The organism is Streptomyces sp. NPDC048659, assembly GCF_040650575.1.
Lineage (GTDB): Bacteria > Actinomycetota > Actinomycetes > Streptomycetales > Streptomycetaceae > Streptomyces.
The window spans coordinates 1-55,393 of record NZ_JBEZHM010000013.1 but is presented as its reverse complement, the minus strand read 5'-3'; the positions used below and the strand labels follow the sequence as shown (position 1 = coordinate 55,393).

The following is a 55,393-nucleotide window of genomic DNA, read 5'->3' as shown; positions in this document are numbered from 1 at the left end:
CAACGGGCAGGTCTTCGGACTCGCGGGCACGCTCTCCGGCATGACCGGAGGGCACCTACTGGCCGTCGCTTCCCAGGACCGTTGTCCGGTCCCAGTGCGTATGACGGCGGTCGTTCCCACTCACCGCTGCGGGGCAGTCCCGGATTCCCACCGGGTTCCCTCTTACGACGCATCCCGCCTGGCGGACGGGGCGAACCAGCTGCGCGGGCCAGACTAGGGCGTGCCGCGCCCCGATGGCGAGAAATATCAAGATCCGGACGCGAGAACGGCGAAGATCAGCCGGTGGCGAGGAAGTCGATCTCACGGCGTCACGGCGTCACGGCGTCACGGCGTCACGGCGTCACGGCGTCGCGGCCTACGAGCGCCGGGCGAGCAGATGAGTCTCAAGGAAGCCCCGCTCGGAGGCGGGGTCGTGGAGGAGCCGGGTCGTGGTGGTGAGTCCGGCCTGGGCCAGTAGGTCGGTGAAGGGCGCGGCGGGCCAGCTGTAGGCGGGTGCCACCTTGTGGTCGAAACGGATCGGCTCGGGCCCCTCGGTGCCGAAGAGGGACACCAGGATCAGGCCACCCGGCGCGAGGACGCGGGCCTGCTCGGCGAGCAGCGCGGGCAGTTCCCCGGGCGGTGTGTGGATCATCGAGTAGTGGGCCAGGATCCCGCCGAGCACGCCGTCCTCCAGCGGCAGGGCCTCCATGCGGGCCTGCTCGAACCGCAGCGCCGGCTGGGCCCGCCGGGCGTGGTCGACCATGGCGGGGGAGAGGTCGAACCCGATGGCGTCCAGCCCCTGTTCGCACAGCATGGCCGTGAGGTGCCCGGGCCCGCAGCCGACGTCGGCGACCCGCAGGTTCCCCGTGTCCCGTACGAGCTCGGCGAAGGTGCCGACCATGCTCCGCGCGAACGGCCGCGTCTCCAGCCGGTCGGCGAACAACGACGCGTAGAGCTCGACGACTTGGTCGTAGGCGGCCCGGGTCACCTCTTGATGCTTCGACACGCCCCGAAACGTAGCACCGCTGCGGGCGGCTGCCTCTGGGGACGGGTGGGGACGAGTGGGGGAGGGGGGCTGGACTGCCGGGCGGGACAGGCGTGGTGCATGATGACGCCAGGAGGGGATTTGAATGCGTTCAGAAAGATCAATCATCATGGTGGACCACCCCCTGGAGACGCCTGCTCAGGGGACGGTACGCATCCGGGACCGTTTCGGGTCCGTAGTCGTGGCCTGCACCTCGGTCCTGTCCGTCGAGGCGGTGATCGCGGTCATCGCGGTGTACGTGTGGGAGCTGACCAAGGAGACGCCGCCGCTCCCCTACAACGGCCTCGCCGTATTCGTGATGGTGGTCGCGCTTCCGTTCGTGGCGGCGGCGGGTGCGGCCCTGGCCGCGCTGCTGTCGATCTGCGTGCTGATGCCGATGCTCGCCGTTGCCGCCCGGCTGGGCCGAGCCGTGTCCGGCCGCGAGGCGTGGTGGTGGGTTCCGGCGGCCGCGGGAGGCGTGGCGGCCCTGCCCGCGGGCGCGGAGGCGCTGACGGGCGAGACCGGCCTTCTGGGGTGCGTCGCCGGATGGCTCGTGGCGACGGTGGCGCTCGCCGTACCGGCCCTGACCGCCCGCAGGCTGCTCCTGCCGGAGCGCCCGCGGCTCTCCGGGGGAGCGATGTTCGGGTACATCGCGCTGTGGGGGACGCTCGCCGCCGTCACCGCCTTCACGCTGGCGGGCATCGCCGTCTTCGCGGGGGTCGGCTACGAGGCGCCGCGCCTGGACGAGGCGCAGGTGGCCGGCACGTACGCCGACGGCGAGGGCGGCACCCTCACCCTCGCCCCCGACGGCACGGCCACCGCGAACAGGGTCAAGACCTTCACCTACGACGAGCACAGCACCCAACCCCTGGCCAAGGAGTGCACCGGCGCGGGCACCTGGACCTACACCCCCGCCGACAGCCCCACCTCCCAGCGCGTCGACGTGACCATCGACGCGTGCCCGGGCCTTATGGACAGCTGGAACACCTACGGCTCCGCCGCCCACCCGAAGCTGTACGTCTTCATGGGAGACCCCGACACGTGGGACATCTACACGCTGCGCCGCGGCTAAGACGTGCGTCGCAAGTGCTCTAGTGCTCTGACCGGGAAGGTTCGTCGGGTCGTGTGGCTTGTTGGATGCGCTCGGCGACACAGGTGGCAGTGATGCGCGCTATAGGATCTTGAACCCACGACTGGATGCCGGAGGGCTGGGATGGAAGAGCCGCAGATGCGCCTCGGCACGGATGATGCGTGGCTGGACCTGTCTCGGACCGGTGGCGACACCTGGCAGGTCAGTGCCGACTGGTGCTCCCGGCTGACAGCCGACTTCACCGCGTACCTCAGTGATGCTGAAGTCGCGGACTTCGCGCGGCACATGCTCTCGCGTCTGGACGCGGCGTCAGGCGCGGGCTTCTCGGCCGTGGTGACGCCTGGCCGTAATAATCCCCTGGCATTGAAGGCTCAGCCCGTCGGGGACGGTTTTGCCTTCTTCGTGCGGTTGACCCCCAACGGGGACGACACGGTCTGCCACCTTCAGATGGAACTTGATCCGATCTCCACCCCGGACTTGCGCGAGATGTTCGACGCGCTGCACGCGGCGCTGGTGTCCTGACAGTCTGGAGCGCTGACTGGTTAGGCGGCTGTTCGGCGTGGAAGCCCACCCCAGCGGATGCCTTTCTCGCTGCGGATGCGTGCTCGTTCGCGTCGTTGGGCGGCCAAGACATCGGGGTGGCGGGCGTTCTTGTTGCGCCAGCGCAGGTAATCGTGCAGGGCCCGGGTCTGGACGGTGTGGTCCGGATGGTTCGAGTTGGCCAGGGTGAACTCCCTTGGCGGTCCGAAGTGGGGCTCGATGGGGCCGGCCCGGGACGCGTAGGTAGGTGTGAAGCACAGCTCGACCTTGGTCCTCGTCGCCCACCTGTGGATCTTCCGGTTCAGGTGGGCGGAGAGGTTGTCGAGGATCACGTAGATCAAGGCGCCGTCCGGGCGGGCTGCGCGGATCGACCGTAGGGCGGCCCAGGTGTGGTCGATGCCCTTGCGACGCCGGTTGACTCCCCATACTTTGTCGTCGCCGACGGCGTAGCAGCCGTGGAAGTAGGTGATTCCGTGGGTGCGGCGGTAAGTGGCCGGCAGCTGTTCAGGGCGGCTCTGCTTGGCCCAGCAGGAGCCGGCGGCGGGGCGGATGCCCAGCGGCCCGAACTCGTCGAGATCGAACGTGCGGTCCAGGCGCTTGTTGACTACGTCCTCGATCCGCTTCAGCTTGGCGTCGAAGGCCGCCGGGGCCAGCAGCATCATCGCCCGCCGAAACCGCACTGAGCTTGTGCTGCCCTGCCTCACGATCCGCAGGAACTTCTACCCCTCCTGCTCCGTTAACCGCCGGGCCCTGACCGGTGGCGCCATGTCACCCCTTGCTGGTTGAAGTCGTCACTTCCAACCAGCACAACGAGCAACCCGGTAGACCTTTGCAGTCACGGCACTAGTGCGGGGCGCCGGTGCTCTCGGAGTGTCCGCTCGGCAGGGTGTTGCCCGCCGACGCGTCCGGATGCGCGAGAGCCGAGGTCCCGGCCGCGCTTCGCTTCGACCTGGAGGTGACGAGGCGGTGCAAGAACCGCACGGTGCCCCAGAGGATCGCGAGGGTGTAGAGCCCGAGGATGACCTGCGTGATCGTGTCGGCCAGATCCGGGCTGTCCCTGGCGTCCATGGTGATGATGCTGAAAAGCAACCAGAATCCCCAGCCCTTAGCGACTTCCTTGCCTTCGGCCTTCATGTTTCTGCCCCCTTGTGTTCCTTCGAGAAGTCTACGGTGAGGCCGAGAGTCGGCAGGTCAGCGGGCTGCATCGGTACGCATACGGGCGCGGGCAGGGGGGCGGGTACGGGCGCAGATGTCGGGGGGCCGGGGCGGCCTTGGAGGTGTTCAGCGTCCTGGCCGGGGCCTCGTGGTGAGCTCTTTCGGACGATTCTGGCGGAGAGTCGATCATCCGCCCGGTCGAGCGCGCGCCCTCCGCCTATCCTCTACAAGCGTGTAGAGGTGCGGTCGTCGCGCCTCTCGACCGGCGGAGGTATGCCATGGCTTCGATCGATCTCGACAAGGTGCTGGACTCGGCGTGGGCGGGCAAGAGCCTCCCGGAGATCCTCGCCGCGCCCGTCGCGGCCCTGAAGGGCGTCTCCGAGCGGGACGGCGAGCTCCTGGACGAGGCGTTCGGCGTCAAGACCGTCGCGGACCTCGCGGAGCTCAAGTACGCCCGCTGGGCCCAGGCGCTCGCGGCCCTGGACGCCGCCAAGTAGTCCGTCTCCTCGTTCGGTGTCCCGCTCGGACGTGCGGGACACCGAGTGCCTATACCCAGTTGGCCCAGCCGAAGGTGAATAGGTAGGCCCGACGGCCCGCGTCCAGCGCTCGGGCGCCACGAAGACGCAGTGCCACCAGGACGACAAGGAACAGGCCGCCGAAGAGCCCGGCGAGGAGGGCTCCGAAGGGGAGTCCTGCGAGCAGTCCGAGAACGGCGCTCGCCACGATGACGATTCCAAGGCCGACATGCGCGGTCGGCAGGTCTGCCCTGACCGTCGCACGCAGTGCTTCGCGGGAGGCCCGGAGATCGCCGTCATAGCGTTTCCGTGCCATCTCCGGATCCGCGTGGGGCCCCTCAGGCCACTGCTCCGACATCGTCCCCTCCGATTCTGTTCGAACAGAGCGTAACCGCCCGCGTCGCACGATCGGGTGGGAAATGTGTCCCTGCCTGGCTTTGCGGCGGTGGGCGGCGGCATCACCGGATTAGATGCCGGTGATCGATCAGACAGAACGCGTCGGGCGCGCGGTGCCGGCCCTGCTCCTCCAGGTTCCGTTCCGCTTCATCCCGCTCCGCTTCGCGCGACGCCCCTCCCGCCATCGAAGCTCCTGTGAGGCCCTGTGTACCGCGCGACGTTCGACGACTCCGCTCCCGCGTCCATCGACCCGACCAAGCCGAGCATCGCCAGGGTCTACGACGCGTTCCTCAACGGCACGGACAACTACGAGGCGGACCGAGCGGTGGTCCAGGGAGTCCTGAAGGCCGCCCCCGAGGCCCGTGACCTGGCGGTGGAGAACCGGAACTTTCTGATCCGAGCCTGCCGATTCCTCGCCGGGCACGCAGGCGTGACGCAGTACCTCGACTGCGGCTCGGGCCTGCCGACGGCGGAGAACGTGCACCAGGTCGTACAGCGGGTCGACCCCGACTCGCGCGTCGTCTACGTGGACAACGACCCGGCGGTACTGGCCCACGGCCGGGCGTTGCTCGAGGAGCACGAGGGCAACGACAACACGGTCTTCGTCGCCGCAGACATCTTCGAGCCCGAGACGCTGCTGGCCGACGACACCGTGCGCTCCACGCTCGACTGGAGCAAGCCGATCGCGCTGCTGCAACTGGGCACGCTGCACCACTACAACGCCGAGCGGACCCGTACGCGCAAGGACGTCATGCGCGCCTACATCGACGCGCTGCCCTCGGGCTCGTACGTGGCGATCAGCCATTTCCTGGATCCCGAGGACGAGTACAGCGCGACCGCCCGCAAGATGGAGGAGCTGTTCCTGCACAGCATGATGGGCAGCGGCACCTTCTCCACCCGGGCCGAACTCCAGGAACTCTTCGGCGGCCTCGACATGGTGCCCCCGGGCCTGGTGCGCTGCGCCGACTGGTGGCCGGACGGGCCGCACCTCAAGGAGCTCAACGCGGCCCAGCGCAGCATCGCCGGCGGCATCGCACGAAAGGCGTAGCTCCCGAGCCCCGACCACGGGCGAGACGAGGCGAGGCGAGGCGACGGGGGACGCGGCCACGGGGACGAAGTTACGGGCACGAGGTCACGGACTCCGCGTGAACGCGGCGGCGTGGTCGGCGACCCACTGCCGGTACGTGCGCGGCGGCGTCCCGAGGATCTCGGACACCGCCGTGGTGACGTACGCGGGCGGCCCGACGGCCGCACCCCACGCGGCGAGCAGCATGTCGATCGCGGCGCTGGGCGCCGTACCCTCCCACTGCTCCCGGAACGCCTCCGGCGTGATCTCCTCGAACGCGATCCCGCGCCCCAGCACGCTGCCGATGATCTCCACCTGCTCGGCATGGGTCAGGGACTCCGGGCCGGTGAGGACGTAGTCGCCGCCGACGTACTCGTCCTGATGGAGCGTCCGCGCGGCGACCGCCGCGATGTCGCGATCGTCGACCGGTGCCGACGCGGAGGCGCCGTAAGGCCACCGGACTACGTCACCGGCGCGGATCGCCGGTGCCCACCAGGCCAGCGAGTTCGACGCGAACATCCCCGGCCGGAGGATCGTCGATTCGAGGCCGGTGGCCGCGATGAGCCGTTCGATGTCGGCGTGCAGGGCCGCCACGGGGTTGGGCTGCTGGAAGAAGGCGTGCGGGGTCCGGTGCGGGGAGGAGAGGAAGACGACTCGCCGCACGTGGGCCGCCAGCCGCTCGACGACCGCTTCCCTGGTCTGCGGCGGGGCGGTCCAGACGAGGAAGACCGCGCCGGCTCCGCTGAGCGCCGGGTCGAGCGACTCGGGCGCCGTGAGGTCCCCGACGAAGACCTCCACCTCCGCCGGCAGGGTCTTCGCCGCCTCGGGGCGCCGGGTGAGGGCCCGGACCGGCACGCCCGCGTCGAGCAGGCGGTCGACGACGACCCGGCCGACCCGGCCCGTGGCTCCGGTGACGAGCACGGGACAGGCGTCAGAAGGGATATCGGATGGGACGTTGGATGAGACGTCGGAAGGGGTGTCGGAAGGCGTGTCAGAGGGGGTGTCAGAGGGAGTGTTCATCTGTTTCATGCCCTCATGGAAACGTTACTCGGTAAGAAATGCAACCCGGTAACAAATGTTAAAGTGGTCAGATGAGCGAGTCGACCGGGCTGCGGGCCCGCAAGAAGGAGCGGACGCGCGACGCGATCGGGGACGCGGCCGTCTCGCTCTTCCTGGAGCGCGGCTTCGACGGCGTCTCGGTCAACGACATCGCGGCGGCGGCCGAAGTCTCCAAGCCGACGCTCTTCCGGTACTTCCCCACGAAGGAAGACCTGGTGCTGCACCGCTTCGCGGACCATCAGGGCGAAGCCGCGCGCGTCGTACGCGACCGCGCGTCCGGCGTCGAGCCGGTGGCGGCGCTGCACCGGCACTTCCGGGACGGCCTCGACCGCCACGACCCCGTCACCGGGCTCACTGATCACCCGGAGGTGGTGGCGTTCCACCGGCTGGTGTTCGATACGCCGAGCCTGGCGGGGCGGCTCACGCGCTACCAGCTGGAGGACGAGGAAGCGCTGGCGGGCGCCCTCGGTGAAGGCATCCAGGCGCGCCTGCTGGCGGCCCAGGTGCTCGCGGTCCAACGCGTGCTCGCGCGGGCCAACTGGCACAAGATCGCCGCTGGTCGCACCGCGGCGGACGTCCACCCCGAGGCCGTGGCCGACGCCGATCAGGCTTTCGGTCACCTGCGGTGACGGCTGACGCCGTCGGCCGCCCGGGTTCGCGGGCGGCCACCCAGGGCGGGATCGTCGGAACGCGCCTGCGCTGATTGGCGGGGCGCATGGCCCGAGGCGTGGACTCCCTCGATCGCGGCCGGTGGCGCGGGGGAGCGCGCCCGGCGCGATCGCCTCGGCGCCGTGCCCCCGGGCGGTGGCGAGGGTCGACGGGCCCGGGTGGGCGGCCCGGGGGCGGGGCCGAGCTCCGCGCGCCCCTGGTTACACATTGTAGTGAACTGATTGTCACATGTATACGGTGTGTGATCATGTGTGCGATTCATTACTTGGCTGCCCACGCGGGGCAGCGCACCCGATCACGTGGAGTAACCATGTCGCCGAAGCGAGTCTCACCTGACGACGCCAAGCCCCAGCCCGCCCCCACCCCGGCACCTCAGGCGCCGCAACCCACGAGCCTGAAGGCCGAAACGACGAAGGGTCAGCTCGCGGGCGGGCTGTCCGCCGAGGGTAGAGCGCGTCTCACCTGCAAGGGGAAGCCCGTGCCCTGGCAGGACATCGAGTGGTACGCCGGCAAGCGCGGTGAGCTCCTCGGCACCTCGCAGACCGACGCTAGGGGAATCGCGGAGATGGAGGGCGGCAGCGTCAGCGGCCTCTTCACCTCCATCATGGGCGAGATCGGCGGGTACTCGGTCAAGTACCTGGGCAACGACGAGTACCTGCCCTCCGAGGACCACGGACATGTCGTCCCGCTGTTCGACATCGGCAGCTGACGCGCGGGTGCCGCCCGGGAGGTGAATCCTCCTTGGCGCCCGTCTCGCGGGCGGGCCGTCACCACGCCGGCGACGGGCGGGCCACCGTGCCGGTGGCCCGCCCCCCGAGGCCGTGCCACACGCCATGAGCCCCCCGCGCCGTAACGGCATGACCCTCTCCCGACACTCGAAGGGAAACGCATGAAGAAGCTCACCTGCGCCGGAGCCCTGCTGGGCGCCACGATCCTGGCCACCACCACCGCGCTCACCCCCGCGGCGGCCGCCGGAAACCTCATCAAGAACGGCACGTTCTCCGACCCGAACGCCCCCGCAGGCGGCTACGTGGAGTACGAGGACGGCGAGAACATCGGCCCGTGGCAGGTCGGCGCCGCCACGCCCCGGGGCGGCGTCACCCTCTACAGCCGCGCCCTCACCCAGTACACGTACCAGGCCGTCGACATCGGACCCGGCACCCTCTCCCAGGACTTCGAGGCGGACTCCGGCTCCATCGTCAGCGTCACCTGGAAGCAGGCCCGCAACACCGATCCCGCCTGCGCCAAGGACATGGGTGACCAGTCCTACAGCGCCCAGGTCATCCCCCCGCCCAGCTCGGACCCCGTGGGCGACACGTACACACCCGTCGGCCCCCGCTTCGCCTCGATCAACAGGCCGCTGCAGTTCCTCGCCGGCGAAGACCACTTCACCCTGGAGTTCGCGGGCCGAGCCCCCGGCGGGTGCGGCCCCCTGATCACGGACGTCGTCGCCAAGGTCATCGGCTACGCCCACCCCTGACCCCGTCGGGTGAGCCCCGCCCGTCCCGCAGCGGACGCTCGCACGATCCGCTGCGGGACGACGGCGCGGCACAGTGCGCGGGACAGGGCGCGGGACAGGCGAGGGCGGCGGCAGGACAGGGGGTGCGGATCCGGCCGCAGATCGGGCGAGGCGCCGAGCCGTGCGCGACTTTGGCGCCATGTCCGTTTGCGGCTACGGTGGCGTACATGCGTGGCTGAATTTCGTCCTGATACGTGGCGCCGTCGAGCGAGTGAGACTCCGGCGCCCGTCAGGCATCGGCTGGTCCCCCCCCGTCTTCCCGCCGCGCCCGCGCCCGCGCACTTCCGCTTCCCCTTGCTCTTCCCCTGTCGGGGCGGACGCCTGCGGTCCGGCGATCCGTTCAAGGAGTTTCTTCGTGTCCGCAGTACAAGTGCCGCCTGTGGCCGTGGCCGATGCCGTGGCCGGCCGGCGTGAGTGGGCCGGTCTCGCGGTCCTGGTCGGGGCCTGCGTGTTCGTGTCGATGGACGTCAGCGTCCTCTTCTACGCGGTCCCCGCGCTGAGCCGGGACCTGGAGCCCAGCAGTACGGAGGTGCTGTGGATCCTGGACGCCTACGGGTTCCTGCTCGCCGGCCTGCTCATCACCATGGGCGTCCTGGGCGACCGCTTCGGGCGGCGCCGGATGCTCATGGCGGGCGCCGCGCTGTTCGGCGGCGCCTCGGTGGCCGCCGCCTACTCCGGCAGCGCGGCGGCCCTGATCGTGTGCCGCGCGCTGATGGGGGTCGGCGCCGCGATGCTGGCCCCGTCCACCCTCGCCCTGATCAGCACCATGTTCCGCGACCGGACCCAGCGGCGCACCGCGATCGCCGTGTGGTCCGCGGCGTTCGCGGCCGGTTCCGTCCTCGGCCCGGTCCTGGGCGGCGTCCTGCTCGCGCACTTCTGGTGGGGCTCCGTGCTCCTGGCCAACATCGTCGTCGCCGCCCTGCTGCTGGGGGCGGGGCCCGCGCTCCTGCCCGAGGCGAAGGACCCCGCCGCGGGCAGGATCGACCCGCTCAGCGTCGTACTGTCGATGGCCGCGATCCTCCCCGTCGTCTACGGGGTCAAGCTCACCGCCCTCGACGGAGCCGGGCTCCCCGGGCTCGCGGCGCTCGGTGTGGGCGCCGCGGCCGGGGCCGCGTTCGTCGTCCGCCAACTGCGGCTGGCCCACCCGCTCCTCGACCTCGCGCTGTTCCGCCGCCGTGAGTTCGGCGCCGGAATCCTCGCCAACGGCACCACCCAGTTCGCCCTCATGGGCCTGACCCTGCTCGCCGCCCAGTACCTGCAGGGCGTCCTGGGGCTGACCGCCCTGACGGCCGCGCTGTGGATGGTCCCCAGCGTCGCCGGTGTCCTCACCGGCCTGGCACTGGCCGGAAGGCTCGCCCCGCGGCTGCGCCCCGGGACCGTCGTCGGCTTCGGCCTCGTCACGGCCGCGGCCGGCTGCCTGATCGCCGGCGCCGCCGGCCACGGGCTGGGCCTGCTGGTCACCGGGGCCACCCTCACCGGCATCGGCGTGGGCGCCGTCGCCCTGCCGGCCACCGACATCGTGCTCGCCGCGGCGCCGCCCGAGCGGGCGGGCGCGGCCTCGGCCGTGGCGGAGACCAGCACCGAACTCGGCGCGGCCCTGGGCATCGCGACCCTCGGCACCCTGAGCACGGTCCTCTTCTCCGCCAGGCTCCCCGTCGAGATCCCGGGCACCGGAGCCGGATTCGGAGCTGGTACGGGCACAGGCACAGGCACCGGAACGGCAACTGGATCCGGCACCCTCACCGAAGCACTGCACGCGGCACAGCAACACGGCCCGGAAGCCCTCGCCGCCGTACACACGGCGTTCACCGACAGCCTCCGACTGACCCTGCTGGCGGCGACCGTGCTGCTCCTGGGCACCGCGACTGCAGCCTTCCTCGCGCTCCGCGCCGTCCGCCTCGGCGAGTCGGACGACGGAGAGCAGGCCGAGCAGGCCGGGCAGGCCGATCAGGTCGCCTGAAGGGGCCGACCTCCCCGTATACGGCCGCATCCGGACGTATACGGCCGTATCCGAGTCTCCGGCGCTGGTCAGGGCTTGCGCCCGCACCACGCCACGAGGCGGTCGATCGCCGGAGCGTCCGCGTCGACGTCCACGGCGGCGCCGAACGGCGCGCCCTCGCGCGGCCCGGCGGGCAGCCCGCGCTGCATGGCGGCGTACGCGATCGCCACGATCTCCGGGTCCCAGTCCGGGAGCTGGCCGGTCGCGGTGGCCACGTCCCACGTGTGGACGGTGAACTCCGAGGTCCACACGGCAGCGGCGGCGGCGCCCGGCAGGCTGCCGAAGGGCAGCGTCAGGGTCCGACCCAGGATCGCCGGGTCCGCCCACGCCGCCTCCACCTCACGCACCGCGGCGTCCCACGCGTCCTGCCACTCGGCGTCCGCGATGTCGTCGGCGACCGTGGGGAGGCTCGCCGCGTCCCCGCCGCGCCCGACCAGGGCGATCCGGCGCAGGACGGCGACGAGGTGCCCGGCCAGCCGCCGCACGGTGAACTCTGTACAAGGCGTCGGCCCGTCGAGCTGCTCGGGCCGGACCGCGGCGAGGGTACGTCCGGCCAGCGCGACGGCCTGCATCAAGGCCCGGCGAGGGTCATCGCCGGTGAGACCAGCAGGACCGGTGGGACCAGTGAGGCGATCGGTGTCCGTATTCGAGGATGTGGTGTTCTCGCTGTTCGTCATGCCCTCATCCTGGAAGCCAAACAGGTCATCTCCTGGCCTATTTGCCCAAGAGAATCGCCGGCATGAGAGCCGATCGCCTGGTGGCCACCCTGCTGTTCCTCCAAACGCGCACCCGCGTGACCGTCGCCGAGGTCGCCGCCGAACTCGAAGTGTCCCCGCGGACCGCGCGCCGCGACCTGGAGGCGCTGTCGACCGCGGGCATCCCCGTGTACGCGCAGCGTGGCCGCGGCGGCGGCTGGTCGCTGGTCGGCGGCGCCCGGACGGACCTCACCGGGCTGAACGCGGCGGAGATCCGCGCCCTGTTCCTGTTGGCGGGCCCCTCGTCGGCCACGCCCGAACTCCGCACGGCCCTGCGCAAGCTGGTGCGCGCCCTGCCCGCGCCCCTGCGGCCGGGCGCCGAGGCCGCTTCGCGGGCCGGGCACACCGACGGCACGGACTGGTCGCGCGCCGAGGTCACGGCCGCCGGTCCGCACCTCGACACGCTCCGGCGGGCCGTGGTGGACGGGATCCAGGTGAGGCTCGGGTACGCCGGTCCCGGCAAGCCCGTCGGCGTGCGCACCGTCCACCCGCTCGGAATCGTCGCGAAGGCGGGCCGCGACTACCTCGTCGCCGATACGGAGCGGGGCCTGCGGACCTTCCGGCTCAGCCGGGTCGCCTCGGCGGAGACGACCGGCGAGCCCGTCGTACGGCCGCCCGGCTTCGACCTCCCCACGGTCTGGGCCTCGTTCGCCGCGCGCCTGGAGGAACGGCTGTACGCGGCGACGGTCCGGGCGCGGGCGGAGCCGGGCCCGGGCACCATGGCGCTGCTGGAGAGGCTGTTCGCCGGACGCCTGCGCGTCGGCCCGGACCGCCCCGACGGGTGGACGGAGATACAGGTCGACGGCCCGACACCGGAGGTCGTCGCGACACAACTCGCCGGACTCGGCTCCCGCGTCGAGGTGCTGGACCCGCCGGAGGCGAGGGAACGGCTCGCGCGCCTGGCGGTCGAGCTGGCGGGCGTGTACGGCCCGCCGGCCGGCCTCCCTCAGTGACGGACCTTGATCGCGTGGCTGAGGGCGGCCTGCTCCTCGTCGGGAAGGCGCCGCTCGGCATGGAGCATGCGCAGGGCCATGGTGACGCGTTCCTCGTCCTCGGGCGTGCCGAGGCTGCCCATGTAAGGGGGCAGCAGCAGAGTCAGGGCTTCGAGGTCCGCGCGGGCGCAGAGCGTGGCGAGGAGTCCACGGACCGGGTCTTCGTGCTGCTGTGGCGCGGACCGGGCGGTGGCACGCAGTCCCGCTGCGATGCGGTAGCGGAGCCATTGCCGGTGGGGGCCGTCCGGGACGTCGTCGAGGTGCTCGGCGGCGGACTCGAAGTGTTCGCGGGCCTGCTCGATCTGGCCCAGGTCCCGGTGGGCCCGCGCCATGTTGCCGTGAAGCGAGGCGTAGAAGCCGCGGACACGGTCGTCGCCGACCTTGTCGGCACGGTTCAGGCACTCCTGGTTCCAGCGCAGCGTCTCCTGCGGAGTCGGCTGGTGCCGGGCGAGGTAGTGCGCGGCGACGCAGGCGTCGTAGTCGTCCTCGGCCGCCTCCCAGGCTTGAAGGAACAACTCCCGTGCTCGGGCGTCACGCCCTTCGGCCTCGGCCTGCATACCCTGCGCGCACAGGCGCACGACGGTGTTCTCGGGGACGGTCACGGTTCTCCTGAGGTCATGAGGTCATGAGGTCATGGGGGTGGGGTGGGTAGTGAGGAAGAGTCAGCCGGAGGCGCCGAGGGCGACGGGCATGACCAGCGTGGTGAAGCTGCCCTGGTCGGCGGAGCGCACCACGACGGGCTGATCCACGGCGGAGATCTCCAGCAGAACGTCGGGCCCGACACCGGCCTCCAGCGCGGGGCCCAGGACGGCGGGGTCGAAACCGATCCGCCGGGGCAGGTCTTCATGACAGACCGCGGGCAGGGTGACGGAGCCGGGGCTGGAGCCAGAGCCGGAGCGGGATCCGGAGCCGGGGCCGGTGCCGGAGTGATCGGCACGCGAGACGACCAACTCGTCGTCGGCGAAGCTCAGGGCGATGCGAGCGGCGCCCGCATGGCTGCCGACCGCCGCGCGCAGGGCCAGCCGATCCACGATCACGCGGTACTGGGGCGGGGCCAGAGCCGCGAGCATCTCGCGGTAGGCGGGGAACGGGTCATCGGCCGTCACCAGGACACGGGACTCCGTCCCACCGCGTGCCCGGGCGCCGTCCGGTCCGACCTGGAGGGTGACCTCGTGGACCCGCGCCGCCCATCGCCCGAACTCGATCAGGTCAGCCGCGCGTACCAGCAGGCGGCCGGGGCCCCCGTCGAATGACGTCGGCCTGAGGACGCGCATCGACAGGCGATAGCGGTCGGTGGCCACCAGCCGTACCTCGCCGTCATCGATCTCGACGAGGACGCACCCCAGCGCGGGGAGCTCCACGTCGGAGCCCACGGACGGCACCACCTGACGTACCGCACTGGCCAACTCCACCCCGCCGAACCGCACTTCCGTGATGCCGCTCGCAGCCGAGAGGGATCGCAGCACCACGGCGACGGCGGCCTCGGCCGTCCGCGCCTGGTCCCGCATCCTCTCGACGTGCCGCTCCAGCACCGCGCGGCCCTCGTGCTCGGGCCCGTCGAGCACCACGGTGACCTCGGCCAACGGCAGTCCCGCTTCCCGCAGACTGCGCAGGAGACGGGCACGGGCCTCCTGCGCGGGACTGTAGAAGCGGTATCCCGTCGCCCCGTCGACCCACGCCGGCCGCAGCACGCGGCAGTCGTCGTAGAAACGCAGGGCGCTCGCGGCGAGACCGACCCGCCGCGCGAAGGCGCTGATGCTCAGGAGTTCCGTGGTGCCGTCCATGGCCCCGATTGTCGACGTTCATCCAACTCGAAGGTCAACTCGCCCTGCGGCCGGGCCTGGACACGGAGCACGGCCGGGGCACGGAGCAGGGCCCGGACGAGGAGCCGTCCGGGCCCTGCTCGGATCCGTCCGTGCCGCAGGTTCGGATCCGCCCGTACCGCCGGTCAGACGTGCACCTCGACGGTCACCGCCTCGCCCACCCGGGCCGTCGCGGGGAGCGCGTCGAGGGAGACGAGGACGGTGTAGCGGACCACCTGGGTCGAGGACTGCTGTCCACCGCCTCCCTGCCCGGTGCCGCCCGAGCTCTCCGCGGCGACGGGCACGGGCGACACCGAGGTCACCCGGCCCTGGACCGTCGCACCCGAGGAGCCGAGGGTGACCGACGCCTTCTGCCCTTCGGCCAGCCCCACGACGTCGGCCTCGGTGAAGTCGGCGCTGGCCCGCAGCTTGGACAGGTCCGTGAGGGTGAGGACCGCGGCCCCCTTGGCCACCTCCTGCCCGACCTCTGTGTCGACCGCGGTCACCGTACCGGCGAACGGGGCGACGATCTTCGTACCCTCCACCGCCCGCTCCGCCTCGCGGTACGTGTTACGAGCCTTCACATAGGACGCGTACGCCTTCGCGTACCCCTCCTCCCCGGCCCCGTTCAACTCCTGGGACGCCGAGAGGTACGACCAGTGGGCGGCCGTCCGGCTCTCGACGGACTCGGCGGAGTCGACCTGCGCCAGCACGTCGCCCTTCCTCACCTTCTGGCCGGCCTTCACCTTGAGCGTCGTCACCGTGCCGCCGTTCGTGAACGACAGCGTCCGAGTGGTGGGGCTCTCCAGCGTCCCGGAGGCGGACGGGTCCGCGTCGGCCTCGACATCGGGGGCGGCGGTGGCGGGTTCCCTGGCCGGAGAGGCGACGGTGCTGCCCTCCGCCCGTACGGCCATGAGCCCGCCGCCCATCAGGACGGCGCCGAGCACGCCGTACACGGCGGCCGTCCGGCGCCCCCTCCCCGTCGCCGTCCCCGTCACCGTCCGGCGTCTTCTCGCTGTCGCCACCGGTCAGCCCCCACTCTGCGGGCCGTCGCCGCCGAGCCCGGCCGTACCGACCGTGCCGGCCGTCCTGGGGGTTCCGGTCATCCCGGTCACCCCTGCGTCCCTGCGGTCGGGGCGTCAGCCGGAGCCGAGCCCCGGCCGACGCCGCCCTGGGGCCGGAGGATGACGGAGTCCCCGGTCTTGATCTCGACCGTCCTGCCGTCCTGGGTGGTGACCTCCACCACCCCGTCCTTGATCTTGCTGACGGTCCCGAAGGACATGCCCTGCCGTCCCTGGCCGCCGCCCGGGCCGCTGCCTTGACCGCCTCCGCCCTGGCCTCCGTTCTGGCCTCCGCCCGGGAAACCCGAGCCGCCGCCCTGAGCCCGGCCGCCGGGCAGCTGCCCGCCGCCCCCCGGCAGCTGCCCGCCGAACGACTGGCCGCCGCCCGGCCGGTCGGCGGAGGCCGAGCCGTCGCCCTTCTCCGCGTACACGCCGCCGATGAACCCGCCGACGGCCACGATGCCCGCGGCCAGGAAGAGCGCCACGCCGGGCAGACGCCTGCGCGCGGGCGCCGACTTGAGCGCGGCGTCGAGGTCCCCGGAGAAGGGGGAGTCGGCCAGGATGTCGGTGCTCTGGTCGGGGGCTTGGTCCGGAGTTTGCTCCGGGGCTTGGCCCGAAGGTCGGTTCAAAGGTCGGTCCGAAGCCGGGTCCGAAGGGCGGCCGGAAGACTGGTCCGAAGATTCGTCCGAGGGTCGGTTCGAAGGTCGGTTCAAGGATCTGTCCTCACTCATGACGCAGCGCCTCGATCGGGCGCAGGGAAGCGGCGCGGTTGGCCGGGTAGCTGCCGAAGAAGAGGCCGATGGCGACTGATACGCCGAGCGCGAGGCCGATCGACCAGGGGGCGATCACGGGCCGCACGCCGACGATCTCGAAGCCGCTGCCGATGACTCCCGCGGCGACACCGAGGATGCCGCCGATCAGGGAGAGGATCGTGGCCTCGGCGATGAACTGGCCGAGGATGGCTCCGCGGGGAGCGCCGATGGCCTTGCGGATGCCGATCTCGCGGGTGCGTTCGGTGACCGTGACGAGCATGATGTTGGTGACTCCGATGCCGCCGACGAGCAGGCTGATCGCGGCGACGGCGCCGAGCAGGACGGTGAAGGTCTGGCTGGATTCGGCGACGGCCGACTGAAGGCTCGCCTGGTTGAAGACCTGGAAGTCCGTGGTGCCGTGCCGCTGGTTCAGGACGGTGGTCACCTCGGCCTGGGCGGCGTCGACGGCGCCCGGGGTCCTGGCCTGGACGACGATCTGGCTGAGCGCGCCGTAGCTGGTGAGCGTGCCCTGGACGGCGGTGTAGGGGGCGATGGCGGTGTCGTCGGCGTCCTGGAAGCCGCTCGACGACGAGCCGGACTCGGCCAGGACGCCGGACACGGTGAAGAAGGCGCCGTTGACGTTCATCTTCTTGCCGATCGGGTCGACCCGGCCGAAGAGTTCCTCGGCGACCGTCTGCCCGATGACGGCGACCTTGGCGCCCGAGGCGACCTGCTCGGCGGTGAAGAGCGAGCCGCGCTGCAACTTCTTGTTGTTCGCCTTGAAGTACGCGGTGTCGCTGCCGACGAACTGTCCGATGCTGTGGCTGGAGGTCAGGTACGTGGTCGTCTGCGCGCTGGCGTTGACGACGGGGGAGGCGCTTTCGACCGACGGCGCGTTCACCGGGTCGACCAGTGCCTTGGCGTCCTCGACAGTGAGTTTCTTGGCCTGGGTGCGCGGCCCGGTGTTCGTCTGCTGGCCGCCGGCCGCGCCGAAGCCGCCGAATCCACCGGGGCCGGCCTGGCGGGCGCCGCCGCCCTGTCCGGTGGTCGAGGTGGAGACGGTGAGCGCGCCCGCGCCCAGGCGGGCGATGCTGTCCTGGATCTGCCGGGAGGAGCCGTTGCCCACGGCCACCAGCAGGATGACGGCGCCGACGCCGATGAGGATGCCGAGGGTCGTCAGGCCGCTGCGGAGCTTGTTGGCGCTCAGACCGCGCAGGGCGAACCGCAGGATCTCGAAGGGGTTCATTGTCTGCGGTCCTCCACGATGTCGCCGTCGACCAGGCGGATCACCCGCCTGGTGCGCTTGGCGACCTCGTCCTCGTGAGTGATCAGGACGATGGTGCGGCCGGAGGCCGAGAGCCGGTCCAGGACGTCGAGGACGTCGAGGGTCGACTTGCTGTCGAGGTTGCCGGTCGGCTCGTCGGCGAGCAGCAGGGACGGGGCGGTGGCCAGGGCTCTCGCCACGGCGACGCGCTGCTGCTGCCCGCCGGACAGCTCGTTCGGCTCGTGGCCGGTCCGGTCGGAGAGCCCGACCAGGTCCAGCGCGGCGAGCGCCCGGCAGCGCCGCTCCGCCGCCTTCACGCCGCCGTAGGCGAGGGGGAGTTCGACGTTGGCGAGCGCCGTCATACGGGGTATGAGGTTGAAGCTCTGGAAGATGAAACCGATCTTCCGGTTCCGGAGGATCGACAACTGCTGCTCGCTGAGCCCGCTGACGTCCGTGCCGTCCAGGAGGTACCGCCCCTCCGTCGGCACGTCCAGGCAGCCCAGGATGTTCATCAGCGTCGACTTGCCGGAGCCCGACTGCCCCATGATCGCCACGTAGTCGCCCCGCTCGACCGTCATGCCGACGCCGCGCAGCGCGTGGACGGCGGTCTCGCCCTGACCGTAGACCTTGGTGAGACCACGGACGTCGAGTACGGGGGAGGGGACGCCGGCGGGTACGGGTACGGAGTCCGGTACGGGGGAGGGGGTGGCGGCGCTGCTCATCGGCCGCCGCCCGTGCCGCGTCCGCCGCCCCCGGGGACCATCCCGCCGCCACCGAATCCGCCGCGCTGCGTCTGGGCCCCGGAGCCGGTGCCGCTGGTACCGGTGGCGACCGTGATCCGGACCTGCTCGCCCTCGCTCAGCCCGGACGTGATCTCCGTACCCGAGCTGCCGACGATGCCCACCGTCACCGACTTCACCACCGGCCTGCCGTTCTCCAGCACCGTCACGGTGCTCTGCCCGCCGGCGCTCATGACCGCCGCGTTCGGTACGTACAGGGCGTCGTCGGCCTTCGAGACGGTCACCGTCGCGGCGGCCGTCTGCCCGATCCGCACCTGCGCGGGCTTCGCGTCCAGGACGATCGTCACCGCGAACGTGACGACGTTGTTCTCGGTGGTCGGCGTGCTGTCGATCGCGGCGACCTTGCCCTGGGCGGTGACGCCCGGCAGGGCGGCGAAGGTGACGGTCGCCGCCTGTCCCACCTTGAGCTTGGTGGCGTCCGACTCGGTGAAGCTGCCCGTCACCTGGACCTTCGCCGGATCGGCGAGCTCGATGAAGCCGCTCGACGAGGAGCCGGAGGAGCCGGAGGAGCCCGAGGAAGCGGAGGATCCGGAGGAGCCGGCGGATCCGGAGGCCCCCGAGGAGCCCGAAGCCGCGTCCCCCACGTCGCCGTTCACGGCGGTGACGGTCCCGGCGAACGGCGCGTACAGCACCGTCCCGTCGAGCGCGCGCTGGGCGGCGCTCACGGCGTTCTTCGCCTGCACGTAGCTCGCGTAGCCCTGCGCGGTGCTGGTGTCGCCATCGGCGGCGACCGCCAACTCGGCGCGGGCGGCGTCAAGTTGCTCCTGCGCTTCGGTCCGGTCCAGCTCGGCCAGCTTCTGCCCCTTCTTCACCGTGGCGCCGACCTTGACGTGAATCCTGGTCACGGTCCCCGAGCCGGCGAAGGTCAGCGCCCGCTTCGTAGCGCTCTCCACCGATCCTGACGCCGCCACGGAGGTCGTCAGGTCCCCGCGCATGACGGTCGTGGTCCTCGTGGTGGCCGAGGCGGTCGCCTCGTCGTCCCCCAACGACACGTAAGCGAAGCCGACGCCCCCTGCCAGCAGCACGGCAAGCGCGCTGTTGACCAGGAGGGCCCGGCCTCTGATCACAGATCTCATGGGCCGAAAGGGTGCGCTGCCCGGCTGTGAATCCCCCTGGCGTTTGCATATGAGTTCCCTATGAAGACGCGCCGAATCCTTGCGAAGGGGAGCCGCTCACCGTCGTCGCGCGCGGCTGTCAGTGGCGAAGGACATAATCGCCACCGTCATGATCACCGATCACCGATCACTGATGAGTGATTACTGATGCGTAATCACCGGTCACTCGATACCCCGGAGGCCACAGTTGTCCCCGCTCCACGACTTCTCCACCTGGGAGCCCCTGCTGCGGCTCCTGCGGGCAACCCACGCCCAGGCGCTGGAGGCGCCGGGCGGGTACGTGGCGGGGAGCGTCGGTCTGCACTCGTGGAGCGTGCCGACGGGGAGGCGGCGCAGGCAGCCCGGACGCGCTCATCTGGTCTCGGACATGCAGGAAGAGTTCGACGCGATCGAGCGAGTACGGGACGCCCTCACCGCGGCGGGGGGCACCGACGTCTCGTTCACGCTGGAGGTCTCGCCCGACGGGACGACCGAGCTCCGTCTGTTCGACCCGGGCTCCGCCGTCGATCCCGGCCTGGGGAACGCTCACCCGGGTGCGCTGCGCCTGGTCGAGAATGCCGTACCCGAGCCGTGGCGTCGCCTGCCGCAGGCCGTGCCGGGGGCGCGGCCGGCTCCGTCCGTGGACCTGGCGTGGCTTGAGCGAACGCTCCGCGAGCGGGCGCCCGAGGCGATCGGCGCCAACGACGCGGAGATCGCCTCCGCGGAGGCCCGCCTGGGCGTCGAGCTGCCCGAGGAGATCAAGGTGCTCTACCGGGTGATCCGGGTGCGGGAGGAGTGGCCGGACCTGGGGGCGGACGGGGCGGAGGCGATGCAGTGGGACTTGGAGACAATCGGCTTCGAACTGTTGCCTCTGGAGGACCTCTTCGTCGCCGGAAGCTCGCGCCAACCGTTCCGCTGGGAGCACGCGTCGAACGAGGTCGCCGTCACCCCGCCCGACGCCGCCGTCCAGGGCCTGGCGGGCTCGCCCGGATGGATCGTCATCGGCGACACCGGCGGCGGGGACTTGGTGGCCGTCGACCTGACGCCGGGTCCTCGCGGCCACATCGGGCAGATCATCGTGCTCGACCACGAGCAGAGCATCGGTGCCGAGTTGTTCGCCGAGTCGCTGACCGACCTGGTCCGGGACCCCGAGCGGAACTGGTACTCCGGCCGCCGCTGGAGGGATCTGCCCCACGTGGCGCACGTCAACCACCAGAGCGTCCGGAGCGTGGAGGCCGCGGCCCACCCCGAGCTGGAGGTGCTCAGCCTCGGAGTCCAGGACGGCGAACCCCTCAGCCTGGCACCCGTCTTCGGACTGCCTCGCCTCCGCACCCTCTCCAGCTACCCCGGAGCCCTCGCGGACCCGCTGGAGATCGCCGGGCTGACCGGCCTGGAGTTCCTCGAACTCCCCCCGGAGGACTGGCGCGTCCTACTCGACGCCGACGCGGTCCCGCGCGGCCTGTCCGCCGCGGCCATCCTCGCGTACAGCGACCGGGATCCACGCGTGACCGTCGCCCTGGCCAACGAGATCCTCGCACTATGGGCCCGCCCCCTGATCACCGAGACCGTCGTCGAAGGACACCTCGGGCCCCTGTGACGGAACGAGTGGCTCGGCCATGGAGGGCCGATTCGCGTGGGGCGACGACCGTGGCGATAGGAGCGGTGACGGTGGCCGGCATTTCCGATGGCCTGCCTAGTAGGAGGGCTCGGTCGGGTGTGCGCCTTGGTGGCGTGTCCTCGCGGGGTTGTGTGCGTTGGTGGTGTGCGGCACCTGGGAGTTGGCCCGGGCCCCGGAGGATCCGGGGTCGTTCGCGGCGGAGATGTGACCGCCAGAGGTGTCGAGCCGGGCAGAGTCCCACCTCGGGCGGCGCCACCAGATCCTGCCGGACCTGATCCAAGTCTCCAGGTGTCCCACGCCACCAACGCGTACTTCCTGGGTGTCGGGACGGTCCTGAACCGCGTCCAGCTCGATACCGGACCGGGCGGTCAGCCGCCGTTCCTGGTCGAGACCGATTCCTGTCGACTGGTGACCTCGGACGTCGCCGAGGCGGTGGCCGCCGGTGTCGCGGGGCTGGGCGCAGGCGATGGCGGTTCTGCTGACGAGCTTCCGTAGGCGGTCGTCGTTGGCGCGGCGGATTCGCCGGATGACGTAGCGGCGGATCACGCGGCCCTGCTCCTTGTCGGCGTGTGCGCGGAACGGCGTACGCCCGGGCGCTGTCGCCAAAGCCGCCCCGGCCGCGCGTGCCTAGCCTTCCCGCTGACGCGACCACGGCGGAAGGGATCCCCGGAGATGAAGCGCAGGACGTTGGCGATGACGCTGTCGGCCCTCATGGTGGTGGGCGTGCTGGGCGGCGGCGCGCCCTCATCGGCCCGGGAGGAGAAGGCGGTCGCCGTGGCCGCCCCGAGCCCGGCAGTGGGGCCCCAGTACGACACCACGTATGTGTACGTCAGCCCCGGCTCGGTGGACGCGTTCGCCGCCAGTTGGGGGGCCACCTTCGGCGGGACGCACACGGCGAAGGTGCTCACGCACGTCACTCCGACGCCCAGCACGACCGAGTCGGAGCTCGTCTTCTCGCCGGTCGGCACCCTCTCGGTGTTCGACTTCAAGACGCCCGTCCCCTTCCCGTTCGGCGCGGAACGCACCGGCTGGCTCGTCGAGGACCTGGACGAGGCCGTCCGGCTCGCCCGGCGGGCCGGAGCGCAGCTGGTCGTCGCGCCGTTCGACGACCCCATCGGGCGCGACGCGATCGTGCAGTTCCCCGGGGGCGTCAACACCCAGCTGTACTGGCACACCACGAAGCCTTCGTACCCGCCCCTGGAGTCGGTGCCGGACAACCGCGTCTACCTGACGCCCGACTCACTCGGCCCCTTCCTCGCCTCCTACGGGCGCTTCACCGGCGGTCGCGTCGTCTCGGACCGTCGCGACGCGGACGGCGGCGAGATCGGGCGCCCGGGGGAGACGTACCGCCGGATCGCCCTGGCCTCCCCGTCGGGCGGCACGGTCGTGAGTGTCACCGACCGGCACCTGCCCTACCCCTCCGGGCGCGAGACCACCGGCTACCGCGTGGAGGACCTCGACATGACCCTGAGTAAGGCCCGCGCGGCGGGCGCGCAGATCGTGTGGGGCCCGTACACCGGCACCGCACGCAAGAACGCGATGGTCCGCTTCCCCGGCGACTACATCGCGGAGCTCCACCAGGAGCTGCGCTAGCTCTCCGACCGCATACGTTCGCCGGGTTGGGTGGCCGTGAGGTGGTGGGGGCCGGACTCGTGGCTGGGGCGTCCGCCTATGCTCGGCTCGTGCAGCCGCCCGATCGAAGCTATTCGTTGACCATGGCGTTCCCGGCCGAGCTCGCAGGCGATGCCGAGGCAGTAGCGTCGGTCATGCCTGCTTCTCGCCGGCTGCCGGCAGCGCCGTTTTCGGTCGTTGTGGAGGGCCAGCAGGTCTTGATCCCCTACCGCCTCTACAACGACGAGCCGCTGGCTGACGCGGTGGCGTCCCTTTCGTCGCGCCAAAGGCGGCTTCTGCACTGCCTTTACTCAAGGCACTGCGACGGGGTGGTCAGGCAACGCCATCTGGAGAAGATCGTTCGATCCACGGACCCGTGGGTCGTCCCCTTCGTCGTGGAGCTGGTCGGCGAGTACGTCTTGGAGATCATGATCGTCATCTGCGATGAGCTCCGTGATCTCGCCGCGCCCGGCACCGGCGGCCACCTCGCCTACGGGCAGTTCATCGTGGAGAACCCAGCCTACTTCGCGAGCATTCAACGGCGGGTCGTGAGCTACTGGAGTTGCTACTACCGCGGCACCTACGCGAGTTTTCAGGGTTACCCGGGGCGCACTCTTCTTGACCTTCTGCGGTCAGCCGCCTCCGACAGAGCCGGGCATCCCTGGCCCAACCTCACTCCAGGCGCTGGCAGAGAGGACGGCGGCCGCTAGGTCCTGGCCGGGCACTCCGCGCCGTCCTCGGGCACGCTCCCACGGCGCCCGGCTGCTGGCGAGGCCCATCGACTTGACCGGGACGCGTCAAGGCGATTCACTCCCCTCACGCACAGGTCCGGACCAGTACTCGAATCGAGGTACCCATGTCCGCCCCCTCCCGCATCAGCCGGTCGTTACGACTGGCGGCTCTGCTCACCGCAGCCGTGACCGTCTCCCTCAGCTGGACGACGTCCACGGCGGCCACCCCGCGACCCCACCGCCTGGAGGCCGCCGAGAGCTCCCAGCCCGCCGCCCAGCCCACCGCCGTCACCTTCGAAGACAACTTCGACGGCCCGTCCGGCGCCGCCGCCGACCCCGGCCGCTGGAACGTCGAGACCGGAGACAACGTCAACAACCACGAGCGCCAGTGGTACACCCCCGGCGCGTCCAACGCCGCCCTCGACGGCCGGGGCAACCTGGTGATCACCGCCCGGCGCGAGAACCCCGGCAACTACCAGTGCTGGTACGGCCGGTGCGAGTACACCTCGGCGCGGCTCAACACCTCCGGCCGGTTCACCTCCACGTACGGGCACGTCGAAGCCCGGATGAAGGTGCCGCGCGGCCAGGGCATGTGGCCCGCGTTCTGGATGCTCGGCCAGGACATCGGCCAGGTCGGCTGGCCCAACAGCGGCGAGATCGACGTGATGGAGAACGTCGGGTACGAACCCTCCACCGTCCACGGCACCCTGCACGGCCCCGGCTACTCCGGCGGCGGCGGGATCGGCGCCGCCTACACCCTCCCCGGCGGGCGGGCCTTCGCCGACGACTTCCACACCTTCGCCGTGGACTGGTCTCCCGGAGCCGTCTCCTGGTCGGTCGACGGACAGGTCTACCAGCGGCGCACCCCGGCCGACCTCGGCGGTCGGCAGTGGGTGTTCGACAAGCCCTTCTTCCTCATCCTCAACCTCGCGGTCGGCGGCGACTGGCCGGGGAACCCGGACGGCTCCACCCCGTTCCCGAACCAACTGGTCGTCGACTACGTCCGCGTCACCACCGCCGACGGCGGCGGGGGCCGCACCGGCGCCTTCACCGGACTGGCCGGCAAATGCCTCGACGTGGCGGGCTCGCAGACCGCCAACGGCACCCAGGTGCAGCTCTACACCTGCAACGGCACCGCCGCGCAGCGCTGGACCCTGCCCGGCGACGGCACCGTACGCGCCCTCGGCAAGTGCCTCGACGTCAACGCCGCCTCCACGGACCCCGGGACCAAGGTCCAGCTGTGGGACTGCAACGGCACCGGCGCCCAACGCTTCGACTACAACGCCACCACCCGGGACCTCGTCAACATCCCGGCCGACAAATGCGTCGACGTCCGCGACCAGAACCCGGCCGACACAACCCCCGTCCTGATCTGGTGGTGCACCGGCAACGCCAACCAGAAGTGGACCTTCACCGGCTGACCCGGGCCCGGACGCCCGTACCGCGTAACGCGTAACGCGTTTCGCGTACCGCCTACCGCGTACCCCCGGACATGCCCGAGGCCCCCGCACCGTCCGGCGCGAGGGCCTCGGGCCCGTCCCCTTCCCCTACGGAGCGGCGTCGGCGGCAGCCCGGAAGGCCACCGTCAGCCGCTCCACCGCGCCCGTCAGGTCACCCGTCAGCAACAGGTGGTCCGCCTCGGCGAACGGCTTTGCGACCGCGGGGCCGAACCGTCCGTCGATCCGCTGCGCGGCGATCGCCCGGGCCCGGTCGGCCACCGCGCGCCCGGCCGGCGAGTCGGCCCCGGCGGTCCGCTCGACCACCGCTGCCGTCACGGCCAGGGCCCGCAGCGCGGCCTCCCCGCCCCGCGGAGCCGTGCCGAGCGTGGTCAGCCCCCAGCCGTACGGGAACTGCGGATCGTAGACGGCGTCCCCGACGTTGACCGGGAGCTGCGCCTCCGAGCGCGGCCAGGTCACCGGCAGCCGGCCGGTGAACGCCCGCTTCCCGTACAGCACGTCGGCGACCCCGTCGCCCTCGGTGCCCGGCAGCCAGGACGCCACCAGGGCCGTCATCCGGTCCAGCCGGTCCCCGACGAGCTGCGGCCGCCCGGACACCACGAGCACCGCGCAGCGCATCGCCGCGCACACCCGGTCGACGGCCGACCGGTCGGCCGCCGAGAGCTCCAGGTCGTGCCCGTTGCCCACATCGCCGACACCCTCCGCGTACGGGGTCTCGCCGACGACCACGACCCCGGCGTCGTACCCGGTCAGCGGCGCCGAGGCGTCCTTGGAGTACGTCACCGAGTTTGGCGAGGCGGCGGCCGCGCGCATCCCCTCCAGGATCGTGGTGCCCGTGGTGATCCGCCCAGAGGACCCCTGCCAGGAGACCGTCCAGCCGCCGCTCTGGTTGCCCAGGTCGTCCGCGTTGGACCCGGCGACGTACACCTTCTGATCGGGCTTCAGCGGCAGCAGCCCGCCCGCGTTCTTCAGCAGCACCTGCGACTTCGCCGCCGCCTCCCGGGCCACCGCCCGGTGCGCCGCCGAGCCGACCGCGCCGAGCCCGGACCGGTCGGCGTACGGCTTCTCGAACAGGCCGAGCCGGAACTTCTGCTCCAGGATCCGCGCCACCGCGTCGTCGATCCGGGCCGCCGGGATCCGGCCCGCCGCCGCCTCGCCGACGAGCGTGCGGTGGAACTCCCGGTACGCGGTCGGCACCATGATCATGTCGAGCCCCGCGTTGACCGAGGTCCGCACGTCACTGGCGTAGTCCCCGGGGATCTGGTCGATGGCCTGCCAGTCGCTGATGACGAAGCCCTTGAAGCCCATCCGCTGCTTCAGCACCCCGTTGATCAGCTCGGCGCTCGCGTGCATCTTCACCGGCCCGGCGTCGTCATCGAGGAAGTCCACCGAGGAGTACGAGGGCATGACCGTCCCCACCCCGCGCCGCACGGCCTCCCGGAACGGCGCCAGGTGCACCGCCTCCAGCTCCTCCCTGGTGACCCGGGTGACACCCTGGTCGATGGTGTACGAGCCGGTGGTGGAGGATCCGTACGCGGTGCCGCCGTCGCCGACGTAGTGCTTCGCCGTGGCCAGCACCTTGTCAGGCCGGTCCAGGTCCCGCCCGTCCGGCGTGCCCTGCATGCCGCGGATGACCGTCTCCATGGCGGTGACCAGCGCCGGGTCCTCGCCGAAGGCTTCGTAGGACCGCCCCCAGCGCTCGTCGTGGGTCACGCACAGGCAGGGCGCGAAGTCCCACGGGACGCCGGTCGCCCGCACCTCGGCCGCGGTGACCGCGCCCGTCCGCTCGACCAGCGAGGGGTCGCGGGTCGCGCCCAGGCCGATGTTGTGCGGCATGATCGTCGACCCGGTCAGGTTGTTGTGCCCGTGGACGGCGTCCACTCCGTAGATCAGCGGGATCTGCAGCCGGGCCGCCCGGGTGCGCAGTTGGAAGCCGTCCACCATGTCCGCCCAGCCGGCCGCCGTGTTGGGGGTCGGCACCGAGCCGCCGCCCGAGAGCAGCGAGCCCAGCGCGTACGCGGCGATGTCACCCGGCGCCTTCAGCGCGTTGCGCTCGGCCTGCGTCATCTGCCCGGCCTTCTCCTCCGGGGTCATCCGCGCCAGCAGGTCCGCGACCCGCGCGCGCACCGGCAGCCGCGCGTCGAGGTACGGCAGCCCGTGCGCGTCGATCACGACCAGCGGGTCCTCCGCGGGCGCCCGCGCGCCGGTCACCGTCAGCTTCACCGGGACGGTCTCGGCGGTCTCCCCGGTCCGGTCCTTCACGGTGGTCACGGTGAGGGTCCGGGAGGTCCCGGAAGGCGTGCCGGCCGGGAAGGTGAGCGACCCGGCGGCGGGCCGGAAGTCGTCGCCGGGGATCGCGGTACCGCCCCCGGCGACGTAGTCGACCGTCACCGGCTCGGTCAGCGGACCGGAGCCGGTGGTGGCCACAGACAGCCGGACCTCGGCGGAGCCGCCCTCCTTCACAGGGTGAACGACCGTGTCGGTGACCACCTTGGTCCGCACGACCGGGTCGGCGGCCCCGTACACCTGCATCCCGTCGATCATGAACTCGCCGGGCCGCCCCACCGGGAACGTGAAGGCGTACCCCCACATGGCGTTCAGCCCGAGCACCTGGTCGATCCCGCCGACCGGCTGGTAGTCGGTGCGGTACTCGAAGCGCGAGAACGGGATCTCGACCAGGTGCCAGCCCTGCCAGTCGTCCGTGAACGAGGTCGTCCACAGCTCGGACGCCTCGCCGTTGGCCCCGCCGTCCTTGATCTCGAAGGCCACCCGAGGCCCCGAGCCGGGCGGCAGCGGGGCGGTGTTCTGCCCGTACCACCAGAACCGCAGCCCCGCCCGCCCGCTCCAGTCGTGCGCGGGCCGGTCGAAGGCGAAGTCATGACTGAACCCGCCCCAGCCGCTGATGTCGTACGAGCCGTGCAGCACCCGCGCACCCTCGGGCGCGTCGGCACGCTCCCGGAGCTCGAGGCGCGGCTGGTCGTCGCCGTCGCTGCCCCAGGTGAAGATCCCCTCGGCGGGCGGCCCGGCGAACGGGACCTCCCCCTCGAACCGGTCCACCGCCGTCGGCGGCGGTTCCGCGGCGGCGGCCGAGGTCTGGGAGAGCGGGAGCAGGCCGACGAGCACACCGGCCGCGGCCAGCAGAGCGGTTCCGAACCGGCGCCTGGCCGGTCTCACACGTACGGATCTCACGAAGCGCCTCCGAGGTCTGGACCACCGGACGAAAGTCACGGCGGAGTCAACTGAACCCCCGGGAAGCCGTCAAGACTTCACACCACCCGTGACCGAATGGCGTCACCGGCACCGGCTCAGCCTTGTCGGCCTTCGGAACATGAACGCAGCCCTTGGCCTCATCGGCCCTCGTGGCGGGTGCCGCGACCGCCGTGGTGCCGGTGGCCGTGGGTCGCTTCGGCTACCGGCGACGTCTTCAGGTCGAGGTCTCCTCGGTGCTGCGGGGCAGCCGGCACGGCACCGTGCGCGTCACTTGCGGCCTCGACGAGGGGGAGACAGCCCGGCCCCTCGCGGGCGCGTCAACGAATGGCTGTGACCAGGGCCTTCAGGACTCGTAGGGGCCGCCCCGGAAGTACATGCTTCTGTGCGCTCGGGGATGGTCACCGCGCTCGTGCGCGGCATCGGAGCGGTCGGCGGGTGTCACCCGTTCGGCCAGCGCCCGCAGCGTTTCCAGTCCGGCCAGAACCTCCGCGCGATGGTCCGACACCTTCATCCACGCCGGCAGGCGAGCGAACATCGACATCGTCGACTGCGCGCCGCCACGCTCTCGCAATCGCGCCCCGACATAGGCGGACAGCTCGTCGACGTGCTCCTCGTTATAGGCCCACAAGATGTGACCGGCGCAGCGGGTCTGCAGCCACAGGGGCCGCCGGAAGAACGGATCCGCGCTACCACCGACGCGGGCGGCATCCGCCTCGCCCGCGCCGTCGTGTTCTCGAAGGTGCCCCGCAGGGACGGGCTCCGGGTTCAGACGCCGGCGCACTCGTCCACGACGGCGCAGGCAAGGCGGATGCCGCCCGCGTAGTTGGAGATGCCGTCGTCCCCGCGCATGTGGGGCGCGTCCCGGAACCAGGTGTGACACAGGCCGTCCTCCCGTAGGAAGCGGTCGGCGCGGTCGCCGCCCAGGGCGGAGTCGGCGTGGGCCAAGGCGCCCATCACCGTCGGCTGGTCGTAGGCGAGATCCGGCCGACGTAGGTAGCGATCCAGGTAGGCGGCGAGCAGATCGGCGTCCTCGGCCGTGCCGAAACTGGCCAGGGCCACAGAGTAGCCCCCAGCCGCACAGCAGACCTCGCTCTCCAGCAGCAGCGCCCCCACCCGCTCACGGACGTGCTCACGGCGCGAGACGGCGGCGAGCCAGGCCGCGGTCCGCCGCTCGCGCCAGCCCTTAATCTCGCGGGGCACAGGCAGGCGCCGAGCCGGGAGCGCAGGTGAGATGCCCGCCAGGAGCGCACCGAGTGGGCGGCCCTCCGGCGCGCGGTCCCTCGCGTTCGGGCTGCCTGTGAGGGATCCCGGAAAGTGGCTTGTTTCGCTCGCATAGCGCGCGATCAGCGGGGAGATACATACCGCTACGTCGGGTAACTGTATGTAGCCATCCGTTGAGATGGCGGTCCACCCGTACGGAGGCCAACGGGATTGCGCCCAGAACAGCACTTCGCCTGCGGGCCGCCCGCTCGCGCCCCCAGGATGGGGCGAGCGCGGGAGGTACGGGGACGCCTTCGAGGCGGTGCTGGAGCGGTGAGCGCCCTGACGGCGTGCTGGACTTGTCGAGTCGTCCTGGAGGAGCCATGAAGAGGAGCAGCCCCTTCGGGCCTGGGGCAGAGCGTCCGTTTCAGACGGCGTACATGTCGGCCCAGCTCGTGCGAGAGCTGGAGGAGTTCCGCACGAAGGCCAGAGACCTCATCGAGGGCTACCAGCACGACATCGACCGTCTGGAACGGAAGGTGGCCGCCGAGACGGAACGCCGCCGCGAGGCGGAGCGCAACGTGGAGAGAGCCAACGCGCTCCTGCGCCAGGGCAGGAACCTGGAGAAGCGAGTGGAATCGCAGCTGTCCGACCGGACGTTCGAGGTGCGGAAGGCGCCCGAGGCACCAGAGGCGGAGGAGCTGTCCCGGCGTCTGACGGAGAGCGAGGCGGACCGGGCCACGCTGCGGGCCATGCTGGAAGCGAGCGAAGCCGAGCGGCGCGCGGCCCTGCGCTCCCGCGACGCGCTCGCCGCACGCCTCCAGCCCCGCCACGACGACGAAGGGCCCGACGACGCCGGCGCACGCGCGCTGCGGCAGCGACTCGAAGCGTCGAACTTCGCCGGCATCCTGGAGCGCGCCCGGCAGTACTGTGCGTGTCTGGAGATCACCGCCGACCCCGGGGACGCGCGGAAGCTGGACCACCACAGCAAGGCCCCCCGGTGGCGGGCCCGTCTGGCCGACGCCCTGGCCGTCATGCAGATCTACGCGGAGGCCAAGAACCTCGCGCGGGCGACGGGCGGCGGCAGTGCGGGTGCCGTCTTCGCCAACCTCCGCGCGTACTGCGCGGCCCAGAGCACCCCGTTGATCAGCGAACAGAAGATCTCCCACTCCGAGAGTCAGTACGCCCGCAGCAGCCCGCGAGGACGGTCCGACCGCACCTTCCGGGTCCCCACGGAGATCTCACCGACCGGAACGGCCGTCATGGTCGAGCACATCCGCATCGGCGACGGCGAGCCCCCGGCGCCACGCCTGCATTTCCTCGACGACACCGACAACAGCGGCCTGGTCGTGGTCGGCTACTTCGGCGACCACCTGATCAACACGCAGACGAACTGACACCGGGACAGCGGCACACCAGGCCGAACAGAGGCGGCCGGACCGGGACCACGCCCGTTCCGGCATCTCAGGGTCGATCAGGGCGTGGCCGGGAGGGAGCGGCGGTCCTGCGCCGGAGCATCCAGACCCCCACGGCCAGGGCGGCGAGTACGCCGATCACGGCCCACCCCGCTGTGCCGAGGTACGCGCCCAGCCGCTCGGCCGAGGCACCGGCGAGGGCGCCTCCGAAGACGTACAGGGCCGACCACGTGGCCGCGCCCGCCAGGGAGGCGGGCAGGAAGTGTGCGTAGCGCACGCGGGCCATCCCGGCTGCCGCGGGGGTCAGCGTCCGGATCACCGGCAGCAGGCGGGTGAGGAACACGGCCCACGCGCCGCGCCTGCGCAGGGCGAGGACCGCACGGTCCCATTGCGCGTCGGTGACGCGGCGCAGCAGAGCCGCCCCGCGGAGCCGCTCGCCGTAACGGCGCCCGAGGACGTACCCCACGTGATCGCCGAGACTGGCGGCCAGGGCGACGACGACGAACAGAGCGATCAGCAGCGCCTCGCCGTGCACGGCCGCCCCGGCGACGAGCACCGCCGTCTCACCCGGCACCACGATGCCGATGCCGAGGCCCGACTCGACGGCACTGAACACCCCGGCTGCCCCCAGCACGGCCGCCGGCGGCAGATCACCCAAGGCGTCCAGGACCTGCGCGAACCATGACACGTGCCTTGCCCCTCCACTACTCGCTCCGCTGGTTGCGGCCCTACCAGTGGACCCCGGCCGTCAGCGGAAACGGTCACCCCGCAGAACGAGATCACCGTCCGACCCAGGTCGCATCTCCATTGACGGGGTCATGTAAATGATCACGGATCGTGTGCGTCAGTCGCAGTAGTGATTCAGGACGTGCGGCAGGTGCCGAGCCCAACGGTCGTACGTCATGTCGTCGGGCGCGGTCAGCGTGCAGTCGTATGGAACGTCGTCGGTGCACTCGATGAACAGCGTGCACTGCAGGCTGGCGCTGTCGAGGGCGTGGTCGATGCTCGCGATCTCGCTCCAGGGGAAGCCGAAGCTGATGCCGTTGAATTCGAGCAGCCTGATCTCGACCCCATGGGCATCGATGACCATGGCGCGTTCGTCGTCCTCGGCGTGGAAGAATCCGGCTTCCTCGGTAGGCGTTGCCACGAGGGTGGGTGGTGGGGCCACGAGCGTGGGCGGGTGCGAGGCGTCCACGGTCCCGGTGAACGCGTCGAGCAGTTGCTCAGTGCTGGGTCGCCGGGCAGGGTCCTTCTCCAGGCAGGCGCCGACGATCCCGCAGATACCCTCCGGAACCAGCGAGAGGTCCGCTTCCGCGTGCACCGAGCGGTACATCAGCATCATCGGTGTGCCCTCGCCGAAGGCGCTGCCGCCCGCAGCCGCCACGAGGACGGCGCCGAGGGCGAACACATCGGCTGTGCCCGTCACTTCCTTGCCCTCGGCCTGCTCGGGCGCGAGATAGCCAGGGGTGCCGAAGGCGTGTCCCGTCGTCGTGAGCCGGGTGGACTCGACGGCCCGGGCGATGCCGAAGTCCACGACCCGGGGACCGTCCGGCGCCATGATGATGTTGCCCGGTTTGAGATCGCGGTGAACGAGCCCGCACCCGTGCACCGCCTGTAACGCCTCCGCCAGAGCCGCGCCGAGCTGTCTCAACTCACGCTCGGTCATGGGTCCTTCGGTGTGTATCAAGTGGGCGAGCGTCGGGCCGGGTAAATACGCCGTGGCCAGCCAGGGCAGCTCTCCGTCCGGATCGGCATCCACCACCTGCGCCGTGTGGAAGCCGCCGACCCTGCGCGCCGCCTCCACCTCGACACGGAACCGGGCCCGGAAGGCCGTGTCCCCGGCCAGCTCCGGCCTGGCCACCTTCACCGCCAGCAGGCGCCCGCCGCGCGACCGGGCCAGATACACCGTGCCCATCCCGCCCGCACCCAGTTCCCGCACCACGGCATACGATCCGATCCGCTCCAACTGGCATTCCCCCGCTCGCACTTCACGTCGCCCTGTAGCGACCGCTCGCCCCGCAAGGCTGGCCGGCCACAGGAATTATTCACCCGAGCCCACCGTGTCAATGGAGCGGCGAGGGTGCCATGACACCCGAGGGCCGGCGGGCCGGCCCCGTGGAGGTGGGTCGTGTCGGGTGGGCGTAGGGGTCAGGCCAGGTCCAGCACGGCCTTTCCGGGCAGGCGGCCGGCCCGTACGGCGTCGATCGCCTCGGCCGCCTCGCTCCAGTCGCCCCGCCACGCGATGTGCGGGCGCAGCGCGCCGGACGCCAGCTCGGAGGCGAGCCAGGTCAGGTCGGCGTCGATGCCGGTGCCGCTCATCAGGAAGAAGGTGACGATCGACCGGTCGTGGCGCAGCGGATCGGACAGCAGGCCGCCCGGTTCGAAGGCGGACGCCGCCGAGGAGGCCGCTCCCGCGGTCACGAGCGTTCCGCCCTCGCCGAGGGCCTGGTAGGCGGGAGCGACGGACTCTCCGCCGACCAGGTCGAGCACACCGTGGACGGGAGCGGAGAGGTCGGCGGGGCCGGTGACGACCTCGTGCGCGCCAAGGGCCCGTAGCCGTGCCGCGTGGTCCGGGGTGCGGGTGGCGGCGATCACGTGGGCGCCGCCACGTGCCGCGAGCTGTACGGCGTAGCGGCCGACGGCCCCGGAGGCCCCGGTGATCAGAACGCGCCTGCCCAGGATCGGGCCGAGCTTCCGCAGCGCGCGCAGCGCGGTCGCACCGGCGACGGGCAGGGTGCTCATCGGCCCGAGGTCGGCGCTGTCGGGGACCGTGCCGATCAGCGCGGTGTCGACGGCGCGCAGCTCGCCCCAGGCCCCGCTCATCCCGAGGGTGATCACGGGGGTGCCGGCGGCGGGCCCCAAGCCGTCGGCGGCGGCCCGCTCCACCACCCCGGCCGCGTCCCAGCCGATCACCGCGCCGTCGGGCGCGCCGGGGAGCACGTAGCGGAACTCGGCCGGGTTGAGCGAGACCGACCGGACCCGGACCAGGGCCTGGTGGGGCGCGGGGACGGGGTCGGGCGTTTCGGCCGGACGCAGCCCGCCGGTGGCGGCGCGGTCGACTACGAGGGCACGCATGGGGATCCTCCTGCGAATGAGGGTGATGAGGGTGATGAGGGTGATGGGGGGAATGGGGAGAATGGGGTGGGTGGGGGAACGGGGTGGGTGGGGGTGATGGGGTTGAATGGTCGGGAGCCGCGCGGGACGCGGCTCCCGGGGCGGCGCCCGGCCGGAACACGCACCGTTCCGGCCGGGCGCCTGTCACTGCCGTACGGGTCCTACTGGCCGTACTGGCCGTACTGGCCGTACTGGCCGTACTGGCCGTATGAGACGTACTGGCCGTACCGACCCTCCCGTCAGCCCGCCGCTCGCCGTCAGATCTGCGGCTTCGGGTGCGGCGGGGAGACGTCGAAGGACGAGTGGGCCCCGCCGAGCGCCCGGGACTCGGGCAGCCACGACGAGATGATCAGGCTGGTGCGGTCCATCAGCCGCTCCGCGCCGAGCTGCTCGGGCAGGAGGCGGCCGAAGGGGTCCAGGCCCTCCAGGTACTCCAGCCCCTTGGACACGGCATCGGCCGGATCGGCGTCGCCCGTCTTCTCGGCGACCGTGATGATGCCGATCTGCTTCTCCTCCGGCTGGAACATCAGCCAGACGCTGGACAGGCCCAGGCTCTCGGCCTCGTCTCGGATCGCCGGCCACACCTGCGCCAGGAGTGCCTCGGCGTCGGCGCCGGAGTACCCGTAGCGCTCGAAGCGGTTGACGTGGTGCGCGGTCGCCATGGGCTTGAAGTCGTGCGCTCCCGTCACCTTCCAGTAGTGCTTGTCGACGCCCGGGAAGCGGGACCAGAAGTGCACGCCGGGCTCCGGGAAGAGCTCCTCGTTGGTGAAGTGGTCGTAGTCGAGCACGCTCTCCCACGTGTCGAACAGGTAGCGCCCGCCGATGTGCTTCACACCCGTCGCCGGGTCGAAGCGGAGCGGCGTGTACTTGTGCCGCATGCCCGGGCGGATGTCCATGTTGGGGCGCTCGCGCTCCAGCATGTCGACGATGTCCTGCGTGGAGTAGCGGTCGTCGAGGGGGAAGTCGGAGGTGAAGGCGGCCTCCGCCTGGATCGGGCCTGTCTTGTAGCCGCGGACGTCCATGGCTGGATCGTTCCTCTCTTGTTCACGGTAAGTGGCCATGACCGTGCGGTACGGAATCGCAAACGGACCGCTCGGTCATGTTCTGAACCGTAGCACAAGCGGACCGAGTGGTCCGCTTAGCGTTTCGGAAAAACATGACCAATCGGTCCGGTTCGGTACAGTGGTCCCATGACCAGAGCCGACGCCGTACGCAACAGACGCCTGCTGATGGACGCCGCCGCGGCGGAGTTCGCCGCGAACGGCATGGACGTGTCGATCACCCGCATCGCCACGCGGGCGGGCGTGGGCAAGGGCACGGTGTTCCGTCACTTCGACACCAAGGAGCAGCTCCTCGCCGAGGTCTTCAGCGACCGGCTGGAGGAACTGGTGGCCGTGGGCCGGCGATTGGCCGAGGCGGAGGACGCCGGGGCGGCGCTCTTCGAGTTCATGACGGCCGGTGTGGAGATCCACGTACGCGACCGGTCGTTCTGCCAGGCCGCCGCGGCGCTGTCGCCCAGGGAGCCCAGCGTCCACGCCTCCCGCGAACGCCTCGCCGAGGTCGCGGACCTACTCGTCGGCCGCGCCAGGGAGGCCGGAGCGGTACGCGGCGACGTCACCGGCATCGACATCGTGCTCCTGCTCAGCGCCGCCGCCCAGGCCGTCCTCATCATCGACGAGGACCCGCAGGGCACGCTGTGGAGGCGCTACCTCGGCGTGATCATCGACGGCCTCCGCCCCGAGGCGGCCCACCCGCTCCCCGTCCCGGCCCCCACCCTCGCCCGGTTCACGGGCTGAATCATCGACGAGGACCCGCAGGGCACGCTGTGGAGGCGCTACCTCGGCGTGATCATCGACGGCCTCCGCCCCGAGGCGGCCCACCCGCTCCCCGTCCCGGCCCCCACCCTCGCCCGGTTCACGGGCTGACGGCGAGCGCCCGGACGGCGGCGGGAAGAACCGGACCGACCCGGGCGGGCTGTGCCGTGCAGGCCCGTGCTCAGGCCGAGCCGGCGGGCGGCGGCGTGAGGCCGCTGGAGCGGGCCAGCCACCGGCCCGCGTCCCGGGTGACCTGGATGGGCCGGCCGAAGCACGCGGTCATGTGCTCGGGGGTGAGGACGTCCTCCACCGGTCCTCGGGCGAGGACGCGCCCCTCGCGCAGGAGCAGGGCGTGCGTGATGGCGGGGGAGAGCTCCTCCAGGTGGTGGGTGACCGTCACGGTCGCCAGCTCCGACCGGGACTCGGCCAGGTGACGCATGGTGTCGATGAGGTCTTCCCGTGAAGGCAGGTCGAGCGCGTTGAACGGCTCGTCCAGCAGCAGCAGTCCCGGATCCGCCATGAGGGCACGGGCGATGAGGATACGGGCGCGCTGTCCGCCCGAGCAGACTCCGTACGGCCGGTCGGCGAGGTCCTTGATCTGGAGCTCGCCGAGCAACTCGTGCGCGCGCTCCCGAACTTCGGTGTCGTACGTGTTCCACAGTGGCTGGACCGTTCCGCTGTGGCCGGTGAGGACGGTGGTGTGGCCGGTCAGTTCCGGCGGGACGCGTTGCGAGGTGGAGACGTGGCCGATCAGGGCGCGCAGTTCGCGTACGTCCACCCGGCCGAGCCGGTGCCCGAGGACGTCGACCGTGCCGGTGGTGGGGAACGTGGTGGCGCCGACGATCCTCAGCATGCTGGTCTTGCCCGCCCCGTTGGGGCCGAGCAGGGCCCAGCGCTCGCCCGCCCGGACCGTCCAGTGGATATCGTCGAGGATGACCTGCCCCGTGGTGTGGCGGATCATGCTGACACCGTCGAGGGCGGCGACGACGCGCCCGGAGCCGCTGTTCCCGTTCATGCAGTGGGTCATCTCCTTCATGCCGAGAGGGTGTTGCCCAGTCCGGAAGGAGAGTAGCTGTAGGCGGCACTGATCTGCCCGGGTGACTGCATCGTGGACACGCCGCACCGTCCGGCCCGGGCGCCCTCAGGTGTAGGTGACCGTGACGCGCTCGAACCCGAGGGCCCGCAGGAGGCCCTGGAGCATGGCGGTGGTGTTGCGTTCGGCCCGGGTCGTCAGGTCGGACTGGCGGGCGGCCTCGCCGATGCGCTGGGCGGCGAGCACGTTGACGGCTCGCTCGCTCGCCGGGTTGTCGGAGACCAGGTCCTGGAGTCGGTCGAGCAGCCCGCGCTGCTTGGACACGGCGTACGAGCGCTCGGGGTCGAGCGCTGGTGTCGCCAGCCGGGCGTGGGGCAGGCGCAGGGTCGCGGTCGTCCGCTGCTGGTCGACGGTGACGGAGCCTTCGCCGAGTTCACCGAGCTCCACGTAGGCGCTCACGCCGCCGGTCGCCACGTACAGGGTGCGGGTGCCGCGTATGGCGTCCGGCAGGAAGCGGGCGTCCTGTTCGAGGTCGACCACGATCTGGAAGGTCCCGGCCGCGCCCTCGTAACGGTGCATGTCCTGGACGGCCTTGAGGACGGCCGGCCCGGAGCGGTCCTTCGTCTCGGTGGCGAACAGGTCCAGCCCCGGCCACCGCAGGGCCTGTCCGACCCCTATGAGGACGACGGCGACCAAGAGGAGGGTGATCGCGACCGCCGGCCACCGTCGACGGCGGGCCCTCTCCGGCCGGCTCTCGTGGGTCGGGGGTCTGTTCACGGTGTCTTCGTCTTCCATGCAGCGCTGGTGCCCGCACCTCAAGCTGATCATTCCCAACTGCCCCAATATTCAGTGCCATTGGGGCTCGTGTGATGCGGTGGGGCGGCTGTGCATCGAATCCTCGCCGCGTCGGCATGGGGGCGGCCGGGCCGGGTAGGCGGGCTTCGTCGGCGGGGCCGACCGAGGCCGACCGGTGGCGTACGAGGGGACAGGCCGGAGGGAGGCAGTCTCCGGGGGGCAGTCCGGAGGGGGGCATGCCTGAGGGGGAGCAGGTCCGACGGGGACAGGCTCGACGGGGACAGGCCCGACCGGGGCGGCCCCGCAGAAGACGCAAGGAGGCCGGATGATCGACTGGAGAGCGCCGCGAAGACGGGTCGCCGGGAAATCGCGCCCGCGGCGCGCGGACGCCGCCGGTTCCAAGGCGCGCGCCGCTGCCCGTACGGGTCCGGGCCGGGCGGTCCGTACGCTGGTCGGGCTCGTCGCCCTCGCCGGCATGGTCGCCTTCGCCGTGGTGCTGGCGAAGCTCACCCTGGGGGAGTCGGCCGCGTCCGTCCCCCTCGTCCACAGCAACCTGACGCCAGGCAGCTCCATCGAGGCGTACCTGCGGCAGCCGGCCTTCGTCGAGACCGTCAAGCAGCTCGGCGGCAACGTGGCCCTGGGGATGCCCTTCGGCGTGCTCCTGCCGCTGCTGTCCCGCAGGACCCGGGGCTTCGTCCGCGTCGCGCTGGTGACCGTATGCACCATGCTGATCGTGGAGTTGATCCAGGGCGCCCTCATCATGGGGCGCGCGTTCGACATCGACGACGTCCTGCTCAACACCACCGGCGCGCTGCTCGCCTACCTCCTCGTGGGGCGCCGCCTCGGCCGGGCCGTCCACCCGCGCCGCCGGACCCGGTGGTGGCGCCGGGTGCCGGCGGAGCCTGCCCACGAGAAGTGAACGTGAGGCGAGTGCTGAACGTGCTGAACATGCTGAATGCGCTGGACGGGATGGCGGCGGCCGGGGTCAGCCCGTCTTCCCGGGGGTTCCCGAGGCGTGGGCGGGGAGCCGGAACCGCTCGGGCACGCCCGCGGCGCCGGTCACCAGGTCCGTGGTGAGCTCGCCGATGAGAGGCGCGAACTTCGCCCCGTGCCCCGAGCAGGGGGAGCACACGACGAAGGGGCCGACCCGGTCGAGGAGGAAGTCCTCGCTGGGTGTGAAGGTGTAGAGGCAGCTGGTCTCGGTGCGCGGCGTCGGGTCCAGCCCCGGCAGCCACTCCTTCACGTACTCGACGAGCGTCTCCCGGGTCGCCGCCGATACGACGCCGTCGCGTCCGGCGGCGGTGGTCGGCAGGCCGCCGTAGTGCTGGCCGATCTTGCGGTCGTCCTGCGGGCCGCCAAGGGGGCCGCCCGCGAGGTGGTAGATGCCCGCTCCCCACTCGTGCACGACGCTCGGCCACGCGGGGGACGCCGGGTCCCGCCGGGGGAAGTGGAAGGTCTCCTGCTGGGTGACGTTCAGCGCGGGCAAAGAGAGGTGCCCGCCGAGGATTTCGCCGGTCCATCCTCCGGCCGCGACGACCACGGTGCCGGCGAGCACCTCGGCGCCGTCGGCCTGCAGCACCCGGACCCCGCCGTCCGGGGTCGGGTCCAGTGATGCCACGGCGGTGTCGTGGCGTACGACCGCTCCGCGCCGGACGGCACCGTCCTGGAACGCGGTCACGGCGGCGCCGGCGTCGACCGTACCGCCCTGCGTGTGATGGACCACGAGACCCTCGAAACGCATCCCCGGCCAGCGTTGTTCCGCTTCCGGCGCGCTGAGTATCTCGTGTTCCACGACCGAGGCGGCGAGCTGGGCGGCCACCGACTCGGCGTACGCGCGCGAGCCGAAGTCCACGTTGCCGAGCATGCGGAGCAAGGGCGCGCCGGAGTCGAGCTCCAGCTCCCGCCACAGCTCGAACGACCGCCCGGTGAGCTCCGTGTACAGCGGTTCCTGGTAGCCGCGCCGCACGATGCGGGAACTGCCGTGCGAGCTACCCCTGTTGTGCCCACGGCCGTACTGTTCGAGCAGCAGCACCGACAGCCCTCGGCGGGAGGCCGCCCAGGCGGTGGCGGAGCCCATCAGGCCGCCGCCGATCACGACGAGTTCGGCGCGGATTGCCATGACTGCCTCCGGGGGAACGTACGGCGCCCGGCAGACCCGGCCCGCCGAACCTGTCTTCGACTGCCGCGAGCTTACGGGCCACCGGCGTTCCATGGCGGCCCTTGCCGCCCGGATCCGGCTACTCCCTCGCCACACCTCCCACTTGTCACGGGCGCAGAGTCGGCAGACGCCCTGTCACGGCTGCCGGAGAGCCGGAACGTCCCCGTCCCCGGCCGCGCCCCGCGCGGGACTGAGCCCTTCCACCGCGAGGCGGAAGAGGCGGCCTGCCTGGGCATCGGGGTCCGTGTGGTGCTCGGTGGCCAGGGCGATGCCGACGGCGAGGGTGAGCAGGTCGTGGAAGGTGACGTGCGGTGCGACAGCCTTGTCGCGAATGGCCCTCTGGAGCAGGGGAGTTGCGGCCGTCTCGATCCTGCTGCCGCAGCTGTCCGGGGAGGGCTCTTCGGTGGGGGGCTCGTAGCTGAGGATGTGGGCGAAGCCGCGGGCCGAGACGGCGTAGAGGACGAAGGCGTGGAGCCATTCCAGGAGCGCGGCGCGGCCGTCCTCGGCCGCGCTCAGGCGCCGGGCGTGCTCGCACAGGGCCTCGATGCGCTCCTGGAAGACCGCTTCCAGAAGGGCGCGGCGCGTGGGGAAGTGGCGGCGCACGGTCGCCGAACCGACTCCCGCGGTGCGGGCGATCTGCTCCAGGGACGCCTCGGCGCCGTGCGCGGCGACCTCGGCTTCGGCGACGGCGAGGATGCGCTGGTAGTTGCGTCGGGCGTCCGCGCGGTGACCGGTCATGTTCTCCCCATTGCTAAACGGCGGACCCCGCCATAGCTTAGCGACAGGCGAAACGGCGGGCCCCGCCGTTTTGCTTCTCCGACCCGTGAGGAGCCGCAGCCATGCCGTCCAGCCGCGATACCGTCCTGGTCACCGGCGCCACCGGCCAGCAAGGCGGGTCCACGGCTCGCGCACTTCTGGCCGCCGACGTGCCCGTACGCGCGCTCGTACGGGACCCTGGCTCGCAGCGTGCGCGGGCGATCGAGGCGCTGGGCGCCGAACTGGTACGGGCGGACCTCTCCGACCGGGACTCCCTCGGCCCGGCGGTCGAGGGAGTCCGGGCGGTCTTCTCGGTGCAGATGCCGCCGATGACCGGGGCCGGCGTGGACTTCGCGGACGAACTCGCGCAGGCCACCCACCTGGTGGACGCGGCGAAGGCGGCGGGAGTGCGGCAGTTCGTGCAGTCCTCGACCAGCGGCGTCGGTGAACACACCCGGGTCGCCGGCTGGGCCGAGGGGCGCTGGGCGGCGATGGAGGACTACTTCCACACCAAGCAGGCGATCATGGAGGCGGTACGCGGCGCGGGGTTCGCCCGCTGGACGGTGATCAAGCCCGCGTTCTTCATGGAGAACCTGCCCCTGCTGGCGCCCCGAGGGCCCCGCGGCGGACTCCTGACGGTCCTGCGGCCGGACACCGAACTGGCCCTGGTGGCCGTACGAGACATCGGCGCGGCCGCGGCGCACGCCCTCCGCGACCCCGACCGGTTCCACCGGGTGGAGCTGGAACTGGCCAGTGAACTGCGCACGATGGAGCAGATCGCGGGGACCCTGTCCGCCGCATGGGGCGTACCCGTGACCGCGCCCTCCATGACCCTGGAGGAGGCGCTCGACGCGGGCATGCCCCCGTGGGGAGCCGGACACGAGTGGAACAACGCGGTCCTCCAGCCCGCCCGGCCCGCGTTCGCCCGGGAGTTGGGCATCCCGCTCACCACCTTCGCCGAGTGGGCGCACACGCAGCCGAGGCCCGTATCCGGCTGACGGGTGCCGCTGGGGGTGAGGTTCCGGGGGCGACCGCCCAGCCGTCGCCCGGAACACCGAGAATGCTGCCGAGTGCATGATCGGAAGTTCCCGGAACGGGTGGACACATGACTGAAACCACGGGCACCGTCTCGTCCTTCGCCGCCGGCCTGTCGGCCGCGGAGTTCCTGGCTGGTGTCGAGGAGGCCGCCGAGCGGTTCGACGCGGCGACCTACCCGCAGCGGGAGCTGCCCGCCGAGGACTGGGCCGTCCTCACCCGGGCGGGGGTGCTGCTGCCGGTGCTGCCGACCCGATTCGGGGGTCGCTCCAGCCACGTCGAGATGTGCCGGGTCGTCGAGGTGCTGGCCGAGCGCAACCTCGCGGTGGCCGTCCACACGGCGGTCGTCGCGGCGCTGGCGCTGCGGCCCGTGGTGCTCTGGGCGGAGGAGGAGACCCGGCGCGAGGTGCTGCCCCTGTTCGCCGGCCCGGCCGCGCCGAAGGCGGGCTTCGCGTCCACCGAACCCGGCTGCGGCTCGGCCATGTCCGGGCTGACCACCACGTTCGAGGAGACCGGGGGCGGCTACCGCCTCCGGGGCCGTAAACACTGGCAGGCGCTGAGCGCCACCGCGTCCTGGTGGGTGGTCGTCGCCAAGCGGGACGGCGACGCCGGGCGCGAGTACGGATGGTTCGTCGTCGAACGGTCCGACGGGTTCCGCACCACGCGGCGGTACGAGGCGATAGGGCTCAATGCGATCGACTACGGGGTCAACGAGATCGACGCCTTCGTCCCCGCCCGCCGGCGGATCGACATCGGGGCCGGGGACCTGAGCGCGACGGTCGACGTCTATCTGGCGGGGCGGGCCCTCATCGGAGTGCTGGCCTGCGGATTCCTGCGCCGGATCGCCCGCGAGGCGCGCGCCTTCGCGGACGCCCGCCGGGTGGGGCGCGCGCCGCTGTCGGCGCTCGGCTTCGTCCGCCACCGGCTCGCGTCCGTCGACGCTGCCCACACCGTCTGCGAGGCGCTCAGCCACCACGTTCGGACCCGGCTCGACCTGCTGTCCGATCTCACCCCGTCGTTCCCCCTGGTCCTGGCCGTCAAGACGGTGGCCAGCGAACTGATGGTCGCCGCCGCCCACCACTACCAGCAACTGGCCGGCGGCGAGGGCTACCGGAGCGGCTCACCGACCAACATCGCCGCCCAGGCGTTCCTGGACTCCCGGGTTTTCACCGTCTTCGACGGCACCAACGACCTCCTCAGCCAGCAACTCGCCCAGCACTGCCTGGCCCGCGCGGACGGCCGCCCGCTGAGCGCCGTACTCGCCTCCTGGCCACCCACCGCGCCCGCCGTCGCCGCGCACGCCCTGGACCTCACGTTCCTCGACGGCGGAGACGGCCAGGAACACCTCGTCCTGGCGGGCCGGGTGATCGCGTACGTCGTGGCCGCCGCCTGCCTCCAGCGGTGGGCCGAGGAGACGCGGGCCGACGCCCGGCGGGCCCGCGCCGCGGCCGAGTTCCTCAAGGCCGACATCGACCGCGTACGGGTGGAGTACGACCTGCTGGAGCGGCTCGGGGGCGATGCCTGAACCCCCTTAGCCCCGGGCCCGGTCGGGCTCGACCCGGCCCGGCGGCCCGACCGGCCCGGCGGCCCGACCGGCCCGGCGGCCCCGCCCGTAGCTCAGCCGAGCTACCGGGCGGCCCCGCCCGCAGCTCAGTCGAGCTACCGGGCGGCCCCGCCCGCAGCTCAGTCGAGCTACCGGGCGGCCCCGCCCGCAGCTCAGTCGAGCTCGATGACCGGCTCGTAGAGGTCCATCCACACCGCCAGGTCCAGCGCCCGCTCAAGACCGCGCCGGGATGCCTGGGTGATGCGCGGGGCGTCGTGTTCGGCGGCCTTCCTGAGCCGGGCGGCGTCGACCAGGCCGAAGACCGGGTGCGAGGGCCGGGCCAGCAGTTCCTTCGCCTGTTCCTGGAGCGCGACCGCGTACAGCGGGTCCTGGGTCGACGGATAGGGGCTCTTGACCCGGTCGTACACCGAGCGGGGCAGGACGTCGGCGGTGGCCTCGCGCAGCAGGCTCTTCTCCCTCCCGTCGAAGGACTTGAGGGACCAGGGCGCGTTGTAGACGTACTCGACCAGCCGGTGGTCGCAGAAGGGGACCCGCACCTCCAGCCCGACGGCCATGCTCGCACGGTCCTTGCGGTCGAGCAGGATCCGCACGAACCGCGTCAGGTGCAGATAGGAGACGGTGCGCATCCGGAACTCGAAGTCGCTCTCGCCGTCCAGCCGTTCGACCTCCCCGGCCGCCGTGTGGTAGCTGTCCGCGACGTAGGAGTCGAGGTCGAGGGCGGCGGTGACGGCGGGGTCGATGACATCGATGTCGTCACCGAAGTGCTCCTGGTGCCGTACGAGCCAGGGGAAGGTGGTGCCCCTGCGGGCCTCCTCGTCGAAGAACTGCTGGTAGCCGCCGAAGACCTCGTCGGCGGACTCGCCGGAGAGGGCGACGGTGGAGTGCCGGCGGATCTCCTTGAAGAGCAGATAGAGCGAGGTGTCCATGTCGCCCATCCCCGAGGGAAGGTCCCGGGCCCGGATGACCGCCGTCCGCACCTCGGGATCGGCCAGGGCCGCGGGATCGAGGACGATGTCCTGGTGTCCGGTGCCGGAGGCGCGGGCCACGTCGTGCACGTACGGGGTGTCGGGGGTGGCGCGCAGGTCGTCGGCGACGAAGTGCTCGGTGCGGCCGACGAAGTCGACCGCGAAGCTGCGCACCCGCTCTCCCCGCTCGGCCAGTTGGCGGGCGGCGATCGCGGTCATGGCCGAGGAGTCGAGGCCGCCGGAGAGCAGGGTGCAGAGCGGCACGTCGGCGACGAGCTGGCGGCGGACGATGTCGTCGAGGAGGCCGCGGACGTGGGCGATCGAGGCGTCGCGGTCGTCGGTGTGGGCGCGGGTGCGCAGCGACCAGTAGACGTGCCGGCGCGATCCGTCGCGGTCGACGGTGACGACCGTACCGGGCTCGACCTCCCGCATGCCCTCCCAGACGGCGTGGCCGGGGGTCTTGACGAAGGCGAACAGCTCGCGGAGACCGTCGAGGCCGACCTTCCGAGGGGCCAGGGGGTGCGCGAGGATCGCCTTGGGCTCGGAGCCGAACAGCACACCGTCCGAAGTGAGCTGGTAGTAGAGGGGTTTGATGCCCATCCGGTCGCGGATCAGGACGAGCCGCTGGAGCCGCTCGTCCCATATCGCGCAGGCGCACATGCCGTTGAGGCGCTCGGCGACGCCCGCGCCCCACTCCAGATAGCCGCGCAGCACTACTTCGGTGTCGGAATCGGTGGTGAAACGGTGCCCGCGCGAGGCGAGTTCGTGGCGCAGCTCGGTGTAGTTGTACGCCTCCCCCGAGTAGACGACGACGGCTCGGCTCCCGTCCGCCCGCTCGGCCGCCATCGGCTGGCGGCCACCGGGCAGGTCGATGACGGCGAGGCGGCGGTGACCGAGGGCGGCGGGCCCGTGCACCCAGGTCCCGCGGGCGTCGGGCCCGCGGCAGACCATCGTCTCGGTCATGGCGTCCACGGTCTCTTGCTCGGAACGCAGATCACGGTCGAACGAAATCCATCCGGCTATGCCACACACGTCATGCCCTCCTGAGTACCGGTGTCGCCGGTCCTGACGCCGGCGCCCGAACCGCCTGTCGGCTGGCCGCCGGGCGGTGCGGAACGGGGCGGAACGGGACGGCGGCGGTCGGGGTGGTGAGCCCAGTGCAAACCGATGTACAGGACACCGGTTGTATCAAGCACCTAATGAGAGGGTCGTCCTCCGTCGCCACCCCGTCAACCCGTCCGACATCCGCCCCTCGCGGCCGTGTCGACCCGTCTATGCGCCTCCGGTGAATCGCCGCCCGAGGCCCTGAACTGCACCTCTCAGGGCCTTCGCTCCTCCCTGGGGGAGGGGGTGGGCGGGGTGGATGGGGTGCGCCATACGTGACCGTGGCAGAGGCTTTACTCAAGGCGCGGGCCCGTTTGTCCGGCGCCCGGAGCCGCCCCCGCAGGGCGGATGTGGCGTACGCGTAGCCGGTGTCGGTGGTCGAGCGGAGTTCGGAGACCGGGCGGAGTTCGAGGCGAGCCATGGCGCTACTATATGGCAACGGTTTTCATTATCAATACGGGCTCGTCCCGAGAAAGGTAGGTGGCCTTGTGTCCGCCCGCTGCCAACTGACCGGATCCCACCCGGGATTCGGCAACGCCGTCTCCCACTCGCACCGGCGTACATCGCGCCGCTTCGACCCCAACATCCAACGCAAGCGCTACTGGCTCGCCGGTGAGGGGCGGTACGTCCGTCTCACGCTGAGCGCCAGGGCGGTCAGGACCGTGGACAGGATCGGAGTCGAGGCCGCTGTGGCCCGGATCCGGGCGCGAGGGGGCAGGGTCTGATGGCGAAGAAGCGCGAGATCGTGCGGAACGCGTACCGCAAGGCGGTCGTCGCGCGCTACACGATCCGCCGGGCCCTGCTCCAGGAGATCGCTCGATGGCCTTCGTCCACCGCCGCCGCCGAGCGGGGGGCCGCCCTCGCGGAGCTCCGCGAGCAGCCGCGTGACGCGAGCGGACGCGGACTGATTCCACCCGGTGTCGCCGCCCGCGTCAGCGTGTGCCGGGCCTCGCCATGGCGTTGATCCGCAGGGGGCCCAGCGCCGTACAGCCCAGATCGGCGAAGCCGAAGCGTCGGTAGAAGGGCACGTTCGCGGGGTCGGCCGTGGTCAGGAAGAAGCCGTACGGGGCGGGTGTCGTCGCGAGGAGGTGGCGGAGGAGGAAGCCGCCCGCGCCCCGGCCCGCGGCGTCGGGCCGTACACCGAGGAACTCCAGGGTCCAGGCGTCCGGCGGGGCCGCGGATTCCGTGTGCCGGAAGTACCGCAAGGTGCGCCCCAGGGCGGGCGGGCCGCAGCGGAGGAGCGTGCGCGCCGACCAGGACACCAGCGCCTGCGTGGTGGGGCGGGCGCGCGGCGGGGTGAGGACCGCCGCGGCGACGGTCCGGCCGTCCGGGGCGGTCAGGGTGTGGCGGGAGGCGCCGGGGACGGTGGCGTGGGTACGGATCGTGGTCTCGAACCATGCGGCGCGGACGTTCCGTGACCCGCCGCAGATCCAGGAGACGGCGGGCTCGTGGGAGAAGGCCGCGGCGAGGGTGTCGGCGCAGGCGCCGGGGTCCGGCGCCGAGGCGACGTGCCAGGGCGAGGAGCGCTCAGCCATGGAGCTCCCTCTTCCTCCGCAGCGGCGCTTCGGGGACGAGGTGGCAGACGAGGAGCTTGAGGAAGAAGAGCGGGGCGAACCAGGCGAGGGCGGCGGGGACTTCGAGCCAGAAGAGGTTCACCAGAACGGCCGCCATGAGGACCGCCATGGAAGCGGGGCGCTTGAGCTGGAGGGGGGTGAACTCCACGACGGCGGCGCCGGCGAGAAGCAGCGCGCCGTTGCCGAGCGTCCAGCGCCAGTCGCCCGAGAGGACGACCAGGCCCATGGCGAGGAGGTGGAGCAAGTGCGCGGAGACGAAGAGGAGTCGGGTGCGCCGGGCGCCGGGGGCCGGGCGGTGGTACCAGCGCTTGGCGGCGTTGGTCGCGTTGGTGAGGACCCCGCCGATGAGGTCCAGCCCGATCAACGCCACGACCGCGCATTGCGCCGCCGACCAGGCGTGCCAGAGCCCCGAGGTCCCCACCCCGACGGCCAGGAGCGAGCCGCACAGGACGAGCCCCGCGGCCTCCACCGCCGACTCGGCGCGGGACTTCCCGGGCCCCATGAACCGCTCCAGGCGGCCCGCGAGTCCGGGTGGGGCGTCGGGTATGTCCCAGACGACCTCGACGTCAGCGCGCATCGGTCTTCCTCTCGTCCGATTCGGATTGGGGCTGAGATGCGGATGCAGATGTGGATGCGGATGTGGATCCCGCCCAGCTCCACAGCCCGCGCAGCAGGCTCCACAACTGCCCGCTCGCGTCGCCCTCCGCCGGGCCCGCGGGACCCTGCGAAACCTTCATGCGGGCGAGGGCCCAAGTGTCGGCGGCCCTCACGACCGCCGCCGTCACCGTCACCAGCAGCCCTCGGTCCACGTCGGTGCGGATCACTCCCAGCCGCTGGCCGTTCGCGACCATCGCGTCGAACCACGCGAGCCACGGTTCGTTACCGTCCCGCGCGTGCCCGATCGCCGCGTCGGCGAGGGCCAGGTCGTCCGGGTGCTCGTGCAGATGGGCGGCGAGCGCGCCGGCGCCCGCTTCGAGGCGTGCCCAGAACCCGGCCTCGTCCCCGACCGGGCTCCAGGCTCCGAGCGCGCCGAGCAGGCGCCCGAGCACACCGTCGAGTACGGCGGAGAGCAGGTCCTCCCGGCCGTCGAAGTAGTGGTAGGCGGCGGTCTTCGAGAAGCCCGCCGCCTCGATGATCTTGTTGTAGGAGGCGCCTTCGGCTCCGTGCTCGGCGAAGTGGCGGCGCGCGGTGGCCAGGATCAGGTCCTGACGTTCGGCGGGGAGGCGGTAGAACCGGGGGAGGGGCATAAACTGACAGTACGCACTGCTGGGATGTACCGCCAGTACACTCGGGAGGATGCCGCGAACCCCGCACTGAGCGCCGACCGTCAGGCCGAATCCATGGGCAAGCGGCGTGCGGTGCCGCTCGGCGGCGGTCCTCACCGCGCGGCCCATGTGGACCCGGGTGCGCCGAGGGCGATCTAGGAGTGGACGGGCACGGAGTGGCAGGTGATCGGCGTCGCCGAGAACCTGGCCGCGGCCAAGGCCCTGCTGTATCCGCCGCCGCCCGGGCAGGCGAAGCCGGCGGAGTGGGACCGGCCGGCGATGGGCAGGCCCCGGGGCCGACACCGAAAGCCGACCTCGGCGGAGGAGCGTGACCTGTAGGCGGCCCAACGCGGGCCGACGGGGGCGCGCGCAGGCCCAGCGCACTCCACGAAGAGCGAAGTGGCAGGGGCGGGCCGTCGAGCTCGCCTAGCGTGTGCGGCATGAAGACGCTGATCATCGGTGGCGGCGGGTTTTTGGGAACCGAACTGCTGCGCCAAGCACAGGAACGGGTCTGGGAGGCGGACGCCTCGTACCACTCCCGCCCCGGCGTCGCTCGGGTCGGCGGCTGGCACCGGCTCGATGTCCGAGATCGCGCGCAGGTGGAAGTGCTCCTGGCCACGGTGGCGCCTCGCGTGGTGATCAACGTGACGAGCGGCGGTGCGGACTGGACAGTCACCGCGGACGGCTCCGTGCATGTCGCCATGGCCGCGGCGATGCTCGGAATCCGCCTGGTGCACGTCTCCTCCGACGCGGTGTTCTCCGGAATCGGCAGGACTCGGTACGACGAGACCTGTGCCCCCGACCCGATCACGCCGTACGGGGCCGCGAAGGCCGCCGGTGAGACCGCGGTACGGCTCCTGTGCGCGGACGCGGCTGTCGTCCGTACCTCGCTGATCATCGGCGACGGAGGTTCCGCACATGAACGGGTGGTGCACGAGCTCGCCGCCAACGAGCGGGTGGGCGCTCTGTTCACGGACGACATCCGCTGCCCCGTCCACGTCGCCGATCTCGCGGCCGGCCTGTGGGAGCTCGCGTTCTCGGACCAGGTCGGCGTCTTCCACCTCGCCGGCTCCGATGCCCTCAGCCGCTACTCGCTGGGCGTGCTCATCGCTCGCCGCGACGGCATTCCGCTCTCCCGGCTGCCTGCCGGCAGCCGCGCGGACACGCGACTGCTGGGCGCGCTGGACGTGCGTCTCGAAAGCCGCGCCACAGAGGACCGACTGGGCATCAGACTCCGCGGCGCTCGGGAGTTCCTCGTCGCAAGGTGACGACGGTGGGGCGACCAGCGGACGCCACCGGCCCTGCGAGAGGCAGTACCGGCCAACGGCGACGCCGCTATCACCATGGCGGTCGGCGGGGGACGTCCGGGAGCCGTCGCGGCGCACGAAGGGGACGTCCGCGTCGCGTTCCCAGCGGTCGAGGTCCGTCCTCATCGACGCGGGAAGATGCGTGCGGAGCCGAGGCGCCCGATCACGGGCGCCATGCCTCGGCCGCCTCCGGCAGGCGGTCGGCCACGCCGTCGGCCAGCCGCTCGAACTCCCCGCGCAGGAACGGCGCGGCCAGCCGTGCGAGGCCCCTGAAGGTGAGCGACGCGCGGTACGTCAGCCGTGTCGTCGTCGCCTCGTCGGCGAACCGCAGGTCGTCCAGCGCCGTCACGGTCTCGTTCTCGCCGCGGAACACCAGGTGGAAGGGTTCCCGGACGCGGAGTTCGTACCGCAGCTCGGTCGTACGGCCCCGGAACCGGGACGTGTTGAGCCACCGGGCGCCCTGCCGCACGGGCCCGTCGTCGAGCCGCACGCAGCGCACGGTGCCGGGGTCCCACTCCTCGGCACGGGCGAAGTCCTCCAGGTAGGCGACGACCTCCGCCACGGGCCGTGACACCACGAGCACCCGCTCCACACTGATCACCGTACGGCCTCCTCCGGCTCCCGCCGGTCCGCGCGTCGGCACCGGTCGTCCTGTGTTTCCGGCCGGACCCCCGTACTGGATGCACTTGAGGGCCCGGGGGCCGGGGCCCGGCCGCGCCCGCCCCGGTGAGCCGGCGGCGAGTGGCTCACCAGCCCCACGTGCCGGGAGCGCCCTTGAAGGGCCCCTCGATCTCGCGGGTGATCCACCCGCCGTAGAAGTCGCCCTCCTGCGCTATCACCGGCTCCCCGTCGACCGCGCATCCCACCGCGGACGGATAGAAGGCCAGGTGGCCGCGGAGCGCCTCGTACGGACCGAGGGGTTCTTCGTAGCTCCACGCGGCACGCGGGACGACGAGCCCGCCGACGACGACGTCCCAGTAGGACGCGGCGCCCTTCCACTCGCAGTCGGTGCGGCCGGGGCGGGGACGCAGGAACTCCGCGCGCACGTCACGGCGGGGCAGGTAGTACGTCGGCGGGTGACTGGTCTCCAGGACCCGCAGGCAGGCACGCGTGTCCGCGACGACCCGGCCGTCCACCGTCACCGTCACGCGGCGGTCGTCGCCGACCAGCCGGGGCGGGCGCGGGTAGTCCCACACGCTCTCCGTCGGCCGGTCGCCGCGCCGGGCGGTTCGCCGGACGCCGTCCGGCGAGTCCTCCGAGCCGTCCATGGTGACCTCCTCGGCTCGCGGTATAGCTCCTCTGCCCTTTACTTCCGCCGCGCACCGGCCGGCGGATGCGGGGGGTGGGGGCAGCCAGGCCGACGCATGCGCGCGTCCTCGAAGCGGAGCCGCTGTAGACCCCTGTGGCGAGGGCGAGGTGGTACGTGTCCGCGCCGGAGGGCGGTACGGGTGAAGGGCGGCCGTCGCCCCGCGCCGCGTCACCGGCGGCGCGGGGGAGGGAGCCTACGGGGTGAACACCTTCACGGAATCGTCCGCCCCGTCGTTCCGATTGATGCCGATGAAGAAGTCACTCCCGATATGGGTGATGTCCTCGATCTCATCGAGGAGATTCCTCCCCGGAATACCGATGTCGCTCTCCACGTCGCCTCCGGACCAGTTGTACTGGTATACCCAATTCCAGCCGGTCTCGGGAGTCGAGCTGTTGATGGACTTGGTGTTCCAGATGTAGTTCTCGGAGCAGTCGATTCCCTGGTCGGAACGATTGTCGTGACTCGTCAGATCGGTCTTCACGAGCGTCCATCCGCTCGTCAGCGAACCGGCGCCGGGGTGGGTCCACAGGTTGCCCGCGCGGCGGGCGGCGTACTTGCCGGCGCCTCCGGCCGCCGTCGCGCTGTAGCAGAGGCCGCTGATGTCGCCGATGGGAAGACGGACGACCTCGCTCGCGCCGATGGCGCCCGACGCGTTCAGGCGGACGATCGTCACGTCGTCGCTCGGGAACGCCGACTGGCTGCCCTGAGTTGCGATCAGGGCGGGCCCCTGCCCCTGGTAGTCGGGGTGGTAGGCGAGGTCGTTGCCGTGGCCGAGCGCCGGTATGGAGGTCGGCGCCCCGGCGCAGGTCCAGCTGGTGCCGTCCCAGGTCGAGCCGTCGCGCAGCCACCTGGAAAGGACCGGCTCCGCGCCGCCGGCCTTGGTGAAGACGATGTACAGCTGGCCGCCCGGCCCCGCGACCATGCCCTGCATGACGGTGCGGCCCGCCCGGCACGCGCTGCTGGTCGGGATGGCGAGCCGTTCCTCGCCGCTCCTGTCGGTGGCGGCGGATGCGGGCGTTGTCGCGGTGACGGCGATTCCTGCCATGACCGCCAGCGCGGACGCGAAATGCAGCAGCTTCTTCACGCGATTCCCCCTTGTGTTTTCGTTGTGTTCGGCGAGGAGGCTAGCATTTCGCGTGTATCTTGCATCCGTAGCGGCTTCGGCTCATTGCCTTGGCGGTGAATGTGGCGAGAATTCACCTCCCCCGGAGCGAACGTCACCCAGAGCGGCAAACCCGGGCAACGGGAACTCCGGGCGTACGCCCCTGCTGCGGGAACACGCCACCTGCCCCGGGCGACCGCGCCGGCCTAGCGTTCTAGGCTGTGTATCGAAAGCGGATCATGGGCTGTGAATAATCACGGTTCATGGGTCGGGGAGACCTCACGGACGAGCAGTGGGCAGGTCTGGAGCCGCTGTTGCCAAAGGGCGCCTGGGCGGGGCGGCCGCCCGTCTGGCCCCGGCGGCAGCTGATCGACGGCACAAGGTTCCGGGTCCGGACCGGTGTTCCGTGGCGGGACGTCCCCGTCGAGTACGGCCCGTGGAACCGGGTCTACGACCCGTTCCGCCGCCGATGGCAGCGCAACGGCACCTGGCACCGGATCCTCACCCGCCTCCAGTCCCTGGCCGACGCGAACGGCGCGATTGTCTGGGACCTGAGCGTCGACTCCACGGTCTGCCGCGCCCACCAGCACGCGGCCGGTGCCCGTAAGCAGGGCGACCTGCGGAAGGAGCCACCGGGCGGTATCTTCACCGAGCCCCGTGATCATGGCTGGGGCGGACGCGCGGCGGGTTCACCGCCAAGCTCCACCTGGCCGTCGAGCAGGGGCAGAAACCCTGTCGATCGTCGTCACGGTTGGGCAGCGCGGGGACTCGGACAAGGCCGACCAAGCCCGCAACCGCCGAAAGCGCGGCTCCCGCGGCGGTCGGCCGCCGCATTTCGCCCCGGCCGACTACCGCCAGCGCCACGCGGTCGAGTGCGGGATCAACCGCCTCAAGAGACACCGCGCCGTCGCCACGCTGTACGAGAAGCTCGCCGTCCGATGCGAGGCGACCGTGCTCGTCGCGGCCATCAACGGTGCTTTGGCCGGAGGTAGCCTCCCGTCCTGGCTCACCAGTCCCGGCCGGCGGTCAGCTGCTCCGCATCCGCTTCCGTGAACTCGTATGCCGACGCGACGAAGCAGAACTCGTCACAGATGCACTCCCGCGCCACTGTCTCGATCTCGCTGCCGGCCGCCGCGAACTCGCCTTCCAGCAGGTTGAATCCCTCCGTCGCAGCCTGGGTGAGTGCATACAAGCTCTCCAGGTCCGACGGCCGCTCGGCCTCGATGCGCTCGCACAGCCGCAGCAGGATCGCCTTCCCATTGTCGACCACGTGATCAGGGAAGTACGAGTCGTCGTACATCTGCCGCAGGAACGCATGGCCCGCTACCTGCTGGTTTGTGATCGGCATGGCACTTCCCTACCTCCGCGAAAAGCTGACGGTCCGATCATGCGCAGCACCACTGACAACGAGGCCCCCATGGACGCCAGACCTCACGCGACCAGGACATTCGCAAGAGGCCCTAGGAGCTGTCCGGCCGATCATGCGGCTGTCGTCTGATCGGATCGTTGTCCTGCGTATGGGGCGAGGTGAACGCGGGCTCACCGGCAGGAACAGCCGCAGCCGCCAGGCTCGGCGGGGAGCGGTACAAGAAGCGCGACACCGTCGAGAGGGCCATCAACAAGCTGAAGAACTCCCGGGCCGTCGCGACCCGCTTCGACAAGCGCGGCTAATTCTTCCTCGGCACCGTAACCGCGGCCTCGCTCGTCGTCTGGCTGCGGTCCTGGCGCGCTCTGAGACTGATCACCATCCCAAATCGGCGGGGCGCTGGTGCCCGCACGGCACCGGGTCCCCGTTCTTGTCGACGACCTCGGACGCGTTCGCCGAGTTCACCAACACCGTGATGCCTTGAACATGGACAACCACGTCGAACGGTGACTCCTCGGGTTCGAGTTCCGTCACAACAGTGAACTGCTCGCCGGGGCGCATCCAGTAATCAGTTCCCCAGGGCTCTACCCACAGGCAGAGCATGTCCTCGGTCTCGTTTCTCACGCTGGTCTTCGACACACCAGAACCCTAATGAGCAGCATGATCGGCCGGATAGTCCTAGACGGCGTGCCGTTCGAGGTAGATCGACGTGAACACGGCGACCTTCGCTCGTAGCGCCCAGGCGTCGAAAGGCTTGCTGATGTAGTCGACCGCTCCGGCGGAGTAGCCGCGGGCCGAGTGTTCGGAGTCCACGCCCATCGCGGTGAGGAAGATGATCGGCACGTCACGTGTCCGGGGGCGGCGTTTGATGTGGGCGCAGGTCTCGTAGCCGTCCATCTCCGGCATCTGGACATCCATGATGATGACCGCGAAGTCGTCGTGGTCGAGGAGCGCCTTGAGGGCCTCACGGCCGGAGGAGACGGTGACGAGTTCCTGGTCGAGCGTGGCCAGGACCGCGGTCATCGCGAGCAGGTTGTCCGGCTGGTCGTCGACGATGAGGATCTTCGGCATCACCTGCCGGCAGCCCGGCGGCACCGCCGCGGGCGGCTGCTCCACCGCGTCCAGCTGCCGCTCCAGCAGATCACAGCGCCCCTCCGCCGCGTCCCGCTGCGCCCGCGCCAGCCGAAGCGCCGCCCCGAGACGGACGACCTCCGCCTGCAGCTCATCACGTTGCTGAAGCAGACCGGACACGTCCGGATGCGCCGCCGCGAGCTCATCCGCACGCCGCTGCTCCGCCACCCGGTCGGCCTCCAGCTGATTCAGACGCGTCTCCAGATCGGCGATCCGCTCCGTCCGGTCCAGCAGCGCGTCGCCCAGAACGTCACCGCGGACACTGGAACGCCGCGAGACACGGTCCGCGTCGGCGAGCTGCTGCTCCAGGATCTCCAGCGCGTGCCTGGGGGAGGAGGCCGCGTCCACGGCCGCGCCGTACAGGCCGCGCAGGAACTCGATGGCCTCGGTGGTGACCGCCGTGCCCCGCGTCCCGGCGACATCGGCGAGCAGGTCGCTGATCACCTGCCAGGGAGGTAACCGGGTCCCGTTCAGATAGCGCGAGACGGTACCCGGATCCAACTCACGTCGGGCCGCGTACCGGCGTACTGACACCTGAAGTCCCTCGAACAGCTCGCGCAGCGCCTCTGCCAGCGCACGGGACGGGTTGCTGAGGTCGTCCCCGAGCGGCCTGAGCTCACCCACGGTGCTCACCCCCGTCGGTCCCGGCGGGAGTACGCGGCCGGGCCGCGGGCTCCTCGGTGCCGACGAGGTGATTGAAGAACGGCACGGCCAGCCCACCAGCCGCCAGACCGGCCAGCACACTGCGCGCGGTGCCCTCGCCGGCGAGCGTCGTCAGAACCCCCGCCGCGATCCCGGCGAGGACGGCGAGCAGGATCACCAGCGTCGATCTCGGCGACAACAGAGGACGGTCCACGCTCTCTCCATTCACGCAACCCGCATCGGGGCAACGGAAGTTGACGGTCCGTCGAGCTCGTGCCCGGCGGGAGACCAGGATGGAGGAACAACGCGGTGTTGCAGACCACGACCGGCGCCCCAGCCCCGTTGCGGACCCCGACTCGTCCCGCTGCGACACCGTTGCGGCTGGTCAGGAAGCCGCCGGGGACCACCACTCCCCAGTGTTGCCGCGCAACGCTGCCGACAGCGCAACGCAACGCAGCGCCCGCGCCTCGGCTGCTAACCACGTGGTCAGGGCCCCGGAGGAATCCGGGGCCCTGCCGGCCCACCAGGCCCAGCTGCGCCGGATCATCGACGACCCGGAGGCGTCGGGCAACGACAAGTTCGTCGC

55 protein-coding genes, 5 pseudogenes and 1 riboswitch (1 of these 61 cut by a window edge) are annotated in these 55,393 nt (G+C 71.5%); of the genes and pseudogenes, 25 read left to right on the top strand and 35 right to left on the bottom strand.

Translation table 11 applies throughout. The features are described from left to right. A riboswitch (cobalamin riboswitch) is annotated at window positions 1-215 on the bottom strand (it extends 13 nt beyond the left edge of the window). A 140-nt stretch (window positions 216-355) separates the two neighbouring features. After that, a complete protein-coding gene (locus AB0C99_RS12995) occupies window positions 356-985 on the bottom strand; it encodes a class I SAM-dependent methyltransferase (RefSeq protein WP_362473701.1) in 630 nt (209 codons plus the stop codon). 148 nt (window positions 986-1,133) lie between these two features. On the opposite strand from AB0C99_RS12995, the gene AB0C99_RS12990 reads away from it, so the two are divergent. Together AB0C99_RS12990 and AB0C99_RS12985 are read left to right on the top strand one after the other, a co-directional pair. Then, a complete protein-coding gene (locus AB0C99_RS12990; RefSeq protein ID WP_362473698.1) occupies window positions 1,134-2,075 on the top strand; it encodes a hypothetical protein in 942 nt (313 codons plus the stop codon). 141 nt (window positions 2,076-2,216) lie between these two features. Next, the gene (locus tag AB0C99_RS12985) at window positions 2,217-2,615 is read left to right on the top strand and encodes a hypothetical protein (protein ID WP_362473695.1); all 399 of its coding nucleotides are present in this window, start codon (window positions 2,217-2,219) and stop codon (window positions 2,613-2,615) included. A 20-nt stretch (window positions 2,616-2,635) separates the two neighbouring features. Here the strand turns inward: AB0C99_RS12985 and AB0C99_RS12980 are convergent, their stop codons facing one another. Then, entirely contained in the window at window positions 2,636-3,346 is a 711-nt protein-coding gene (locus AB0C99_RS12980) for a transposase (protein WP_362473962.1), read from the bottom strand. A gap of 130 nt (window positions 3,347-3,476) precedes the next feature. Further along, window positions 3,477-3,767 (bottom strand): hypothetical protein, encoded by a 291-nt coding sequence (locus AB0C99_RS12975; protein WP_362473692.1) that lies wholly within the window; start codon window positions 3,765-3,767, stop codon window positions 3,477-3,479. A 299-nt stretch (window positions 3,768-4,066) separates the two neighbouring features. Here AB0C99_RS12975 and AB0C99_RS12970 point away from each other — a divergent pair, with 299 nt between their 5' ends. Continuing rightward, the gene (locus tag AB0C99_RS12970; protein WP_362473689.1) at window positions 4,067-4,285 is read left to right on the top strand and encodes a hypothetical protein; all 219 of its coding nucleotides are present in this window, start codon (window positions 4,067-4,069) and stop codon (window positions 4,283-4,285) included. Window positions 4,286-4,334: 49 nt separating this feature from the next. Here AB0C99_RS12970 and AB0C99_RS12965 read toward each other — a convergent pair whose 3' ends face one another. Next, a complete protein-coding gene (locus AB0C99_RS12965; RefSeq protein ID WP_362473687.1) occupies window positions 4,335-4,511 on the bottom strand; it encodes a hypothetical protein in 177 nt (58 codons plus the stop codon). Between the two features lie 393 nt (window positions 4,512-4,904). Between AB0C99_RS12965 and AB0C99_RS12960 the strand changes: the two genes are divergently transcribed. Beyond that, entirely contained in the window at window positions 4,905-5,747 is an 843-nt protein-coding gene (locus tag AB0C99_RS12960; RefSeq protein ID WP_362473684.1) for an SAM-dependent methyltransferase, read from the top strand. Between the two features lie 84 nt (window positions 5,748-5,831). Here the strand turns inward: AB0C99_RS12960 and AB0C99_RS12955 are convergent, their stop codons facing one another. Next, entirely contained in the window at window positions 5,832-6,686 is an 855-nt protein-coding gene (locus AB0C99_RS12955) for an NAD(P)H-binding protein (RefSeq protein WP_362473681.1), read from the bottom strand. Between the two features lie 170 nt (window positions 6,687-6,856). Here AB0C99_RS12955 and AB0C99_RS12950 point away from each other — a divergent pair, with 170 nt between their 5' ends. The 4 genes from AB0C99_RS12950 to AB0C99_RS12935 all read left to right on the top strand — a co-directional run bounded on the left by AB0C99_RS12950 (window position 6,857) and on the right by AB0C99_RS12935 (window position 10,972). Further along, window positions 6,857-7,453: a TetR family transcriptional regulator gene (locus tag AB0C99_RS12950; protein ID WP_362473678.1), complete on the top strand. Its 597-nt coding sequence runs from the start codon at window positions 6,857-6,859 to the stop codon at window positions 7,451-7,453. Window positions 7,454-7,971: 518 nt separating this feature from the next. Further along, window positions 7,972-8,202 (top strand): hypothetical protein, encoded by a 231-nt coding sequence (locus tag AB0C99_RS12945; protein WP_362473675.1) that lies wholly within the window; start codon window positions 7,972-7,974, stop codon window positions 8,200-8,202. A 180-nt stretch (window positions 8,203-8,382) separates the two neighbouring features. Next, complete coding sequence (locus AB0C99_RS12940) at window positions 8,383-8,973, top strand: hypothetical protein (RefSeq protein ID WP_362473673.1); 591 nt, start codon at window positions 8,383-8,385, stop codon at window positions 8,971-8,973. A gap of 394 nt (window positions 8,974-9,367) precedes the next feature. Beyond that, window positions 9,368-10,972 carry an MFS transporter gene (locus tag AB0C99_RS12935; protein WP_362473670.1) on the top strand — a complete coding sequence of 535 codons (1,605 nt, stop codon included), beginning with the start codon at window positions 9,368-9,370 and terminating at the stop codon, window positions 10,970-10,972. Window positions 10,973-11,040: 68 nt separating this feature from the next. Here the strand turns inward: AB0C99_RS12935 and AB0C99_RS12930 are convergent, their stop codons facing one another. Next, window positions 11,041-11,583: a TIGR03086 family metal-binding protein gene (locus AB0C99_RS12930; RefSeq protein WP_362473959.1), complete on the bottom strand. Its 543-nt coding sequence runs from the start codon at window positions 11,581-11,583 to the stop codon at window positions 11,041-11,043. A gap of 167 nt (window positions 11,584-11,750) precedes the next feature. Here AB0C99_RS12930 and AB0C99_RS12925 point away from each other — a divergent pair, with 167 nt between their 5' ends. Then, the gene (locus AB0C99_RS12925) at window positions 11,751-12,719 is read left to right on the top strand and encodes a WYL domain-containing protein (RefSeq protein WP_362473668.1); all 969 of its coding nucleotides are present in this window, start codon (window positions 11,751-11,753) and stop codon (window positions 12,717-12,719) included. Here the strand turns inward: AB0C99_RS12925 and AB0C99_RS12920 are convergent. The 7 genes from AB0C99_RS12920 to AB0C99_RS12890 form a co-directional block, all read right to left on the bottom strand. Further along, the gene (locus AB0C99_RS12920) at window positions 12,713-13,360 is read right to left on the bottom strand and encodes a hypothetical protein (RefSeq protein WP_362473665.1); all 648 of its coding nucleotides are present in this window, start codon (window positions 13,358-13,360) and stop codon (window positions 12,713-12,715) included. The two genes, AB0C99_RS12925 and AB0C99_RS12920, sit on opposite strands and share 7 nt — an antisense overlap. A 60-nt stretch (window positions 13,361-13,420) precedes the next feature. Further along, window positions 13,421-14,542 (bottom strand): MerR family transcriptional regulator, encoded by a 1,122-nt coding sequence (locus AB0C99_RS12915; RefSeq protein WP_362473662.1) that lies wholly within the window; start codon window positions 14,540-14,542, stop codon window positions 13,421-13,423. 164 nt (window positions 14,543-14,706) lie between these two features. Next, the gene (locus AB0C99_RS12910) at window positions 14,707-15,558 is read right to left on the bottom strand and encodes an HlyD family efflux transporter periplasmic adaptor subunit (RefSeq protein ID WP_362473660.1); all 852 of its coding nucleotides are present in this window, start codon (window positions 15,556-15,558) and stop codon (window positions 14,707-14,709) included. 113 nt (window positions 15,559-15,671) lie between these two features. Further along, entirely contained in the window at window positions 15,672-16,250 is a 579-nt protein-coding gene (locus AB0C99_RS12905; protein ID WP_362473657.1) for a hypothetical protein, read from the bottom strand. Between the two features lie 94 nt (window positions 16,251-16,344). Beyond that, window positions 16,345-17,619 carry an ABC transporter permease gene (locus AB0C99_RS12900; RefSeq protein ID WP_362473654.1) on the bottom strand — a complete coding sequence of 425 codons (1,275 nt, stop codon included), beginning with the start codon at window positions 17,617-17,619 and terminating at the stop codon, window positions 16,345-16,347. Continuing rightward, window positions 17,616-18,359 (bottom strand): ABC transporter ATP-binding protein, encoded by a 744-nt coding sequence (locus tag AB0C99_RS12895; RefSeq protein WP_362473651.1) that lies wholly within the window; start codon window positions 18,357-18,359, stop codon window positions 17,616-17,618. The genes AB0C99_RS12900 and AB0C99_RS12895 overlap by 4 nt, the downstream gene beginning before the upstream one ends. Continuing rightward, window positions 18,356-19,513: an efflux RND transporter periplasmic adaptor subunit gene (locus AB0C99_RS12890; protein ID WP_362473648.1), complete on the bottom strand. Its 1,158-nt coding sequence runs from the start codon at window positions 19,511-19,513 to the stop codon at window positions 18,356-18,358. The genes AB0C99_RS12895 and AB0C99_RS12890 overlap by 4 nt, the downstream gene beginning before the upstream one ends. Window positions 19,514-19,739: 226 nt before the next feature. Between AB0C99_RS12890 and AB0C99_RS12885 the strand changes: the two genes are divergently transcribed. The 5 genes from AB0C99_RS12885 to AB0C99_RS12865 all read left to right on the top strand — a co-directional run bounded on the left by AB0C99_RS12885 (window position 19,740) and on the right by AB0C99_RS12865 (window position 24,912). Next, entirely contained in the window at window positions 19,740-21,128 is a 1,389-nt protein-coding gene (locus AB0C99_RS12885) for an SMI1/KNR4 family protein (RefSeq protein ID WP_362473645.1), read from the top strand. Between the two features lie 309 nt (window positions 21,129-21,437). Continuing rightward, entirely contained in the window at window positions 21,438-21,644 is a 207-nt protein-coding gene (locus tag AB0C99_RS12880; RefSeq protein ID WP_362473642.1) for a hypothetical protein, read from the top strand. A 177-nt stretch (window positions 21,645-21,821) separates the two neighbouring features. Beyond that, window positions 21,822-22,742 carry a glyoxalase gene (locus tag AB0C99_RS12875; protein WP_362473639.1) on the top strand — a complete coding sequence of 307 codons (921 nt, stop codon included), beginning with the start codon at window positions 21,822-21,824 and terminating at the stop codon, window positions 22,740-22,742. Between the two features lie 89 nt (window positions 22,743-22,831). Continuing rightward, window positions 22,832-23,470: a hypothetical protein gene (locus AB0C99_RS12870; RefSeq protein WP_362473636.1), complete on the top strand. Its 639-nt coding sequence runs from the start codon at window positions 22,832-22,834 to the stop codon at window positions 23,468-23,470. Window positions 23,471-23,616: 146 nt separating this feature from the next. Beyond that, window positions 23,617-24,912, top strand: a complete 1,296-nt coding sequence (locus AB0C99_RS12865; RefSeq protein ID WP_362473634.1) for a family 16 glycosylhydrolase — start codon at window positions 23,617-23,619, stop codon at window positions 24,910-24,912. Between the two features lie 126 nt (window positions 24,913-25,038). Here the strand turns inward: AB0C99_RS12865 and AB0C99_RS12860 are convergent, their stop codons facing one another. The 3 genes and pseudogenes from AB0C99_RS12860 to AB0C99_RS12850 all read right to left on the bottom strand — a co-directional run. After that, window positions 25,039-28,137: a glycoside hydrolase family 3 N-terminal domain-containing protein gene (locus tag AB0C99_RS12860; RefSeq protein WP_362473631.1), complete on the bottom strand. Its 3,099-nt coding sequence runs from the start codon at window positions 28,135-28,137 to the stop codon at window positions 25,039-25,041. Window positions 28,138-28,501: 364 nt separating this feature from the next. Next, window positions 28,502-28,939, bottom strand: a complete 438-nt coding sequence (locus tag AB0C99_RS12855; protein WP_362473628.1) for a hypothetical protein — start codon at window positions 28,937-28,939, stop codon at window positions 28,502-28,504. Next, window positions 28,924-29,340: pseudogene (locus tag AB0C99_RS12850) on the bottom strand (DUF6000 family protein); the annotation flags it as partial. The pseudogene AB0C99_RS12850 and the gene AB0C99_RS12855, both read right to left, overlap by 16 nt. Window positions 29,341-29,798: 458 nt before the next feature. Between AB0C99_RS12850 and AB0C99_RS12845 the strand changes: the two are divergent. Then, complete coding sequence (locus AB0C99_RS12845) at window positions 29,799-30,755, top strand: hypothetical protein (RefSeq protein WP_362473625.1); 957 nt, start codon at window positions 29,799-29,801, stop codon at window positions 30,753-30,755. Window positions 30,756-30,822: 67 nt separating this feature from the next. Here the strand turns inward: AB0C99_RS12845 and AB0C99_RS12840 are convergent, their stop codons facing one another. The 4 genes from AB0C99_RS12840 to AB0C99_RS12825 all read right to left on the bottom strand — a co-directional run bounded on the left by AB0C99_RS12840 (window position 30,823) and on the right by AB0C99_RS12825 (window position 34,909). After that, window positions 30,823-31,461, bottom strand: a complete 639-nt coding sequence (locus tag AB0C99_RS12840) for a DedA family protein (protein WP_362473622.1) — start codon at window positions 31,459-31,461, stop codon at window positions 30,823-30,825. 156 nt (window positions 31,462-31,617) lie between these two features. Continuing rightward, window positions 31,618-32,739 carry a serine/threonine-protein kinase gene (locus tag AB0C99_RS12835; protein WP_362473620.1) on the bottom strand — a complete coding sequence of 374 codons (1,122 nt, stop codon included), beginning with the start codon at window positions 32,737-32,739 and terminating at the stop codon, window positions 31,618-31,620. 182 nt (window positions 32,740-32,921) lie between these two features. After that, a complete protein-coding gene (locus tag AB0C99_RS12830; RefSeq protein WP_362473617.1) occupies window positions 32,922-33,848 on the bottom strand; it encodes a zinc-binding dehydrogenase in 927 nt (308 codons plus the stop codon). A 296-nt stretch (window positions 33,849-34,144) separates the two neighbouring features. Beyond that, window positions 34,145-34,909, bottom strand: a complete 765-nt coding sequence (locus AB0C99_RS12825; RefSeq protein WP_362473614.1) for a hypothetical protein — start codon at window positions 34,907-34,909, stop codon at window positions 34,145-34,147. Between the two features lie 168 nt (window positions 34,910-35,077). On the opposite strand from AB0C99_RS12825, the gene AB0C99_RS12820 reads away from it, so the two are divergent. After that, window positions 35,078-35,683 carry a TetR/AcrR family transcriptional regulator gene (locus AB0C99_RS12820; protein WP_362473611.1) on the top strand — a complete coding sequence of 202 codons (606 nt, stop codon included), beginning with the start codon at window positions 35,078-35,080 and terminating at the stop codon, window positions 35,681-35,683. A gap of 199 nt (window positions 35,684-35,882) precedes the next feature. Here AB0C99_RS12820 and AB0C99_RS12815 read toward each other — a convergent pair whose 3' ends face one another. Both AB0C99_RS12815 and AB0C99_RS12810 read right to left on the bottom strand, forming a co-directional pair. Further along, window positions 35,883-36,716: an ATP-binding cassette domain-containing protein gene (locus AB0C99_RS12815; RefSeq protein ID WP_362473957.1), complete on the bottom strand. Its 834-nt coding sequence runs from the start codon at window positions 36,714-36,716 to the stop codon at window positions 35,883-35,885. 126 nt (window positions 36,717-36,842) lie between these two features. Further along, window positions 36,843-37,511 carry a DUF4230 domain-containing protein gene (locus tag AB0C99_RS12810; protein ID WP_362473608.1) on the bottom strand — a complete coding sequence of 223 codons (669 nt, stop codon included), beginning with the start codon at window positions 37,509-37,511 and terminating at the stop codon, window positions 36,843-36,845. A 343-nt stretch (window positions 37,512-37,854) separates the two neighbouring features. Between AB0C99_RS12810 and AB0C99_RS12805 the strand changes: the two genes are divergently transcribed. Then, window positions 37,855-38,448 (top strand): VanZ family protein, encoded by a 594-nt coding sequence (locus tag AB0C99_RS12805; protein ID WP_362473605.1) that lies wholly within the window; start codon window positions 37,855-37,857, stop codon window positions 38,446-38,448. A 66-nt stretch (window positions 38,449-38,514) separates the two neighbouring features. Here AB0C99_RS12805 and AB0C99_RS12800 read toward each other — a convergent pair whose 3' ends face one another. Beyond that, window positions 38,515-39,648, bottom strand: a complete 1,134-nt coding sequence (locus AB0C99_RS12800) for an FAD-dependent oxidoreductase (RefSeq protein ID WP_362473602.1) — start codon at window positions 39,646-39,648, stop codon at window positions 38,515-38,517. A gap of 174 nt (window positions 39,649-39,822) precedes the next feature. After that, window positions 39,823-40,425, bottom strand: coding sequence for a TetR/AcrR family transcriptional regulator (locus AB0C99_RS12795; RefSeq protein WP_362473599.1), 603 nt, complete (start codon window positions 40,423-40,425; stop codon window positions 39,823-39,825). A 101-nt stretch (window positions 40,426-40,526) separates the two neighbouring features. Here AB0C99_RS12795 and AB0C99_RS12790 point away from each other — a divergent pair, with 101 nt between their 5' ends. Then, the gene (locus AB0C99_RS12790; RefSeq protein WP_362473596.1) at window positions 40,527-41,441 is read left to right on the top strand and encodes an NmrA/HSCARG family protein; all 915 of its coding nucleotides are present in this window, start codon (window positions 40,527-40,529) and stop codon (window positions 41,439-41,441) included. Between the two features lie 107 nt (window positions 41,442-41,548). After that, window positions 41,549-43,003, top strand: coding sequence for an acyl-CoA dehydrogenase family protein (locus AB0C99_RS12785; protein ID WP_362473594.1), 1,455 nt, complete (start codon window positions 41,549-41,551; stop codon window positions 43,001-43,003). A gap of 191 nt (window positions 43,004-43,194) precedes the next feature. Here AB0C99_RS12785 and asnB read toward each other — a convergent pair whose 3' ends face one another. Continuing rightward, window positions 43,195-45,039 carry an asparagine synthase (glutamine-hydrolyzing) gene (gene asnB, locus AB0C99_RS12780; RefSeq protein WP_362473591.1) on the bottom strand — a complete coding sequence of 615 codons (1,845 nt, stop codon included), beginning with the start codon at window positions 45,037-45,039 and terminating at the stop codon, window positions 43,195-43,197. 560 nt (window positions 45,040-45,599) lie between these two features. On the opposite strand from asnB, the gene rpmB reads away from it, so the two are divergent. Both rpmB and AB0C99_RS12770 read left to right on the top strand, forming a co-directional pair. After that, window positions 45,600-45,836: a 50S ribosomal protein L28 gene (rpmB, locus tag AB0C99_RS12775; protein WP_362473588.1), complete on the top strand. Its 237-nt coding sequence runs from the start codon at window positions 45,600-45,602 to the stop codon at window positions 45,834-45,836. Continuing rightward, a pseudogene (locus AB0C99_RS12770) lies at window positions 45,836-46,006 on the top strand (30S ribosomal protein S14); the annotation flags it as partial. The gene rpmB and the pseudogene AB0C99_RS12770, both read left to right, overlap by 1 nt. 37 nt (window positions 46,007-46,043) lie before the next feature. On the opposite strand, the gene AB0C99_RS12765 reads toward AB0C99_RS12770, so the two are convergent. Genes AB0C99_RS12765 through AB0C99_RS12755 form a run of 3 tightly spaced genes read right to left on the bottom strand, consistent with a single transcriptional unit; the run spans window position 46,044 to window position 47,932 of the window. After that, entirely contained in the window at window positions 46,044-46,646 is a 603-nt protein-coding gene (locus tag AB0C99_RS12765) for a GNAT family N-acetyltransferase (protein ID WP_362473585.1), read from the bottom strand. Then, window positions 46,639-47,262, bottom strand: a complete 624-nt coding sequence (locus tag AB0C99_RS12760; protein ID WP_362473582.1) for a hypothetical protein — start codon at window positions 47,260-47,262, stop codon at window positions 46,639-46,641. The genes AB0C99_RS12765 and AB0C99_RS12760 overlap by 8 nt, the downstream gene beginning before the upstream one ends. Further along, a complete protein-coding gene (locus AB0C99_RS12755) occupies window positions 47,252-47,932 on the bottom strand; it encodes a TetR/AcrR family transcriptional regulator (protein ID WP_362473579.1) in 681 nt (226 codons plus the stop codon). The genes AB0C99_RS12760 and AB0C99_RS12755 overlap by 11 nt, the downstream gene beginning before the upstream one ends. A gap of 24 nt (window positions 47,933-47,956) precedes the next feature. Between AB0C99_RS12755 and AB0C99_RS12750 the strand changes: the two are divergent. Together AB0C99_RS12750 and AB0C99_RS12745 are read left to right on the top strand one after the other, a co-directional pair. Beyond that, window positions 47,957-48,289 (top strand): annotated as a pseudogene (locus AB0C99_RS12750) (DUF6087 family protein). Between the two features lie 101 nt (window positions 48,290-48,390). Next, complete coding sequence (locus AB0C99_RS12745; protein ID WP_362473576.1) at window positions 48,391-49,218, top strand: sugar nucleotide-binding protein; 828 nt, start codon at window positions 48,391-48,393, stop codon at window positions 49,216-49,218. Between the two features lie 202 nt (window positions 49,219-49,420). Here the strand turns inward: AB0C99_RS12745 and AB0C99_RS12740 are convergent, their stop codons facing one another. From AB0C99_RS12740 to AB0C99_RS12730, 3 genes are all read right to left on the bottom strand, one after another. Then, window positions 49,421-49,858, bottom strand: a complete 438-nt coding sequence (locus tag AB0C99_RS12740; RefSeq protein ID WP_362473573.1) for an SRPBCC family protein — start codon at window positions 49,856-49,858, stop codon at window positions 49,421-49,423. 145 nt (window positions 49,859-50,003) lie between these two features. Then, window positions 50,004-50,525, bottom strand: a complete 522-nt coding sequence (locus AB0C99_RS12735; RefSeq protein WP_362473570.1) for a DUF427 domain-containing protein — start codon at window positions 50,523-50,525, stop codon at window positions 50,004-50,006. Window positions 50,526-50,759: 234 nt separating this feature from the next. Beyond that, entirely contained in the window at window positions 50,760-51,650 is an 891-nt protein-coding gene (locus AB0C99_RS12730; RefSeq protein ID WP_362473567.1) for a hypothetical protein, read from the bottom strand. A 281-nt stretch (window positions 51,651-51,931) separates the two neighbouring features. Between AB0C99_RS12730 and AB0C99_RS12725 the strand changes: the two are divergent. Continuing rightward, window positions 51,932-52,721, top strand: a pseudogene (locus AB0C99_RS12725) (IS5 family transposase). Here the strand turns inward: AB0C99_RS12725 and AB0C99_RS12720 are convergent. Next, complete coding sequence (locus AB0C99_RS12720) at window positions 52,675-53,016, bottom strand: DUF5713 family protein (protein WP_362473564.1); 342 nt, start codon at window positions 53,014-53,016, stop codon at window positions 52,675-52,677. The pseudogene AB0C99_RS12725 and the gene AB0C99_RS12720 sit on opposite strands and share 47 nt — an antisense overlap. 236 nt (window positions 53,017-53,252) lie before the next feature. Between AB0C99_RS12720 and AB0C99_RS12715 the strand changes: the two are divergent. Further along, a pseudogene (locus AB0C99_RS12715) lies at window positions 53,253-53,339 on the top strand (IS5/IS1182 family transposase); the annotation flags it as partial. A 70-nt stretch (window positions 53,340-53,409) separates the two neighbouring features. Here the strand turns inward: AB0C99_RS12715 and AB0C99_RS12710 are convergent. The 3 genes from AB0C99_RS12710 to AB0C99_RS12700 are packed head-to-tail and all read right to left on the bottom strand — an operon-like array spanning window position 53,410 to window position 55,021. Then, complete coding sequence (locus AB0C99_RS12710; protein WP_362473561.1) at window positions 53,410-53,673, bottom strand: hypothetical protein; 264 nt, start codon at window positions 53,671-53,673, stop codon at window positions 53,410-53,412. A gap of 39 nt (window positions 53,674-53,712) precedes the next feature. After that, the gene (locus tag AB0C99_RS12705) at window positions 53,713-54,789 is read right to left on the bottom strand and encodes a response regulator (RefSeq protein WP_362473558.1); all 1,077 of its coding nucleotides are present in this window, start codon (window positions 54,787-54,789) and stop codon (window positions 53,713-53,715) included. Next, entirely contained in the window at window positions 54,782-55,021 is a 240-nt protein-coding gene (locus AB0C99_RS12700) for a hypothetical protein (protein WP_362473555.1), read from the bottom strand. The genes AB0C99_RS12705 and AB0C99_RS12700 overlap by 8 nt, the downstream gene beginning before the upstream one ends. Between the last annotated feature and the right edge of the window lie 372 nt (window positions 55,022-55,393).

Coding starts and splice junctions, on each gene's coding strand:
- AB0C99_RS12990 (WP_362473698.1), top strand. CDS start 1,134: ATGGTGGACCACCCCCTGGAGACGCCTGCTCAGGGGACGGTACGCATC.
- AB0C99_RS12985 (WP_362473695.1), top strand. CDS start 2,217: ATGGAAGAGCCGCAGATGCGCCTCGGCACGGATGATGCGTGGCTGGAC.
- AB0C99_RS12975 (WP_362473692.1), bottom strand. CDS start 3,767: ATGAAGGCCGAAGGCAAGGAAGTCGCTAAGGGCTGGGGATTCTGGTTG.
- AB0C99_RS12970 (WP_362473689.1), top strand. CDS start 4,067: ATGGCTTCGATCGATCTCGACAAGGTGCTGGACTCGGCGTGGGCGGGC.
- AB0C99_RS12950 (WP_362473678.1), top strand. CDS start 6,857: ATGAGCGAGTCGACCGGGCTGCGGGCCCGCAAGAAGGAGCGGACGCGC.
- AB0C99_RS12940 (WP_362473673.1), top strand. CDS start 8,383: ATGAAGAAGCTCACCTGCGCCGGAGCCCTGCTGGGCGCCACGATCCTG.
- AB0C99_RS12930 (WP_362473959.1), bottom strand. CDS start 11,583: ATGCAGGCCGTCGCGCTGGCCGGACGTACCCTCGCCGCGGTCCGGCCC.
- AB0C99_RS12925 (WP_362473668.1), top strand. CDS start 11,751: ATGAGAGCCGATCGCCTGGTGGCCACCCTGCTGTTCCTCCAAACGCGC.
- AB0C99_RS12915 (WP_362473662.1), bottom strand. CDS start 14,542: ATGGACGGCACCACGGAACTCCTGAGCATCAGCGCCTTCGCGCGGCGG.
- AB0C99_RS12900 (WP_362473654.1), bottom strand. CDS start 17,619: ATGAACCCCTTCGAGATCCTGCGGTTCGCCCTGCGCGGTCTGAGCGCC.
- AB0C99_RS12895 (WP_362473651.1), bottom strand. CDS start 18,359: ATGAGCAGCGCCGCCACCCCCTCCCCCGTACCGGACTCCGTACCCGTA.
- AB0C99_RS12890 (WP_362473648.1), bottom strand. CDS start 19,513: ATGAGATCTGTGATCAGAGGCCGGGCCCTCCTGGTCAACAGCGCGCTT.
- AB0C99_RS12875 (WP_362473639.1), top strand. CDS start 21,822: ATGAAGCGCAGGACGTTGGCGATGACGCTGTCGGCCCTCATGGTGGTG.
- AB0C99_RS12865 (WP_362473634.1), top strand. CDS start 23,617: ATGTCCGCCCCCTCCCGCATCAGCCGGTCGTTACGACTGGCGGCTCTG.
- AB0C99_RS12845 (WP_362473625.1), top strand. CDS start 29,799: ATGTCGGCCCAGCTCGTGCGAGAGCTGGAGGAGTTCCGCACGAAGGCC.
- AB0C99_RS12830 (WP_362473617.1), bottom strand. CDS start 33,848: ATGCGTGCCCTCGTAGTCGACCGCGCCGCCACCGGCGGGCTGCGTCCG.
- AB0C99_RS12825 (WP_362473614.1), bottom strand. CDS start 34,909: ATGGACGTCCGCGGCTACAAGACAGGCCCGATCCAGGCGGAGGCCGCC.
- AB0C99_RS12820 (WP_362473611.1), top strand. CDS start 35,078: ATGACCAGAGCCGACGCCGTACGCAACAGACGCCTGCTGATGGACGCC.
- AB0C99_RS12815 (WP_362473957.1), bottom strand. CDS start 36,716: ATGAACGGGAACAGCGGCTCCGGGCGCGTCGTCGCCGCCCTCGACGGT.
- AB0C99_RS12805 (WP_362473605.1), top strand. CDS start 37,855: ATGATCGACTGGAGAGCGCCGCGAAGACGGGTCGCCGGGAAATCGCGC.
- AB0C99_RS12800 (WP_362473602.1), bottom strand. CDS start 39,648: ATGGCAATCCGCGCCGAACTCGTCGTGATCGGCGGCGGCCTGATGGGC.
- AB0C99_RS12795 (WP_362473599.1), bottom strand. CDS start 40,425: ATGACCGGTCACCGCGCGGACGCCCGACGCAACTACCAGCGCATCCTC.
- AB0C99_RS12790 (WP_362473596.1), top strand. CDS start 40,527: ATGCCGTCCAGCCGCGATACCGTCCTGGTCACCGGCGCCACCGGCCAG.
- AB0C99_RS12785 (WP_362473594.1), top strand. CDS start 41,549: ATGACTGAAACCACGGGCACCGTCTCGTCCTTCGCCGCCGGCCTGTCG.
- AB0C99_RS12765 (WP_362473585.1), bottom strand. CDS start 46,646: ATGGCTGAGCGCTCCTCGCCCTGGCACGTCGCCTCGGCGCCGGACCCC.
- AB0C99_RS12760 (WP_362473582.1), bottom strand. CDS start 47,262: ATGCGCGCTGACGTCGAGGTCGTCTGGGACATACCCGACGCCCCACCC.
- AB0C99_RS12755 (WP_362473579.1), bottom strand. CDS start 47,932: ATGCCCCTCCCCCGGTTCTACCGCCTCCCCGCCGAACGTCAGGACCTG.
- AB0C99_RS12745 (WP_362473576.1), top strand. CDS start 48,391: ATGAAGACGCTGATCATCGGTGGCGGCGGGTTTTTGGGAACCGAACTG.
- AB0C99_RS12735 (WP_362473570.1), bottom strand. CDS start 50,525: ATGGACGGCTCGGAGGACTCGCCGGACGGCGTCCGGCGAACCGCCCGG.
- AB0C99_RS12720 (WP_362473564.1), bottom strand. CDS start 53,016: ATGCCGATCACAAACCAGCAGGTAGCGGGCCATGCGTTCCTGCGGCAG.